Annotated in this window: 49 protein-coding genes, 1 pseudogene and 1 CRISPR repeat array (1 of these 51 running past the window's edge); of the genes and pseudogenes, 14 read left to right on the plus strand and 36 right to left on the minus strand. The window is 74.4% G+C overall.

All coding sequences use genetic code 11. The annotated features are described in order from the left end of the window. Nucleotides 1–212: 212 nt before the first annotated feature. A complete protein-coding gene (locus IE287_RS33575; RefSeq protein ID WP_373307958.1) occupies nt 213–1,778 on the plus strand; it encodes a hypothetical protein in 1,566 nt (521 codons plus the stop codon). A gap of 69 nt (nt 1,779–1,847) precedes the next feature. Here the strand turns inward: IE287_RS33575 and IE287_RS33580 are convergent, their stop codons facing one another. The 4 genes from IE287_RS33580 to IE287_RS33595 are packed head-to-tail and all read right to left on the minus strand — an operon-like array spanning nt 1,848 to nt 4,677. Beyond that, nucleotides 1,848–2,645, minus strand: a complete 798-nt coding sequence (locus tag IE287_RS33580) for a VOC family protein (RefSeq protein ID WP_189853049.1) — start codon at nt 2,643–2,645, stop codon at nt 1,848–1,850. Between the two features lie 59 nt (nt 2,646–2,704). Further along, the gene (locus tag IE287_RS33585) at nt 2,705–3,241 is read right to left on the minus strand and encodes an NUDIX domain-containing protein (RefSeq protein ID WP_189853050.1); all 537 of its coding nucleotides are present in this window, start codon (nt 3,239–3,241) and stop codon (nt 2,705–2,707) included. A 34-nt stretch (nt 3,242–3,275) separates the two neighbouring features. Next, nucleotides 3,276–4,208, minus strand: coding sequence for a universal stress protein (locus IE287_RS33590; RefSeq protein WP_189853051.1), 933 nt, complete (start codon nt 4,206–4,208; stop codon nt 3,276–3,278). A gap of 58 nt (nt 4,209–4,266) precedes the next feature. Beyond that, nucleotides 4,267–4,677: a DUF5997 family protein gene (locus IE287_RS33595; RefSeq protein ID WP_189853052.1), complete on the minus strand. Its 411-nt coding sequence runs from the start codon at nt 4,675–4,677 to the stop codon at nt 4,267–4,269. A gap of 92 nt (nt 4,678–4,769) precedes the next feature. Here IE287_RS33595 and IE287_RS33600 point away from each other — a divergent pair, with 92 nt between their 5' ends. Together IE287_RS33600 and IE287_RS33605 are read left to right on the plus strand one after the other, a co-directional pair. Beyond that, nucleotides 4,770–5,525 (plus strand): LysR substrate-binding domain-containing protein, encoded by a 756-nt coding sequence (locus tag IE287_RS33600; protein WP_189853053.1) that lies wholly within the window; start codon nt 4,770–4,772, stop codon nt 5,523–5,525. Between the two features lie 75 nt (nt 5,526–5,600). Then, nucleotides 5,601–6,179 carry a Type-2Aa cytolytic delta-endotoxin gene (locus IE287_RS33605; RefSeq protein ID WP_189853054.1) on the plus strand — a complete coding sequence of 193 codons (579 nt, stop codon included), beginning with the start codon at nt 5,601–5,603 and terminating at the stop codon, nt 6,177–6,179. Nucleotides 6,180–6,215: 36 nt separating this feature from the next. Here IE287_RS33605 and IE287_RS33610 read toward each other — a convergent pair whose 3' ends face one another. From IE287_RS33610 to IE287_RS33640, 7 genes are all read right to left on the minus strand, one after another. Continuing rightward, nucleotides 6,216–6,776, minus strand: coding sequence for a DUF6328 family protein (locus IE287_RS33610; RefSeq protein WP_189853055.1), 561 nt, complete (start codon nt 6,774–6,776; stop codon nt 6,216–6,218). A gap of 96 nt (nt 6,777–6,872) precedes the next feature. Then, the gene (locus tag IE287_RS33615) at nt 6,873–8,534 is read right to left on the minus strand and encodes an FAD-dependent oxidoreductase (RefSeq protein WP_189853056.1); all 1,662 of its coding nucleotides are present in this window, start codon (nt 8,532–8,534) and stop codon (nt 6,873–6,875) included. A gap of 28 nt (nt 8,535–8,562) precedes the next feature. After that, nucleotides 8,563–9,468, minus strand: a complete 906-nt coding sequence (locus tag IE287_RS33620; RefSeq protein ID WP_189853057.1) for an AurF N-oxygenase family protein — start codon at nt 9,466–9,468, stop codon at nt 8,563–8,565. A gap of 195 nt (nt 9,469–9,663) precedes the next feature. Beyond that, nucleotides 9,664–11,430, minus strand: a complete 1,767-nt coding sequence (locus IE287_RS33625) for a S8 family peptidase (RefSeq protein WP_189853058.1) — start codon at nt 11,428–11,430, stop codon at nt 9,664–9,666. A gap of 224 nt (nt 11,431–11,654) precedes the next feature. Next, nucleotides 11,655–14,648, minus strand: coding sequence for a carbohydrate binding domain-containing protein (locus tag IE287_RS33630; protein ID WP_189853059.1), 2,994 nt, complete (start codon nt 14,646–14,648; stop codon nt 11,655–11,657). 170 nt (nt 14,649–14,818) lie between these two features. Then, nucleotides 14,819–15,718: a DUF4344 domain-containing metallopeptidase gene (locus IE287_RS33635; protein ID WP_189853060.1), complete on the minus strand. Its 900-nt coding sequence runs from the start codon at nt 15,716–15,718 to the stop codon at nt 14,819–14,821. Nucleotides 15,719–15,829: 111 nt separating this feature from the next. Then, nucleotides 15,830–16,339 carry a MarR family winged helix-turn-helix transcriptional regulator gene (locus IE287_RS33640; protein WP_189853061.1) on the minus strand — a complete coding sequence of 170 codons (510 nt, stop codon included), beginning with the start codon at nt 16,337–16,339 and terminating at the stop codon, nt 15,830–15,832. 114 nt (nt 16,340–16,453) lie between these two features. On the opposite strand from IE287_RS33640, the gene IE287_RS33645 reads away from it, so the two are divergent. After that, nucleotides 16,454–17,902 (plus strand): MFS transporter, encoded by a 1,449-nt coding sequence (locus IE287_RS33645; RefSeq protein ID WP_229883906.1) that lies wholly within the window; start codon nt 16,454–16,456, stop codon nt 17,900–17,902. A gap of 51 nt (nt 17,903–17,953) precedes the next feature. Here the strand turns inward: IE287_RS33645 and IE287_RS33650 are convergent, their stop codons facing one another. The 8 genes and pseudogenes from IE287_RS33650 to IE287_RS33685 form a co-directional block, all read right to left on the minus strand. After that, nucleotides 17,954–18,778, minus strand: coding sequence for a VOC family protein (locus IE287_RS33650; RefSeq protein WP_189853062.1), 825 nt, complete (start codon nt 18,776–18,778; stop codon nt 17,954–17,956). Nucleotides 18,779–18,886: 108 nt separating this feature from the next. Then, a complete protein-coding gene (locus IE287_RS33655) occupies nt 18,887–21,637 on the minus strand; it encodes a fumarate reductase/succinate dehydrogenase flavoprotein subunit (RefSeq protein ID WP_189853063.1) in 2,751 nt (916 codons plus the stop codon). 33 nt (nt 21,638–21,670) lie between these two features. Then, entirely contained in the window at nt 21,671–22,438 is a 768-nt protein-coding gene (locus IE287_RS33660; protein WP_189853064.1) for an ABC transporter ATP-binding protein, read from the minus strand. 290 nt (nt 22,439–22,728) lie between these two features. Further along, nucleotides 22,729–23,550: pseudogene (locus IE287_RS33665) on the minus strand (ABC transporter permease); the annotation flags it as partial. A 26-nt stretch (nt 23,551–23,576) separates the two neighbouring features. Next, a complete protein-coding gene (locus tag IE287_RS33670) occupies nt 23,577–24,944 on the minus strand; it encodes an ABC transporter substrate-binding protein (protein ID WP_189853065.1) in 1,368 nt (455 codons plus the stop codon). Nucleotides 24,945–24,960: 16 nt separating this feature from the next. Then, on the minus strand, nt 24,961–25,188 hold the full coding sequence (locus IE287_RS33675) for a 4Fe-4S dicluster domain-containing protein (RefSeq protein ID WP_189853066.1): 228 nt from the start codon (nt 25,186–25,188) through the stop codon (nt 24,961–24,963). 51 nt (nt 25,189–25,239) lie between these two features. Further along, entirely contained in the window at nt 25,240–26,007 is a 768-nt protein-coding gene (locus IE287_RS33680; RefSeq protein WP_189853067.1) for a GntR family transcriptional regulator, read from the minus strand. Between the two features lie 183 nt (nt 26,008–26,190). Next, the gene (locus IE287_RS33685) at nt 26,191–27,102 is read right to left on the minus strand and encodes a helix-turn-helix domain-containing protein (RefSeq protein WP_189853068.1); all 912 of its coding nucleotides are present in this window, start codon (nt 27,100–27,102) and stop codon (nt 26,191–26,193) included. A gap of 110 nt (nt 27,103–27,212) precedes the next feature. On the opposite strand from IE287_RS33685, the gene IE287_RS33690 reads away from it, so the two are divergent. Continuing rightward, nucleotides 27,213–28,685, plus strand: a complete 1,473-nt coding sequence (locus IE287_RS33690) for an alpha/beta fold hydrolase (protein WP_189853069.1) — start codon at nt 27,213–27,215, stop codon at nt 28,683–28,685. A 7-nt stretch (nt 28,686–28,692) separates the two neighbouring features. After that, nucleotides 28,693–29,271, plus strand: coding sequence for a hypothetical protein (locus IE287_RS33695; RefSeq protein ID WP_189853070.1), 579 nt, complete (start codon nt 28,693–28,695; stop codon nt 29,269–29,271). Between the two features lie 159 nt (nt 29,272–29,430). Here the strand turns inward: IE287_RS33695 and IE287_RS33700 are convergent, their stop codons facing one another. Genes IE287_RS33700 through IE287_RS33720 form a run of 5 tightly spaced genes read right to left on the minus strand, consistent with a single transcriptional unit; the run spans nt 29,431 to nt 34,673 of the window. Further along, on the minus strand, nt 29,431–30,234 hold the full coding sequence (locus tag IE287_RS33700) for an ABC transporter ATP-binding protein (RefSeq protein ID WP_229883908.1): 804 nt from the start codon (nt 30,232–30,234) through the stop codon (nt 29,431–29,433). Continuing rightward, nucleotides 30,231–31,214, minus strand: a complete 984-nt coding sequence (locus IE287_RS33705; RefSeq protein WP_189853072.1) for an ABC transporter ATP-binding protein — start codon at nt 31,212–31,214, stop codon at nt 30,231–30,233. Before IE287_RS33705 ends, IE287_RS33700 begins: the two co-directional genes overlap by 4 nt. Then, entirely contained in the window at nt 31,211–32,089 is an 879-nt protein-coding gene (locus tag IE287_RS33710) for an ABC transporter permease (RefSeq protein ID WP_189853073.1), read from the minus strand. The genes IE287_RS33705 and IE287_RS33710 overlap by 4 nt, the downstream gene beginning before the upstream one ends. Next, nucleotides 32,086–33,039 carry an ABC transporter permease gene (locus tag IE287_RS33715; RefSeq protein WP_189853074.1) on the minus strand — a complete coding sequence of 318 codons (954 nt, stop codon included), beginning with the start codon at nt 33,037–33,039 and terminating at the stop codon, nt 32,086–32,088. Before IE287_RS33715 ends, IE287_RS33710 begins: the two co-directional genes overlap by 4 nt. Beyond that, nucleotides 33,036–34,673: an ABC transporter substrate-binding protein gene (locus IE287_RS33720; RefSeq protein WP_189853075.1), complete on the minus strand. Its 1,638-nt coding sequence runs from the start codon at nt 34,671–34,673 to the stop codon at nt 33,036–33,038. Before IE287_RS33720 ends, IE287_RS33715 begins: the two co-directional genes overlap by 4 nt. 142 nt (nt 34,674–34,815) lie before the next feature. Here IE287_RS33720 and IE287_RS33725 point away from each other — a divergent pair, with 142 nt between their 5' ends. Continuing rightward, nucleotides 34,816–35,949: a LacI family DNA-binding transcriptional regulator gene (locus IE287_RS33725; protein WP_189853076.1), complete on the plus strand. Its 1,134-nt coding sequence runs from the start codon at nt 34,816–34,818 to the stop codon at nt 35,947–35,949. Between the two features lie 41 nt (nt 35,950–35,990). Here the strand turns inward: IE287_RS33725 and IE287_RS33730 are convergent, their stop codons facing one another. Beyond that, entirely contained in the window at nt 35,991–37,625 is a 1,635-nt protein-coding gene (locus IE287_RS33730) for an amidohydrolase (protein ID WP_189853077.1), read from the minus strand. A gap of 175 nt (nt 37,626–37,800) precedes the next feature. On the opposite strand from IE287_RS33730, the gene IE287_RS33735 reads away from it, so the two are divergent. Beyond that, nucleotides 37,801–38,526 (plus strand): TetR/AcrR family transcriptional regulator, encoded by a 726-nt coding sequence (locus IE287_RS33735; RefSeq protein WP_189853078.1) that lies wholly within the window; start codon nt 37,801–37,803, stop codon nt 38,524–38,526. Nucleotides 38,527–38,653: 127 nt separating this feature from the next. Here IE287_RS33735 and IE287_RS33740 read toward each other — a convergent pair whose 3' ends face one another. From IE287_RS33740 to IE287_RS33755, 4 genes are read right to left on the minus strand one after another with little or no spacing between them, the layout of a single operon-like run. Next, nucleotides 38,654–39,109, minus strand: coding sequence for a MaoC family dehydratase (locus IE287_RS33740; protein ID WP_189853079.1), 456 nt, complete (start codon nt 39,107–39,109; stop codon nt 38,654–38,656). 55 nt (nt 39,110–39,164) lie between these two features. Continuing rightward, complete coding sequence (locus IE287_RS33745; protein ID WP_189853080.1) at nt 39,165–40,694, minus strand: acyl-CoA synthetase; 1,530 nt, start codon at nt 40,692–40,694, stop codon at nt 39,165–39,167. Between the two features lie 10 nt (nt 40,695–40,704). Next, nucleotides 40,705–41,574, minus strand: coding sequence for an amidohydrolase family protein (locus tag IE287_RS33750; RefSeq protein WP_189853108.1), 870 nt, complete (start codon nt 41,572–41,574; stop codon nt 40,705–40,707). A gap of 11 nt (nt 41,575–41,585) precedes the next feature. Continuing rightward, nucleotides 41,586–42,497 (minus strand): SDR family NAD(P)-dependent oxidoreductase, encoded by a 912-nt coding sequence (locus IE287_RS33755; RefSeq protein ID WP_308436911.1) that lies wholly within the window; start codon nt 42,495–42,497, stop codon nt 41,586–41,588. Nucleotides 42,498–42,706: 209 nt separating this feature from the next. On the opposite strand from IE287_RS33755, the gene IE287_RS33760 reads away from it, so the two are divergent. From IE287_RS33760 to IE287_RS33770, 3 genes are all read left to right on the plus strand, one after another. After that, nucleotides 42,707–43,576 carry a PaaX family transcriptional regulator gene (locus IE287_RS33760; RefSeq protein ID WP_268255009.1) on the plus strand — a complete coding sequence of 290 codons (870 nt, stop codon included), beginning with the start codon at nt 42,707–42,709 and terminating at the stop codon, nt 43,574–43,576. 297 nt (nt 43,577–43,873) lie between these two features. Beyond that, nucleotides 43,874–45,268: an NAD(P)/FAD-dependent oxidoreductase gene (locus IE287_RS33765; protein WP_189853081.1), complete on the plus strand. Its 1,395-nt coding sequence runs from the start codon at nt 43,874–43,876 to the stop codon at nt 45,266–45,268. A 91-nt stretch (nt 45,269–45,359) separates the two neighbouring features. Further along, nucleotides 45,360–46,121, plus strand: coding sequence for an HAD family hydrolase (locus tag IE287_RS33770; RefSeq protein WP_189853082.1), 762 nt, complete (start codon nt 45,360–45,362; stop codon nt 46,119–46,121). On the opposite strand, the gene IE287_RS33775 is transcribed toward IE287_RS33770, so the two are convergent. Both IE287_RS33775 and IE287_RS33780 read right to left on the minus strand, forming a co-directional pair. Beyond that, nucleotides 46,040–47,626 carry a right-handed parallel beta-helix repeat-containing protein gene (locus tag IE287_RS33775; protein ID WP_189853083.1) on the minus strand — a complete coding sequence of 529 codons (1,587 nt, stop codon included), beginning with the start codon at nt 47,624–47,626 and terminating at the stop codon, nt 46,040–46,042. The genes IE287_RS33770 and IE287_RS33775 overlap by 82 nt on opposite strands. Before the next feature lie 334 nt (nt 47,627–47,960). After that, nucleotides 47,961–48,647, minus strand: coding sequence for a 2-phosphosulfolactate phosphatase (locus IE287_RS33780; RefSeq protein ID WP_189853084.1), 687 nt, complete (start codon nt 48,645–48,647; stop codon nt 47,961–47,963). A gap of 190 nt (nt 48,648–48,837) precedes the next feature. Between IE287_RS33780 and IE287_RS33785 the strand changes: the two genes are divergently transcribed. Next, nucleotides 48,838–49,269 (plus strand): VOC family protein, encoded by a 432-nt coding sequence (locus IE287_RS33785; protein WP_189853085.1) that lies wholly within the window; start codon nt 48,838–48,840, stop codon nt 49,267–49,269. Between the two features lie 85 nt (nt 49,270–49,354). Here the strand turns inward: IE287_RS33785 and IE287_RS33790 are convergent, their stop codons facing one another. Next, the gene (locus IE287_RS33790) at nt 49,355–49,804 is read right to left on the minus strand and encodes a hypothetical protein (RefSeq protein WP_189853086.1); all 450 of its coding nucleotides are present in this window, start codon (nt 49,802–49,804) and stop codon (nt 49,355–49,357) included. A 328-nt stretch (nt 49,805–50,132) separates the two neighbouring features. Between IE287_RS33790 and IE287_RS33795 the strand changes: the two genes are divergently transcribed. Then, the gene (locus tag IE287_RS33795) at nt 50,133–50,585 is read left to right on the plus strand and encodes a hypothetical protein (protein ID WP_189853087.1); all 453 of its coding nucleotides are present in this window, start codon (nt 50,133–50,135) and stop codon (nt 50,583–50,585) included. Between the two features lie 165 nt (nt 50,586–50,750). After that, on the plus strand, nt 50,751–51,218 hold the full coding sequence (locus IE287_RS33800) for a hypothetical protein (protein ID WP_189853088.1): 468 nt from the start codon (nt 50,751–50,753) through the stop codon (nt 51,216–51,218). A 208-nt stretch (nt 51,219–51,426) separates the two neighbouring features. Here the strand turns inward: IE287_RS33800 and IE287_RS33805 are convergent, their stop codons facing one another. The 4 genes from IE287_RS33805 to rpsN all read right to left on the minus strand — a co-directional run. Beyond that, nucleotides 51,427–52,332 carry a hypothetical protein gene (locus tag IE287_RS33805; protein ID WP_189853089.1) on the minus strand — a complete coding sequence of 302 codons (906 nt, stop codon included), beginning with the start codon at nt 52,330–52,332 and terminating at the stop codon, nt 51,427–51,429. 569 nt (nt 52,333–52,901) lie between these two features. Beyond that, nucleotides 52,902–53,358: a CRISPR direct-repeat array (repeat unit 30 nt; unit sequence CTGCTCCCCGCTCGCGCGGGGATGAACCCG). 319 nt (nt 53,359–53,677) lie between these two features. Next, complete coding sequence (locus tag IE287_RS33810; RefSeq protein WP_189853090.1) at nt 53,678–54,838, minus strand: GTP-binding protein; 1,161 nt, start codon at nt 54,836–54,838, stop codon at nt 53,678–53,680. Between the two features lie 6 nt (nt 54,839–54,844). Beyond that, nucleotides 54,845–55,015, minus strand: a complete 171-nt coding sequence (gene rpmF, locus IE287_RS33815) for a 50S ribosomal protein L32 (protein WP_189853091.1) — start codon at nt 55,013–55,015, stop codon at nt 54,845–54,847. Nucleotides 55,016–56,250: 1,235 nt separating this feature from the next. Next, nucleotides 56,251–56,294, minus strand: the 3' portion of a protein-coding gene (rpsN, locus tag IE287_RS33820) for a 30S ribosomal protein S14 (protein WP_189853092.1). The gene runs 262 nt beyond the window's last position; the window shows 44 of its 306 coding nt (coding positions 263–306); its start codon lies off the right edge, out of view — the gene reads right to left on this strand; it ends in the stop codon at nt 56,251–56,253.

Consider the following 56,294-nt stretch of genomic DNA (forward strand, 5'->3'; position numbering starts at 1 on the left):
CGATGGTACTGCAGGGGGGACCCTGTGGGAGAGTAGGACACCGCCGAACAATCATTGTGGGAAAGCCCCGCACCGTCATGGTGCGGGGCTTTTCTGCGTTCACCTCTCCCTTTCCCGTGTGCACGGGCGGTGCGGGGCTCTTCACTTCTCCGGGGTGCGGGCCTACCGTCGGCGGCCGGCGCGACCGACGTACGCACCTGAGGAGAGCCGCCTTGGACAGACGCGCAGCCGTGGCCACCGTCCTCGCCGCCCTCCTGCTGGGGGGATCGGCGCCCCTCGTGGAGGCCCAGGGGATACCCCTCGCCCTCGGGCACCGCCTCGTCGACCCCTACGAAGGGGCGCCCGGGACCGCGCGGCCGCCGGCGGGGGCGGGACCCGCCCAGCACCCCCACATGGCCCCCAACGGGCGGAACGGGATGCACGCGGACGCCGCCGGCAGCGGGACGCACCCCTACCCGGGGCCGCTGGGGCGCAAGCCGGAGGTCGTCAGCGAACGGATCGCGGCGATCGGCGGGGAGTGCGCCACCGTCACCTTCGACAGCGGCGGACGGCTCGTCACCGTCTGCGGCACCTTCGGCGGCTTCCTCCTCAAACTGCTCGACCCCCGCAGCCTGGACACGCTCGCCGAGTACCGGCTGCCGCAACGGTCCTCGACCGTGGAGGCGATCACCCGGCTCGACTTCGGGAAGATCTTCAAGGACACCTCGGGCGGGGCCTACTTCTACCTGGACGACCGCGACCGCGTGGTCCTCGCCGACCCCCGGCAGCACGTGCTGCGGATCTCCCACGGACAGCGGGCCGACGGCGGCTGGGAGTTCCGGGTCGACGACGACTGGGACCTCACCCCGCTGGTGCCGCACGACTGCGTCGGCTGGAGCGACCTCCTCCCCGACGGGGAGTGCGATCCCGTCACCTCCGTCATGCCGGACTGGGACGGGAGGATCTGGTGGGTCACCCGGCACGGCAGGGTCGGGACCGTCGACCCGGCCACGGGCGCCGTGCGGGCGATCCGGCTGGAGGGAGAGGAGATCCAGAACTCGTTCTCCGTCGCCGAGGACGGCGTCTCCCTCGTCACCGACCACGCGCTGTACGCCTTCGAGGCCGGCCCCGACGGGACACCGCGGGTGCTGTGGCGGGAGACGTACGACCGGGGGAGCGGGACCAAGCCCGGCTCGGTCAACCAGGGTTCCGGCACCACGCCCGACCTCTTCGGGCGGCGGGAGGAGTACGTGGCGATCACCGACAACGCCGACGACCGGATGCGCGTGCTCGTCTACCGGCGCGGGGCGGACGTGCCCGCGGGGGAGCGGCTCGTCTGCGCGGTGCCGGTGTTCCGCTCCGGGGCCTCCACCACCGACAACTCCATGATCAGCTGGGGTGACAGCCTCGTGGTGGAGAACAACTACGGCTACGAGAACCCCTCGTCGCTCGGGTTCGGGCGCAGCGTCGTCGGCGGGGCGACCCGCATCGACGTGCGGGCCGACGGGAGCGGCTGCGACGTCGTCTGGGAGAGCGACGTGCGGTCGCCGTCCACCGTGCCCAAACTGTCCACCGTCAACGGACTGCTCTACTTCTACGAGAAGCGCCCCCACCGCCTCGGCATCGACGCCTGGTACCTCACCGCCGTCGACTTCGGCACCGGGGCCCGCGTCTTCTCCCGGTTCACCGGGACGGGACTCGCCTACGACAACAACTGGGCACCGGTCACCCTCGGACCCGACGGCACCGCCTACGTCGGGGTCTTCAACGGCATCGTCGCCGTGCGCGACACCGGCTGAGCGGTGACGGACGGGGACGGTGCGCGCCCCCGGCAGGGCGCCGCACCGTCCCCGTACCGCCCGTGCCGGTCACTCCATCGGCGGCATCTCGCCGACCGTGGTCCGGACGTCGATCACCGCGAAGGCGGCGCCCTGCGGGTCGAGGAGGGCGGCGAAGCGGCCGAAGGGGCTGTCCATCGGGCCGAAGACCTTGCGTCCGCCGAGCGCCTCCGCGGCGGTGACCGCCAGGTCGCAGTTGTCGACGGCGAAGTAGACCTGGACGTAGGAGGGAACCTCCGGGGGGAAGTCCTCGGGCGTCATCCGCATCCGGCCGAGGAGCGGGCCGGCGCCGAGATCGAAGACCTTGAAGTCCATCGTGTCGTCGGTCATCTTCTTCGCGGCGTAGCCGAAGACCGAGGTGAAGAAGGCGTCCGACTTCTCGGGCTCACGGGTGAAGACCTCCGCCCAGACATAGGAACCGGACTCCCCCTCGAGCTCGAAGCCCTCGTGGACTCCCCCCTGCCAGAGGCCGAACACCACGCCGGCGGGGTCCTGGGCGAGGCACATGGAGCCGAACTCGCCGACCTTCATCGGCTCCATCAGCACCGTGCCGCCCGCCGCCCTGATCCTCCCGGCCGTGGCGGTGACGTCGTCGGAGGCGAGGTAGAGACACCACGCCGACTGGGGCGGGGTGTCCCCGCCGGGCATCGGCGGCACGACCGCGGCGACCGCCTTGCCGTTCTTGTAGGCCTGGGTGTAGTTCCCGAACTCCGTCGACTCCTCGCCGAAGCTCCAGCCCAGCACGTCGGCGTAGAACGTCTTCGCGCCCTCGGTGTCGGTGAACATCGCGTCGGTCCAGACCGGGGTGCCTTCAGGTCGTGCGGCCATGACGTGACTCTCGCTTCCGATCGGTGACGTGGTGCGTGGCGCGTGGCCCCGTGACCACGCTAGTCACGACCCGCCCGTCCCGCGCGGTGACGCGCGGCCCGCCCCAGGGCGTAGCGGTGGAAGGGGGCCTCGGGGAGCGGCAGGTCGGGCCGCCACACGGAGAGGACCTGGGCGGAGGGGAGGAACAGCGCCTCCGGCAGCCCGTCGGGCGAGGTCCACTCCCAGCGCACGATCTTCTCCGGCTCGGCCGGTGACGGCGTCCCCGTGAAGGAGCGGACCACCGTCGCCGCCGTCATGCGGGTCAGGTCCGGCGAGGTCACCGTGTCGAGCAGCAGCCCGAGGACCTCCACGTCGGCGGCGTCCGCGCGCAGGGTGGTCTCCTCGGCCAGCTCCCTGGCCGCCGCCTCCTCGATCGACTCGCCCGGCTCGACCCCGCCGCCCGGCAGCTCCCACACCCCCGAGCGGTCCAGGCCCAGCAGGACCCGGCCCCGGGCGTCGACGACCACCAGACCGGCCCCCAGGGCCGCCGTCGGGGCCGGGGGCCGGGTGTTGCGGGAGGCGGCGGCGGGATCGGAGGCGTACGCGTCGGACGTCATGCGCCCTGTCTACCAGCCGCCACCGACAGCGGGCTCACCGCGCGGCGGCCGGCGGGACCACCGCGACCGGACAGGCCGCGTGGTGGAGCACCGCGTGCGCCACCGACCCCACCAGGAGCTCCGCGATCCGGTGCCGGTGGTGCCGGCCCACGACCAGCAGGGCCGCCCGGCCGGAGGCGTCCACCAGGACGCCGGCCGCGTCCCCGGGCATCACCGTCCCCACCAGCTCCACCCCCGGCCACCGCTCGGCGAAGGGGCGCAGCCGGGCCCCCTGCTCGCGACGGGCCTCCGCGAGGAGTCCCTCCGCGTCGTCCGCGAGCGGCAGCGGCGGGGGCACCTGGAGGGCCGGGGACGGGGCCGCGACCAGCGCGGAAGGGGTCGGCGGGAGCCGCAGCACGGTCATCGCCTCCAGCGGTACGCCGCGCAGTCCCGCGGTCTCGAAGGCGAAGGCCACCACCTCGTCCGGGGTCTCCTCCGGATGCAGCCCGAGCAGGATCCGGCCGGCCTCCGGGCCGCTGTCGAGGGAGGCCGTGCGGGCCTCGTGCGGCACCACCACCAGGGGGCAGGGGGAGCGGGCGGCCAGCGCCCGGCCCGTGGAGCCGAGCAGGAGGCTGGCGAAGCCGCCGTGCCCCCGGGAGCCCGTCACCAGGAGGCGGGCGCCGCGGGCCGCGTCCGGCAGCACCTCGGTGACCGTGCCGTCCAGGGACGCGTACCGCACCGGCACGCGGGGGCCGCGCTCCTCGACGACGGTCCGGACCGCGTCCAGGACCGTGTCCGGCAGGTGGGGGTCCGTGCCCAGCGAGGCGATCCGGGCCGCGCCCAGCTGGAGCGCCTCGGAGCGGACGTGGGCCACGACCAGCGGGGCGCCCAGGGCCTCGGCGGCGCCCAGCGCCCAGGAGAGGGCGCGCAGGCTGTGCTCGGAGCCGTCGACGGCGGCGACGACGGGCGGGTCGGTTACCTCGTTCATGAGGGGATGCCTCCCGCGCCCGGCGCCGCGCCACACCGGCGACGGCGCGCGGGGTCCGTCAGGCGGACTGCTCGCGGGCGGCCTGGTCGGCGGCGCGCTGCGCGTTGCGCTCCTTGATCCGCACGGTCTCCTTGCGGACCTCGGACTGGGTGGCGCGCTCCTTGACCAGCCACTCCGGGGCCTCGGCCTTGAGGGCCTCGATCTGCTCGGTGGTGAGCGCCTCGGTGACCCCGCCGCGGGCGAGGCCGGAGATGGAGATGCCGAGCTTGGCGGCCACGACCGGGCGCGGGTGCGGGCCGTTCTGGCGCAGCTCCTGGAGCCAGGCCGGGGGGTCGGCCTGGAGCTCGTTGAGCTCGCCGCGCGAGACCACGCCCTCCTGGAAGTCGGCGGGGGTGGCTTCGAGGTACACACCCAGCTTCTTCGCCGCGGTCGCGGGCTTCATCGTCTGGGAGTTCTGGTGCTGCGTCATGGTGTCCAGGGTATCGAGCACACGGACGTCCGCCGACCACGGGCACTCGCCGACCTGCGCCGACGGGCCGGACCGGCGGGTAATCTTGCGGGGTGACTGACTCCTCCCCGGCCCCCACGACCTTCCGGCTCGGCTTCGTGCCCGGTGTGACCCCCTCGAAGTGGGTGCGGATCTGGGAGCAGCGGCTGCCCGACGTCGCCCTCGCGCTCCTCCAGCTCGCGCCCGCCGAGTCCTTCGCGGCGCTGCGGGAGGGGACGGCGGACGCGGCGCTGCTGCGGCTGCCGGTCGACGGCGAGGACCTGAGCGCGATCCCGCTGTACGAGGAGACGACCGTGGTGGTCGTGCCCAAGGACCACCTGTTCGCCGCGGCCGAGGAGCTCGCCGCCGAGGACCTGGCGGACGAGCTGGTGCTGCACCCGCTCGACGACACCCTCGACTGGGAGGCGCCGCCCGGCCGGCCCGCCCTCCAGCGGCCGCAGACCACGGCAGACGCGATCGAGCTGGTCGCCGCCGGGGTCGGGGTGCTCCTGGTCCCGCAGTCGCTGGCCCGGCTGCACCACCGCAAGGACCTCACGTACCGCACGGTCACCGGTGTCCCGCAGTCCCGGGTGGCGCTGTCCTGGCCCAGGACCGAGGAGGCGCCCGACCTGGTCGAGGAGTTCATCGGGATCGTCCGGGGGCGGACCGTGAACAGCACCCGGGGGCGCCGGGCGGAGGCCCAGAAGGGCCAGAAGACGGCCAAGCCCGCGCGGAAGGCCGCCGGGGCGAAGCCGGCCCGGCCGGCGAAGCCCGCCCGGGGCAAGGGCGGCGCCGCCGGACGCGGCGGGAAGCCCCGCCGCGGGCGCTGAACGGGGCCCTCGGCATACTCCTCCTGATGATCGATCGCCCACCCCCCCGGTGGGCCCCGAGAACAGGAGAAGCCCTTGGCAGCCAGTTTCAGGACCGTGATCGAGGTGGCGCCCGCCCACCTCGACGAGGCCCGGTCGATCGACCGGGTCTTCCAGGAGGCGATCGCCCCCGCCACCGTCAACTTCGACTTCGCGGCCATCCACCGGGCCGCGGCCGCCGTGCCGGACTGCACCGTCGTCCGCATGGTGCGCGGCTGGGGGCTCAAGGAGCACGCGCCGCTGCTCGTCATGGTGCTCTCGCTCAAGGAGGCCGTCCGCCAGGCCCTGCCGGCCGAGTGCGCGGAGGCGGGCTTCTGGGGGACGGTGGAGCGGGAGCTGGTCGCCGCCTTCACCGGTCTCGGCGAGGAGTCCGAGCAGCGCGGGCTGTCGTTCTACGAGGAGTCCGAGCAGCGCACCCGCTACTACCGTGACCTCTTCTTCGCGCTCCAGGACGAGGGCACGGGCGACGTCCTGCACGCGCTCGCGTTCTGCGTGGACGTCACCGTCGAGCTGCCGAAGGAGCAGGTGCTCGGGCTCGGTCTGACGGACACGGCGCCGTTCTCCGTCGGGCTCAACGCGATCGTGCTGCGCCGGCCGCTCGCCGTCGCGGCCTGACCCACCGCCGCCGGCCCGCCGTCCCGGGCCGGACCCTCAGCGCGGCCACGGCCCGTAGCCCTCGCCCCCGCCGTTTCCCCGCACGCCCCCGTTCCCGTCCCCGCCGTCGCTCCCGCGCCGGGCGACGAGCGGCACCGCGAACCAGCACAGCGCCAGCCACAGCGCCATCACGCCGACCAGCACCAGCGCGATGCCGTCGTCCAGCACCATCCGCGTGATCAGCAGGAACGTCGAGACCATCGTCAGGTAGAGCAGCACCACGCCGACCAGCGTCAGGCGCGCCGCCCAGTTCACCGTCTCCGGCTTGAGCCGGCGCCCGGCGACCAGCCGGTGCACCGCCACCGGTGCGACGAGGGCGCCCGTGGTGGCCGCTCCCAGACAGAACGTGACCACGTAGATCATCCGGTCCGCCGTGCCCAGCTCCGTGAAACGCGGCTGGAAGACGACGGCGACGAGGAAGCCGAAGAGGATCTGGGTGCCCGTCTGGGCGACCCGCAGTTCCTGGAGGAGTTCGTTCCACCGCCGGTCCGCGCGCTGCGCCGGGCTCTCCCCGCGCCCGTCGTCGTGCGGTACGGCGCTGCCGCTTCCGGTGGTCATACGGGGCGAGTGCCCCCGCCCCCGCCCCGTATGCACCGGTTCGGGGCGCGCCTCCTCCGTGCGCACCCCGGCCGGCGCCGGACCACCGGTCCGGCGTCAGCCCACCGGTCCGCGCAGTCTGCCGCGGCGGGCCGCCGCGACCAGCTCGGGGACCGTGGCGAGCTTGACCCGCGGCCGGCCGGCGGCCGCGCCCCGGGCCCGTTCGGCCCGGTCGATGGCGGCCAGGCCGCGGGCGTCGATCAGCCGGCCGGTGCGGTCGCGGGCGAGCCGGGCGAAGGCCTTCGCGGAGCCGGCCGGTTTCGGGAGGCGGCCGTCGACGGCGTCCGCGAGGAGGCTGCCGACGGTCTCGGCGGCGCAGGCGCGGTTGGCGCCGATGCCGCCCGAGGGGCCGCGCTTGATCCAGCCGACGACGTAGGCGCCGGTCATGCCGTCGACCCGGCCGGCGGTGTGCGGGACGGTGCCGGTGGCCTCGTCGAAGGGGAGTCCGGCGAGCGGGACGCCCCGGTAGCCGATGGCCCGGACCAGGAGCCCGGCCGGGATCTCGGCGGGGCCGTCGGCGCCGCCGGCGCGGACCGCGCGGACCGCGTCCGGGCCGAGCGCCTCCTCGGGCGCCGAGTGGAAGCGGAGCACGATGCGGCGCGGGCCGCCGTCGCCGGGGGCGCGGGTCCAGTCGACGGTCTCGCGGGTCGCGTCCCGCAGGAGCGCGGCCTTGTCGCCGGGTCCCGCGGCGTCGATGGCCCCGGCGATCCGCGGGTCGTGGGTGTCGACGACGAGCTCGACGCCGGGCACGTGGCCGAGGGCGAGGAGCTCGGAGGCGGTGTACGCCGCGTCCTCGGGGCCGCGCCGGCCGAGCAGCACCACCTCGCGGACCCGGGAGTCGCGCAGGGCGGCGAGGGCGTGGTCGGCGATGTCGGTGGCGGCGAGCGCGGCGGGGTCGGAGACGAGGATCCGGGCCACGTCCAGGGCCACGTTGCCGTTGCCGACGATCACCGCCCGCCGGGCGGTGCCCAGGGCGACCGCTTCGGGCGCGGTCTCCGGGTGGGCGTTGTACCAGGAGACGAGGGAGGTCGCGGAGAGGCTGCCGGGCAGGTCCTCGCCGGGGATGCCGAGGCGCCGGTCGGACGGGGCGCCGACCGCGTAGACGACGGCGTCGTGGTGGGCGGCCAGCTCCTCGGGGGTGACGTCCTTGCCGATCTCCACGCCGAGCCGGACGGTCGCCCGGGGGTGGGTGTGGAAGCGGGCGAGGGCGTCGCCGGCGCCCTTGGTGCCGGGGTGGTCGGGGGCGACGCCGTAGCGGACGAGCCCGCCGGCCACCGGGAGCCGGTCGATGAGGGTGACCTCGGCGTTGGTGTGCAGCAGCAGGTCCTCGGCGGCGTACATGCCGGCCGGTCCGGTGCCGACGACGGCGACCCGGATCGGGGCGAAGTCGGAGGGCAGCGAGCGGGCGAAGGCCGGCTCGCCCCAGGCGTGGAAGGTGGGGGAGGCGAGGACGGGGGCGGGTTCGCGGCCCTCGTAGTGGGCGGCGTTGATCGCCTCGTACTTCTTCAGCGGCCCGGTGAGCCGGTCGACCGGGAAGATCGCGTCGACCGGGCAGGCGTCGGCGCAGGCCCCGCAGTCGATGCAGGTCTTCGGGTCGACGTAGAGCATCTCGGTGGTGCCGAAGTCCGGCTCGTCGGGCGTCGGGTGGATGCAGTTGACCGGGCAGACGGCGACGCAGGTGGCGTCGGAGCAGCAGGTCTGGGTGATGGCGTAGGTCATGGCGGCGGCTCGGCTCGGCTCGGCGGGGTCAGAGGAGGTGGGCGCGCTGGTAGAAGAAGACGGCGGGGCGGGTCAGCATGCCGACGTCGCCGAGGAACTCCATCAGCCCGGAGCAGCTGGCGCGGAGCTGCGCCTTGTAGTGCTCGTTGGCGGCGGCCTCGCGGCGGGCGCGCTCGGGGTCGAGGCCGGCCCGGACGTACACCTCGGGGTTCACCAGGCTGGTGATGATGTAGTACGCGGCGGTGGCGACGATCAGCGCCTGGAAGTGGCGGCGGGCGCGGCTCGCGCGGGCGAGGTGGCGGCGGGTCTCGTCCCGGGCGAACTTCATGTGCCGGGATTCCTCGACGACGTGGATGTTGTTGATGGTCCGGACGAAGGGGACCACCCGCTCGTCGCGCATCCAGTCGCGCTGCATGACGTCGAGGACCTCCTCGGCGACGAGGATGCCGGCGTAGGCGGCCTCGCCGAAGCCGACGGTCTTCATGACCCGGCCGAGCTCCATGATCGCGCGCTTGGGCCGGTAGGCGGGGGCGCCGAGCTTCTCGGAGCCCCGGGCGAACATGATCGAGTGGCGGCACTCGTCGGCGATCTCGGTCAGCGCCCACTGGAAGCGGGGGTCGGTGTGGTCCATGCGGTAGATGTCGCGGAGGACCAGCTGCTGGAGGATCATCTCGAACCAGATGCCGGTGGAGGCGACGGAGGCGGACTCCTGGCGGGTCAGCTCCTTCTGCTGCTCCTCGGTCATCTCGTTCCAGTACGCGGTGCCGTAGAGGCTGTTCCACTCGGGGCTCTGTCCGTGGAAGCCCTTGTCGAGCGGGGTGTCCCAGTCGACCTCGACGGCGGGGTCGTAGCTGAGTCGGGCGGCCGACCTCAGGAGCCGCGCGGCGACGTCGTCGTGGTCGTGGTGGTCCGGGCGAGCGGTGCTGCTGGCCATCGGTGCGGCTCCTTGGGTCACGCGGTCGGCTCGTCGTCGTACCGTCGCTTGTTAGACGCGGTGTCTAGCAAGCTTGTTAGACGGAACGTATAGCAACGGTGCCGCGCGGGCTACCCCCCGGTACGGACTTTCTTCGCGGGCACGCGAAGGGGGGCCGGAGCGCAGGCGCTCCGGCCCCCCTGGGGGTCGCGTGGATCAGAAGGTCAGGTTCCAGGCGTCGATCTTGCCGGTGTCCGCACTGGCGTTGTCGTTGACGCGCAGCTTCCAGACGCCGTTCGCGACCTCGGAGGAGGCGTTGACGGTGTAGGTCTGGACGATGTTGTCGGTGCCGCTGCCGGTCCGGTTGTGCACGGTGTAGACCGACCCGTCGGGGGCCACCAGGTCGACCTTGAGGTCGCCGATGTAGGTGTGCTTGACGTCGACGCCCACCTTGAGGGTCGCCGGCGCGTTGCCGGTGACGCCGCTGACGGTGATCGCGCTCTCGACGGTGGTGTTGTCGGAGATCGTCACGTCGGTCAGGTTCTCGAAGTACTTGCCGGGCGGCGGGGTCGAGCCGCCGACGGCCTTGAGCGCGTCCACGCGGCCCTCGCCGAAGAAGCCGTTCTTCGCCGTGGTGCCGGTGCAGCGGGCGTCCGACGGGCAGGCCAGGTCGGTGGCGTGCTCGCCGAGCTTGGCCCGGATGTCCGCCGGGGTGTACGCCGGGTTGGCGCTGGCCAGCAGGGCGGCGACGCCCGCCACGTGCGGGGAGGCCATCGAGGTGCCGCTGAGCGAGGAGTACTTGCCGCCGGGGACCGTGCTGTAGACGGACTCGCCGGGCGCCGAGACCTCGATGACGTCACGGCCGAAGTTGGAGAACGAGGCCTTCGAGGTGCCGCTGGTGCCGTTGGCGGCGACCGTGACCACGCCGGGGAGCTCGGCCGGGATGTCGAGGCAGTCGTTGGTGATGGTGCGGGTCACCGGCGTCGAGTCGTTCGGGCTCGACGAGTCGGTGGTCTTGTTGGCCAGGTCCACGTTGGAGTTGCCGGCCGCGGCGACCTGGAGCGAACCCTTGCCCTCGGCGTAGGCCTGGGCGCGGCCCACGCCCTCCAGGATGGCCGCCTGGTCGAGGTTGTTCGGGCAGTTGAACTGCCACGGGTCCGTGTAGTAGCTGTTGTTGGTGACCTTGAAGCCGTGGTCACCGGACCACACGAGGCCGCAGATGGTGTTCTCCGGGAAGAACAGGGTGCTGCCGGGCTCGGCGATGCGGACCGAGGAGATCTTCACGCCCGGCGCGACGCCGATGGCGCCCTTGCCGTTCTTGGCGGCCGCGACCGTGCCGGCGACGTGGGTGCCGTGCTGGTCGACGTCGCGCCAGGCGCCGGCGCGGGTGTCCGCCTTGCCGTAGGCGCAGGAGACCGAGTCGGCGGCGTTGAAGTTCGGCGCGAGGTCCTGGTGCTGGTCGTCGACGCCGGTGTCCAGGATGCCGACCTTGACCGAGGCGGAGCCCGGGTTGACGGCCCAGGCCTGGTCGGCCTTGATCTGCGTCATGTCGGAGCGCACGGGTTCCGTCGTCGGGGCCGCGGACTGCGCGGGGTTGGACGGCAGGGCCGGGTTGTACGCGTCGGCCGGGACGTCCGAGGTCCGGGTGGCGCCGGCCTTCTGCACGCCGGGGACGGTGCGCATGGTGGCGGCGAAGCCGGTGGCCGTCGAGTGGGCGACGATCACGCCGATCGCGTCGTACGAGGCGAAGACCGAACCGCCGTTCGCGGCCACGGCGTTGCGGACCGCGGTGGTGTCACCGGGGGTGGTGATCACCAGGTAGGCGCGGGTGCCGGCCGCCCAGGCGGCCGGGGCCGCGGCGTTCGACGGAGCGGCGGCGCGGAAGGCCGCGAGCGGCTCGTTGTCGAGCGGGGCGGCCTGGGCGAGCGAGACCGGGCCCGCGAGCGCCAGCGTGGTGCCGAGCGCGGTCGCCGCGATTCTCATCCGGCCTGATATGTGGGAAAACAATGCGTCCTCCGATGACCCGGTGGCGCGTGTGGCGCCGGCCGGGCCCTGTGATGTGTGGGGTGGACGCAAGATCCCAGACGGGCGGAGCGGAAGGAAGGCTTCTGCCCGAGATGCCGGTCCGCGTAACAAAATCTTGACTTGAACATGCCGAAAGGGGGCGGATTTCCTCCTCCGCCCCCTCCCGGCGCCCGTGTGGGCGGCTACTTCAGGTACGGACCCGCCGTGCCGATCTTCCCGGGACCGTTCAGCACGTACACCCGCAGGTTGCCCTTGCCGGGCGCGCCGACCGTGAGGGTGCCGCCGGTGACGGTCCTCACGTCGCCGGTGACGGCGTCGGTGTAGGTGCCGTTCGGGATGCCGCTGTAGGTGGCGCCGCCCGAGACGGTGACCAGCGCGAAGCTGTCCGTGGAGCCGCTGGTGTAGCGCCGCTTGAAGGCCATGCCGCCGGAGATGCCCTCGGTCGAGTACTGGCCCATCTGGAGCGCCGGGACGGCCCGCCGGATCTCGTTGAGCCGCTGGACGTGCTTGACCAGGGGCTGCTGGAGGGTGGTGGCGACCTGGCCGCTCGCCTCGGAGACCTTCGAGAAGTCGGAGGCGGTGACGGTGCCGGCGAGGTGCGCGCCGTAGTAGGCGCGGCCGGTGGTGGCCAGCGGGCAGCTCGGCCCGCAGTCGATCTTCTGGCCCTTCTGGAACTCGATCTCGGAGCCGTAGTAGAGCGTCGGGATGCCGCGGAAGGTCCACATCAGCGACATGTTCTCGGCCCAGGCGTCGGTGCCGCCGGTGTACCGCTCGCTGGACTTGTTGGGGCCGTAGTCGTGGCTGTCGACGTAGACGACGTTGTAGGTGGCGTCGTTGTAGCTGTCGTCCGAGTCCTTGCCGTTGGAGAAGGCGTTGGAGGCGTCACCGAAGTTCATGTGCATCCGCATGTCGATGACGTTCATGCCGGAGAAGCGGCTGTGGTCGGGCGCGTGGTAGCTGTTGCCGTTCAGGAAGGCGTTGGTGGAGGTGGGCTGGTTGCCGGTGCCCTGCTGCTGCTCGTAGTCGTACATCTCCAGCGCCGCCCTGGCGTCGTCGGCGTCGTACTCCTTGCGCTCCTTCCAGGTGAAGAACTGGGCGGAGTGGTTCACCGAGCCGCGGTTCCACTTGTCGTTGACGAAGGCCGCGACCTCGCCGAAGACGAAGAAGTTCTTCGCCGCCTCGGCGCCGTGCCGCTGGGTGACGCGCTCCTGGATGGCGGGGAGGAAGCGGCGGTTCCAGGTGGTGCGCGGGATGTGCACCGCGGTGTCGACGCGGAAGCCGTCGACGCCCATGTCGATGTACTTGTTGTAGGCGCCGATCAGGTGGTTCTGGACGGTCGCGTTCTCGGTGTTGAAGTCCGCCAGGTCTTCGTGCAGCCAGCAGGAACGGGAGTCCTCGCCCTCCCAGTTGCCGATCCAGCACGGGTGGTAGAGCTCCTTCGGGAACATCCCCGAGGTCGGGCTGGGCCACTGGCAGTTGTAGACCGTGTACCCCTCGGCGCTCTTCCCGCCGGTCGGCTTGCCCCAGTTGACGCAGGTGTTGCCGGCGGGCTCGGCCGTCGACCAGAGGTCGCCGTTGTAGTAGGACTTGCCGGTCTTGGTGTCGATGGTCAGTCCGTCGTACTCGAAGCCGGGCTGCTTCTCGTCGTAGTACCAGCTCCACTGGGTGTCCCGGACGCCGTACACGGTCGGCGTGAACAGGCCCTTGGCGCCCCAGCGGGAGGAGTGGTTGTAGACGACGTCCTGGTAGATCTTCATGCCCTTGGCGTGGGCCGCGTCGATGAGGTCCTGGTAGGAGGCGCCGGCCGACTCCAGGCGCGGGTCGACCTTGTAGAAGTCGTAGCCGTGGTAGCCGTGGTAGTCGTAGTCCGAGCGGTTCAGGACCACGGGGGTGACCCAGACGGCGGAGAAGCCGAGGCCCTTGATGTAGTCGAGCTTCTGGATCAGGCCCTTGAAGTCGCCCCGGAACATGGGGTCGTCGTTCGCCGCGTTGCCCGACTTCACGTGCTGGCTGCCGCCCCGGTTGTTGGAGGGGTCGCCGTCGTGGAAGCGGGCGGTCAGGACGAAGTAGATCGGGTCCTTGCGCGGGTCGGTGCCGAGCGGCTTGCCGTTCGCCGGGGCGGTGGGCCTGTCGCCGGTGGTGGCGCTGGCCGGCGCGGAGGCGGCCGAGACGTTCCCGGCGGCGTCCACGGCCTTCACCGTGTAGGTGTACGCGGTGCGTTCGGCGAGGTTCGTGTCCGAGAAGACCGTCGAGCCGACGTCGGTGACGACCGTGCCGGTGCTGCCGCCGACCCGGGTGACCTGGTACTTCGTCACGCCCCGGTCGTCGGTGGCGGCGTTCCAGGAGAGCAGGACGGAGACCCCGTCGGCGGTCGCGGTGACCCCGGCGGGAGCGGTGGGCGCCTGGGTGTCGGGCGGGGTGGCGGCGCAGGGGTCGGAGGCGTTCGCGGTCACCACCCGGTCCCGGACGGTGGAGGTGCCGGTGCCGATCGTGTAGTCGGAGCCGCCGTTGTTGTCCCACACGCCGTTGCCGTTGTTGAAGGCGGCCTTGAGGGAGGTCGCGGTGCCGAGGTCCAGCTCCCGCTTCCACCAGCCGGTGCAGGCCGCCGTCATCCCGAGTCCGGGCACGGTCGTCCACGCGCCGCCGGCCGGCCGGTAGTGGACGTTGACCGTGGACCAGCCGAGGGAGGCCGAGGAGTAGTACACCGTCGCCTTGTTCGCGGCGGGCGGCGGCGTGTCGGCGCACGGGTCGGAGTGGGCGACCACGCCGTCCTTCACGGTGATGTTCCCGGTGCCGAGGGCGTAGTTGCGGCCGCCGTTGTTGTCCCAGGTGCCGGTGCCGTTGTTGAAGGTGGCCTGGAGGCCGGCGGCGGAGCCGAGGGAGACGGTCTTCTTCACCCAGTCCGTGCAGGCGGCCTCCATCGCCGTGCCCGGGACGGTCGTCCACGTGCCGCCGTCGGGGGCGTAATGGAGGTTGTAGGCCGACCAGTTCTTCGTCTTCGTCCAGTAGTGGACCGTCGCCGTGTTCTCGGCGACGGCCGCCGCCGGGGCGGCGGAGAGCGCGACGGCGGTGCTCGGCGAGGCACCGGGCGGCGCCGCGACCAGGCCGGTGAGGCCTGCGGCGACACCGAGCAGCGCGAGGGCGCGCCCTCGCGGCCGTGTGCGGGTGGGGGTCATGGGGATCTCCAGACGGGGGCGCGCCGGGGTGGGGGCCGGAGGGAACAGCGGGGATCGGCCCCCTTGGAAGCGCATGCGGAAACTTGCGGAAAGTTCTTGCGTCGGCGGGAAGTTACCCCTGTGCGGCGCGCGCGTAAAGGGTTCGCGTCGAAGCGGTTCGCATCGTGGGACTACCGCTCCCTGAGGTGCGGACCCAGGAGGGCGCGCCAGGAGGAGTCGATGCGCTCGTACTCCGCCGGACAGAGCGCGGCGCGGTCGCGGGGGAGCACCCCGTCCGGGTTGCCCTCGGCGTCCACCGCGTCCGCGAAGCGCCCGGGATCGGAGCCGTACAGCCAGCAGGCCCAGTCGAAGAAGCGCTGGCCGTCCAGGGAGTGGACGTCGGAGTACGCGGCGATGCCCGGGTCGCCGCCCTCCGACGCCTGCCACAGGGCGCCCCAGGCGTTGATGGTGGAGATCGCGTAGTCGGCGTGGCGCTCGTCGCCGGAGGCGAGGAGGAGGACGGCGAGCTGGTCGACCGCGTCCTCCTCGCGACCGGTGACCGGCAGGTCGTACAGGTCGACGAGGGCGTGTCCGAGCTCGTGGAAGAGGACGCCGTTCGAGAGTCCGACGACGTCCTCGTCGACGGCGGCCCGCCCGGCCGCGCCCCCGTCGGTGTCGATGCCGGTGAAGACCCGCCGGGCGTCGGGCACGAAGCCGTAGCAGTAGGTGATCCGCCCGGTGTCCTCGTCCCAGAAGGGGTTGGGGGCCGCGCAGCGGGCCGCCCGGAGGGGGACGTCGCGGGGCAGGGCGATCCGGGCGCCGGCGTAGGCGGCGGCGTCCTCCAGGACCCGGCGGTCCCTCAGGAAGGTGCGGGCGGCCCGCTCCTCGGCGGTGCCGGCCGCCGCGTAGGCGACGACGAGCCGGCCGTCTCCGGGTGTGGGGGAGGGGGCGCCCTCCGGGGCCGCCTCGGTGGACGCGCAGCCGGCGAGGAGGGCGGCCGCCAGGGCGAGGCGGACGGCCCGGCGGGCGGCCGCGCGGGCGGCGGGGCGGAGGCCGGCGGGCGTACCGCGACGGGTGCGGGCGGCGGGCATCGGCGGCACCTCGGTCTCGTGGGCGTCCTGCCGACGAGCCTGGCCGGGCCGGGTGCCGGGGGCGAGCCCGCCGTGCCGGACGGGTGAGAGGGGGGTGGGCCGGGCGCCGGTTCAGGGCCGGGGCCAGGGGCGGCCCTCCAGCCGCTCGATGTCCCGGTTGAAGCGCTCCAGGAGGTCCGCGAAGGCGGACACGTCCCCGGCGGGCCAGTCCTCGACGATCCTGCCGAGGCCGTCGATGTTGAAGCTACGGTCCGCGTCCAGGCGGCGCTCGCCCTCCTCGGTGATGCGGAACTTGCGGGCGATGCCGCCCTCCGGGTCCGGGATGCGCTCCACGACCCCGGCCCGCACCATCGCCGCGGTCTGCCGGTTGAGGGTGGAGGCGTCGAGCCCGAAGGCGTCGGTGAGCTGTCCGATGGACATGGGGCCGTGCATCCGGATCCGGGTGAGGAGCACGTACGCGCTGCGGTCGAGGCCGCCGGCGCCGACCCGGGTGCGCGGTGCGTGGAGGTGGGAGTGCCGGCTCAGCAGCATCGTCTCGAACTCGATGCGCGCGGTGGCCGCGTCCGGCGCGTCCGGCTTGCTCACGGGCCTCTCCACGGGCGTCTCCTCGGGCGTGTCCATGGGGTCATTCTCTCCTGCGGCGGCGAGATGTGCATCATGCATGACTTGTGCATCATGCAATTAATGTGCATGATGCACAAGCCTTGCTTCCGTGACCCACCCAGGGAGAGACCCGTGGACCGCGCCCAGACCGACGCACGCCCCGGAGGCGTCGTCGGCGTCCTCGCCTTCGCCGGCATCGTGGCGGCACTCATGCAGACCCTCGTGGTGCCGCTCATCGGCGACCTGCCGCGGCTCCTCCACGCCAGCGCCTCCGACGCCTCGTGGGTGATCACCGCGACCCTGCTCGCCGCCGCCGTCGCCACCCCCGTCGCCGGACGCCTCGGCGACACCCTCGGCAAGCGGACCGTGCTGCTCGCCTCCACCGTCCCGCTGATCGCCGGATCCGTCGTCTGCGCCCTCGCCGACTCGGTCGTCCCGATGATCGTCGGCCGCGGCCTCCAGGGTCTCGGCATGGGCGTCGTCCCCGTCGGCATCAGCCTCCTGCGCGACGTCCTGCCGCCCGAGAAGCTCGGCGGCTCCATCGCCCTCATGAGCGCCTCCATGGGCGTCGGCGGCGCCCTCGGCCTGCCGTTCTCCGCCGCCGTCGCCGAGCACGCCAGCTGGCGCGTCCTCTTCTGGGTCGCCGCCGCCCTCAGCGCCGTCGTCGCCGCCCTGATCTGGCGCCTCGTCCCGGCCGGCCGCCGCAACCCCGCCCCCGGCCGCTTCGACGTCCCCGGCGCCCTCGGCCTCGGCGCCGGCCTCATCGCCCTCCTCCTCGCCGTCTCCAAGGGCGCGACCTGGGGCTGGGGCAGCGCCACCACCCTCGGCCTCTTCGCCGCCGCCGCCGTCGTCCTGGTCGGCTGGGGCTTCTGGGAGCTGCGCACCCGCGACCCGCTCGTCGACCTCCGCGTCACCGCCCGCCCGGTCGTCCTGCTGACCAACCTCGCCTCGGTCCTGGTCGGCTTCTCCATGTACGCCCAGTCGCTGGTCGTCCCGCAGCTCCTCCAGCTCCCCGAGGCCACCGGCTACGGCCTGGGCCAGTCGATGATGGCGATGGGCCTCTGGATGGCCCCGGCGGGCCTCGCGATGATGGTGCTCGCCCCGCTCGGCGCCAAGCTGTCCGCCGCCCGCGGTCCCAAGGTCACCCTCTCCGTCGGCGCCCTCGTCATCTCCGCCGGCTACGCCTCCTCGCTCGCCCTCATGGGCTCCACCTGGGGCCTGCTCGTCGTCACCCTGATCTGCAACACCGGCGTCGGCCTCGCCTACGGGGCCATGCCCGCGCTCATCATGGGCTCCGTCCCCACCGAGGAGACCGCCTCCGCCAACAGCTTCAACACCCTCATGCGGTCCATCGGCACCTCGGTCTCCGCCGCCGTCATCGGCGTCGTCCTCGCCCAGATGACCACCACCCTCGGCGGCCACACCCTGCCCTCCGAGAACGGCTTCCGGACCGCCATGCTCATCGGCGCCGGCGTCGCCCTCCTCGCCTCGGCCGTCGCCGCCCTCATCCCCGCCCGGCACGCCCCCGGCGCCGACGCGCCCGCGCAGGCCCCCTCCCCCAGGGCCGCCCGCACCGCCTGACCCCCGGGCAGCGGTACGGGTACGGGGCCCCCGGCCCCGTACCCGTACCGCTCACGGCGTCCCGTCCTCCTCCAGCGTGAACAGCGCGCCGTCCGGGTCCCGCACCACCACCCGGCGGCCGTCGCCCGCCGCGCCCGGCTCCCGGGCCCACTCGCCGCCCGGCACCACCGACCCGCCGTGCTCCGCCACCGCCGCCACCGACGCCGCCAGATCCGCCACCCGGAACCGCACCAGCCAGCGCGGCCGCAGCTGCGGCCGGGGCGAGGCCGCCTCCACCGGGCCGCTGTCCAGCCGCGCCACCGGAACCCCGGCCCGGCGCAGCACCACCCGGTCCTCCTCGTACGAGGTCTCGCAGCCGTCCGGCGCCCCCTCCGCCCAGCGCAGCACCCCGCCGTAGAAGACGGCCGCGTCGAAGGCGTCCCGGGTGTGCAGCTCCACCCACGCCGGGGCACCCCGCTCGCCCACGTGCCAGCGCGACACCGGACGCCCCTCCCACACCCCGAACGCGGCCCCGTCCCGGTCCGTCGCCAGCGCCGCCCGGCCCTGCGGCGGATACGCCACCGGACCCACGCCCACCGTGCCGCCCCGCTCCCGGATCCGCGCCACCGCCGCGTCCGCGTCCTCCACCGCGAAGAAGACCGTCCAGGCCACCGGCACCGCCAGCTCCGCCGCCAGCGCGGCGACCCCGGCGACCGGCGTCCCGTCCCGCTCGCCCACCGCGTAGGCCGAACCCGCCTCCGGCTCGCCCGGCCGGAACGACCAGCCCAGCACCGAGCCGTAGAACCGCTCCGCCGCGTCCAGGTCACGCGCCGCCAGACTCAGCCAGCACGGCGCGCCCAGCGCCCGCGCCGTCGTCGGCTCCGTCACCGGGCCCACCTCCTCCTCACCCGCGCGCCCGCCGGCCGGACGTCACCCCGCGCGCCTTCCCCGGCCCGCACCCCGGCACACCCCGCTTCACCCGGGCGGCGGCGGGGAGGGACGGGCTCAGGAGGCCGCCGGCGCCCTCCCCCTGGCCGCGTACGCCCGCACGTCGGCGTCCGGGTCGGCCGCCGCGGTCGCGAGCGCGGCCCGGGCCTCCGGGGCGGGAAGGTGTCCGAGGAGCGCGAGCACGGCCGCCTTGCGCACGTCCGCGTTCCCGTCCGCCAGCGCCTTCGCCAGCGCCGGCACCGCCCGGTCCGCCGCGGCCGCCCGCAGCGCCGCCGCCGCGCCCGCCCGCACCTGCCACGCCGGATCCCCGAGCGCGGCCACCGCGCGCCCCGCCAGCGGCGCCGGGCAGCCGGCCGCCGCCAGCGCGCCGAAGGCCGCCCCCCGCACCAGCGGGTCGGCGTCGCCGAGCAGCGGCACCAGCGGAGCGGACCGGGGCACGGAGACGGCCGCGAGCCCCCGCGCCACCGCGACCCGCACCTCGCGGGCCGGATCGGCCACGGCACCGGCCAGCGCGCCGACCGCGTCCACCGACACCAGGGCCCGCACCGCCTGGAGCCGCACCTCGACCGCCGCGTCGGCCAGCGCCGACGCGTACACCCCGGTGCCGCCGAGGCGCCGGGCCCGCAGCACCTCGACCGCCACCGCCCGCACCGCCGGATCGGGCACGCCCAGGGCGGCCCGCAGCCCGTCCCCCAGGGCCCCGTCGGCCTCCACCACCTCCACCAGCTCGCGCAGCGCCCCGACGGCGGCGGCCCGCACCGCCGCGTCCGCGTCCCCCAGCCGGGCCGCCAGGGCCGCGCCCGTCCCGGCGGGCACCGTCTCCGCCAGCGCGGTCACGGCCGCCGCCCGCACGGCCGGCTCCCGGTCCGTCAGATAGGGCTCCAGGGCGTCGAGCTCGGGGGACTCCTCGGCCAGCGCGAGGAGCCGCAGCAGGCGGGGGTCGGGACCGGCGGGCACGGCGGGACCGGCGGCCCCGGCCGGCCGTCCCGCCCCGGCGGAGGCCGGGACGGCCGGCGCGGCCTCCCGCGGACCCGCCGTCGCGACCGGCACCAGCGCCACCTCGCCCAGCGGCCGTTCGGCACCCCGCGGCGGCGTGAACTCCGGCACCGGCACCACGTACGGCTCCACCGGCCGGGCCGTGAACTCCATCGCCCCGGACGCCGACCTGCGCAGGTCCAGGTGGTACAGCCACTCCTCGTCGTTCTGCTCCGGGTGGTCGAGACGCTCGTGGTACAGCCCCCAGCGGGACTCCGTCCGCGCCAGCGAGGCACGGGCCGCCATCTCCGCGCAGTCCCGGATGAACGACACCTCCGCGCAGCGCATCAGTTCGTGGGGCGTCCGCCCGCCCATGCCCGCGATCTCCCCCGACATCCGCTCGAAGGCCTCCACGGCCAGCGACAGCCTCGCCCCCGACTTCGGCGGTGCCACGTAGTCGTTCACGAACCGGCGGAGCTTGTACTCGACCTGCGGCTGGGGCGGCCCGTCCGGGTTCCGCAGCGGCCGGTACACCAGCTCGTGCGCCGCCTCCAGCTGCGCCCGGTCCAGCTCGCCCCCGTACGCCCGGTACCGGGCCGCGTCCTCGCCCGCGAGGTCGCCGTAGACGAACGCGCCGATCATGTAGTTGTGCGGCACGCAGGCCAGGTCACCGGCCGCGTAGAGACGCGGAACGGTGGTGCGGGCGTGCGCGTCGACCCGCACCCCGGAGGCCGAGTGCCCGCCGCACAGACCGATCTCGGAGATGTGCATCTCGATGTCGTGGGTGCGGTAGTCGTGCCCCCGGTTGGCGTGGAAGGTGCCCCGGGTGGGGCGCTCCGTGGAGTGCAGGATCGACTCGACCGCGCCGATCGTCTCCTCGGGCAGATGGCTCAGCTTCAGGTACACCGGGGCCCGGTCGGAGGCGAGTTCGGCCGCGAACTCGGCCATCATGTGCCCCGACCAGTAGTCCGACCCGACGAACCGCTCGCCGTGCCGGTTCACCTGGTAGCCGCCGAAGGGATTGGCCACGTAGGCGCAGGCGGGGCCGTTGTAGTCCTTGATCAGCGGGTTGATCTGGAAGCACTCGATGCCGGTGAGCGCGGCCCCCGCGTGGTACGCCATCGCGTATCCGTCGCCGGCGTTGGTGGGGTTCTCGTAGGTGCCGTACAGGTACCCCGAGGCGGGCAGGCCGAGGCGGCCGCAGGCTCCCGTCGCCAGGATCACCGCGCCCGCCCGGACGATCACGAACTCGCCGGTGCGGGTGTGGAACCCGGCGATCCCGACCGCCCGGCCGTCCTCCGGGCGGGTCAGCACCCGGACCGGCATCACGCGGTTCTCGATCCGGATCCGCTCCCGCATCTCCCGCCGCCGCAGCTGCCGGTACAGGACCTTCTTCACGTCCTTGCCCTCGGGCATCGGCAGCACGTAGGAGCCCGAGCGGTGCACCTGCCGGACCGCGTACCCGCCGTGCTCGTCCTTCTCGAACTTCACGCCGTACGACTCCAGGCGCCGCACCATGTCGTGGCCCCGCACCGCTGTCTGACGGACCGTCGACTGGTCGACCAGGCCGTCGTTGGCGCGGGTGATCTCGGCGACGTAGTCGTCCGGGTCCGCCCGGCCGGGGATCACCGCGTTGTTCACCCCGTCCATGCCCATGGCGAGGGCGCCCGAGTGCCGGACGTGCGCCTTCTCCAGGAGCAGCACGTCGGCGCCGTGCTCGGCGGCGGTCAGCGCGGCCATCGTGCCGGCGGTGCCGCCGCCGACGACGAGCACGTCGCAGGAGAGCTCCCGCGCGTCGGCGAGGGCGGGGGCGGAGGTCAGGGAGGTGGACACGACGGGCCTTTCCGGCAGGGGGAGTTCGGAGGATCAGAGGGAGTCGAGGACGCGGCGGCGCAGCTCCCGGGTGGCCGGGGCGTCCCGGGCCGCGCGGTCCCGGGGGTGCGGCACGTCGAGCACCCCGCCCGAGGGCAGCAGGGCGATCCGGTCGCCGAGGTGCACGGCCTCGTGCACGTCGTGCGTCACGAAGACGACGGTCGCGCCGGTGCCGCGCAGGATGCCGGCCAGCAGGTCCTGCATGCCGGTCCTGGTGTGCGCGTCCAGCGCGCCGAAGGGCTCGTCCATCAGCACCGCCCGCGGCCGGCCCGCGAGGGCCCGGGCCAGCTGCACCCGCTGCCGCTGCCCGCCGGACAGCTGGTGCGGCCACTTCGCCGCGTGCCCGGCGAGACCCACCCGCTCCAGCCACTCCCCGGCCGCCCGGCGGCGGCCGGCGCGGTCCGCGCCTCGGATCGCCAGCGGCAGCTCGACGTTGGCCCGCACCGAGCGCCACGGCAGCAGCGCGTCGTGCTGGAAGACCAGCGCCCGGTCGGCGCCCGGCCGCCGGACCGGCTCCCCGTCCTGGGTGACCCGGCCCGCGAGCGGCGGCAGCAGCCCGGCGAGCGTCCGCAGCAGGGTCGTCTTCCCGCAGCCCGAGGGGCCGACCACGGCCAGCACCTCGCCCGGCGCGACCCGCAGGCTCACCTCCCCGGCCAGGGCGGTGCCGTCCGGGTGCCCGAGCCGCACCCCGTCGAGGGCGAGCTCGGCACCCGCGAGCGGGGGAGCGGCGGGAGGGGCGGGAGGGGCGGTGACGGTGCTCATGGGACCGGCTCCTTCTCGGGTGCGGGGAGGTGCGCGGGTGCGGCACCGCCCTTCGGCGCGGTGTGGGTGTCGGGCCGGGTGCCGGTCTCGGGCCGGGCGTCGCCCGCGGGCCGGGTGCCGGTTTCGGATCGGGCTTCGTCCGCGGGTCCGGTGTCGCCTGCCGGTGCGCCCTCGCCTGCCGGGTCGGTCTCGTCCGCCGGTGCGGCCTCGCCCGTCGGGTCGGTCTCGTCCGCCGGTGAGCCCTCGCCCGTCGGGTCGGTCTCGCCCACCGGTGCGGCCTCGCTCGCCGGTGCGGCCTCGGGCGCGGAGCCGGCGGGCACCGGCGCCGCCGGCGGCTCCCCGGCGCGCGGTGCCGTGCCCCGGGCGGCCGGACGGGGCAGCCAGGCGGTGACCCGGCGGCCCGCCAGCTCCACGGCGGTGGAGGTCAGCAGGCCCAGGGCGCCGATGGTGACCATGCCGACGAAGACGCCGGGATAGTCGACGACCGTGTAGTCCTGCCAGGTCCGGTAGCCCACCCCGTACTCGCCGGAGATCATCTCGGCGGAGATCACGCAGATCCACGCCACGCCGATGCCGACCGACAGGCCGCCGAACACCCCGGGCAGGGCGCCCGGCAGGACCACCGACCAGAGCACCCGGGCCCGGCCGCCGCCCATCGTCCGGACGGCCTCCTCGTGGACCGGGCTCAGCGCCCGCACCGCGTGCCGGGTCGACACCAGCACCGGGAAGAAGGCCGCCGCGCAGGTGATGAAGACGATCCCCTGCTCGTTCGTCGGCAGCAGCAGGATCGCCACCGGCACCAGGGCGATCGCCGGGACCGGCCGCACCACCTCCACCAGCGGGCCCAGCAGGTCGGCCGCCCACCGCGAGCGGGCGATCGCCGTCCCGGCGGCCACCCCGAGGAGCGCCGCCAGCAGGAAGCCCGTCACGATCCGGCGCAGACTGTGCCCGAGGTCCTGCCAGTAGGCCGCCGTGCCCACCCGGTCGGCCAGCGCCGAGGCGACCTCGCCGACCGTCGGGAACTGCTCGAACCGCAGCCACAGGTTCACGTCGTACGCGGTGAGCACCTGCCACAGGCCCAGCGCGGCGAGCAGCGACCCCGCCCGCACCAGGCGGCGCCCCGCCGTCGCGGCCGCGCTCACGAGCCCGCCGCCCGGACCGCGTCCGCGTAGGCCACGATCCGGGAGCCGGCGTGGGCGGCCACCCACCGCTCGGCCGCCGCCCGCGTCACGAACGCGTGCCACGTACCGCCGCCCTCGACCCACACCGCCCGGTCCGCGAACCACGGGGTCCCGGTCGCCGCGTCCGGCACGTACGCCGCCCGCACCGCCCCCGGTCCGGCCGCCGCGACCGCCCTCAGCAGCTCCGCGGCCGTGCCGAACGCCCGGGTCGTCGACCGCCCGCGCAGCCACAGCTCCGCCTCGGCCGCTTCCGCCCTCGGGTAGCCCGCGGCGGTCACCGCCCGCTTCAGCGGCGCCGGGTCGACGAAGGCGTCCACGTCGACGTCCTTCACCAGCCCGGCCTCCCGCAGCACCGGCACGTCCTCCTCCAGCGCGGCCAGCAGCTCGGGCCGCAGCTCCGGGTCGAAGGTCGCGATGCCCCGGGCACCGTTGTAGAGGTAGACCACCTCCGCCGGCAGCCCCGTCTCCTTCGCGACCGACTCGGCGGACGCCACCGGAGCGGACCGCAGCCGGTCGGTGGCCCGCCGCTGCGCCCGCAGGAAGGCGTCCAGCGCGCCCGCCCGCTCCCGCGCGAACTCCTCGCGCACGGTCACCCCGTGGAAGGTCGGCAGGTCCAGCTCGGCCCCGTCGTACAGCGCCTGCGCCTTCCCCTGGAAGGCCAGCAGACCGGGCCAGGCCACGAACTGCGACAGGGCGTCCACGCTGCCGCCCGCGAGAGCCGAAGCGCCCACGCTGGGCTGCTGGTTGAGCTTGGAGACGTCCTTCGCCGGATCGAGTCCGGCCCGGCGCAGCGCCCGGACGAGCGTGCCGTCGGCGGCCGAGCCGGCGCTCGTCGACACCCGCTTCCCCTTCAGGTCGGCGAGCGTCCGCAGCTCCGAACCGGGCGCGGTCACCACGGTGTTCAGGCCGCCGCGCAGGTTGTAGCCGGTCACCGAGACGAGCCGGGTGGGCTCCTTCAGCTCGCGCCCCCGGGCCGCGTTGAGCAGCAGCGGGAAGTCGCCCATCGAACCGATGTCGATCTTCCCCGCGGTCATCTGCGCGGTGATCGGCGCGCCCGTCGCGTAGTCCTGCCACACGACCCGGTAGCGGACGCCGTCCTTCCGGCCCTGCGCCGCCAGCTCCTCCTCGAAGTAGCCGAGCGAGCGCAGCAGGGTCCCCGCGGTCACCGTGTTGATGGTCTTCGACTGGTAGCCCACGGTCACCGTGACGGCGCCGCCGGGCCCGCCGTCCGCGCCCGCCGGGCCGCCGCAGGCCGCGACGAGCGGCAGCAGCAGCGCGAGCGGCGCGAGCGGCGCGAGCGGGCGGGCGAGTCTCTTCTTCTTCATGGGAGTTCGGTGCCTTTCACCGGAGCAGGTAGGGCATGTTGACGGTCACCGCACCGGTGGGACAGCGGGCGGCGCACGGGCCGCAGTACCAGCACTCGTCCACGTGCATGTAGGCCTTGCCGTCCTCCTCGCGGATCGCGAGGGAGTCCAGCGGACACATGTCGACGCAGAGGGTGCAGCCGTCGATGCAACGGGACGCGTCGATCGTCACGGGCACGTCGGCGCGCTGGGGCACCAGAGGCATGGCGGACTCCAGGGGAAAGGGGCGTACGGGGAAAGGGGATGTGCCGGGGAGTCAGGGGGAGCGGCGCAGCACGCCGCTCATGGTGATCCGGTCGCCGCGGAAGCGGATGAACTCCAGGTCGACCGGCCGGCCGCACGGCAGATGGGTGAGGCGCTCCAGCATGAGCAGGGCCGCGCCGCGCGGGGCCTGGAGGACGGCCGCCGCGTGCGCGTCGGCGTTCACCGCCTCCAGGGTGATGTCGGCGTGGCCGAGCGGCCCGCCGGTCAGCTGCTCCAGGAGGCGGAACACGTCCGTGTTCTCCAGGTCGCAGCCGAGGAGGCCGGAGCCGATGTCCATCGGCAGGTACGACAGGTCCAGCGAGAGCGGCAGTCCGCCCAGCCGCCGCAGCCGCTCGACGCACAGCACGTCCGCGTCGTCCGGGAGACCGAGCCGGTGGGCCACCGGTCCCGGCGCCCGCACCGGACCGAGGTTCCGCACCTCGTTGGTGACCCTGCCGTGCTCGTGCAGGGTCTCGGCGAGCCCCTGGAGCCGGTCCAGTCCGTGCGGGTACTTCTCGGCGACCACCACCGTTCCCACCCCCGGCTGCCGGTCCACCAGCCCTTCGCCGCGCAGCAGGTCGAGGGCCTGGCGGACGGTGTTCCGGCTGGCGTGGTGGTCGGCCGCCAGCGCGTCCTCCAGGGGCAGCACCCCCCGGGGGAAGGCGCCGGTCAGGATCTGGTGCCGCAGCAGGTCGGCGAGCTGCCGGGCCCGGTCCGCGCGCAGCCGGCGGCGGCGGGCGGCGGCGACCGGGAGGGCGGCGGGGGTGCGTTCGGCGGGCATGGCAGGGAACGTAGCCGGGGTGCCGCTCCGATGGTGTTGCCGCAGTATTGCGCCACAAGCGCCACCCCGCGTACCGCTCCGACCTGCGAGGACACCGGGACGAGACGGAGTTCCGCCACCACCTCGACCACCAGCCGGACGGTCGGCCGCCCACGATCCGAACACTTCCCGGGGGCGGCCCCCTCAGGCGGCCCGCGGCGCCGCCAGGGCCTCGGCGAGGTGGTGGTGCAGCAGGCCGAGGGCCGGCCGGTCCGCCGGGAGCAGCGGCACGACCAGCTTCCAGTACCGTGCCATCACCCCCGTCTCCTCCCGGCCCAGGAGCTCCGCCAGACGCCGTCGGAAGGCGGGCGAGTCCGGCTCCCCGAGCGCCAGGGCGTACGCGCCGGCGAAGCAGTCGAGGGCGTCCCCGCCGCCGGGCGCCCGCCCCGCCCGCACCCGCGCGCCCGCCAGCCCGTACGCCTCGCCCAGCCCCTCGTACAGGACCGCCGGCCGGTACCGCTCGCCCCGCAGCGGCGGGCCCGGCGCCCGCTCCGGCCGCGGGTCGGACACCAGCCCGCGCAGCAGGGCGAAGGCCCGCACCTGACCGGCCGACGGCTCGTCCGGCGGCACCGGCACCACCTCGTCGAGGACCCGGGCCACCAGCGGCGACGGCAGCCGCACCGGCAGCGACCGCCGCCAGAACCGGACCACCGCGTCCGTGTCCGGCGGCAGCGGCCCGGCACCGAGCAGCGGCAGCAGCGCGGCCCGCTCCGCCCCGCCGCACTCCGCGAGGAGCCGCAGCGACGCCTCCCGCCACGCCAGGGCCGCCCGCTCCCGCGCCACGCCCCGCAGCTCCCCGGCCACCACCTCCGCCAGCCGGTCCCCGTCCTCCAGCGCCCGCGCCACCTCCGGCACGCCCAGGCCCAGGGCGCGCAGCGACCGGATCTCCCGCAGCCGCGCCAGGGCCCCGGGACCGTACCGCCGGTGCCCGCCGCCGCTGCGCCCGGCCTCCGGCAGCAGCCCCCGGTCCGAGTAGTACCGCACGGTCTTCACCGTCACCCCGGCCCGCCCGGCCAGCTCGCCGATGCTCCACGCGCCGTCGCCCGCGTCCGTCACCCCGCACCTCCCGCCGGCCCCGGCCGTCCGCGTCCGGGGTGGAATCTCCCCCCGGGGGAGTTCCTAGTCTGCCGGAGGCCATGGGGGCCACGAGACGCGAGGAGGCGGCGATGACGGCGTTCGTTCTGGTGGGGGGCGCGTTCACCGGCGGATGGGTGTGGGACGCGGTCGCGGAGCGGCTGGGGGAGGCCGGGGCCGTGGCGCACCCGGTCACCCTCGACAGCGGCCCGGACGCCGGACTCGGCACGCACGCAGAGGAGTTGACCGTGCTCCTCGACCGGATCGACGAGCCGGAGGTGGTCCTCGTCGGACACGACTACGGCATCCACCCCGTGCTCGCCGCCGCCGACCGGCGGGCGGACCGGGTCGCCCGGGTGGTGTACGTCGCCGCCGGCCTCCCCTCGGACGGGGACCCCGCCCTGCTCCTCGTCCGCGACGAGACCGTCCGCGCCCGGCTCGCCCACGACGCCACGCCGCTGCCCCCGCCCCGCGGAGAGGAGTGGGCGCGCTGGGGGAGCGTCGAGGGACTCTCCGGCGAGGACCTGGACCGGCTGGACCGGCTCGCGGTGCCGCAGCCGGCCCGCACCCTCACCGAACCCCTGCGGCTCGGCGGCGGCCTGGACCGGGTGCCCGCCGCCGCGGTGATGTGCACGGCCGACGGACCGGGCGTCGACGTCGTCGAGATGCTGGTCCGCACGGGACCGCCGCGCCTGCGGAAGCTGGCCGGACCCGGCTACGCCTTCCTCGAACTCGCCGCCGGACACTGGCCGATGCTCTCCCACCCGGACGCACTCGCCGACCTCCTGCTGCGGGCCGCCGCGGGAGAGGGCCGCCGGCTCGGCCTCGGGGAGGAGCAGCCCTCCTACGAGCGGCAGGAGTTCCTGCTGGAGACGCCGGAGGTGCCCCGCGAACGGCACGGCCGCCTCGACGTGTACGCGCCGGACGCCGAGGGGCGGCGCCCCGCCGTCCTCCTCGTGCACGGCGGCCCCGTCGACGCCGACCGCGTCCCCACCCCGCGCGACACCCCCTTCTACCGGGGCTACGCCCGCCACCTGGCCGCCCTCGGCGCCGTCGGCGCCACCGTCGACCACCGGCTGTACGCCCTGACCGACTACGCCCGCGCCGCCGGGGACGTCGCCGGGGCGCTCGAAGCGCTCCGCGCCCACCCCCGGGTCGACCCGGACCGGATCGCGCTCTGGATCTTCTCCGGCGGCGGCCTCCTCTCCGCGCGGTGGCTGGCCGCGCCCCCGCCCTGGCTGCGCTGCCTCGCCCTCTCGTACCCCGTCCTCGCCCCGCCGCCCGGCTGGGAGACCGTCGGGACGGAGTTCCGCCCGGCCGAGGCGCTCGCGGGCGCCGGCGCGCTGCCCGTGGTCCTCGTCCGCGCCGGGCGCGAACACCCGGCGTTCGCGGCGACGGTGGAGGAGTTCCTCGCCTCCGCCGGGGAGCACGGCACGGACGTCGAGATCGTCGACGTGCCCGACGGCCGGCACGGCTTCGAGGCCCTCGACCGCACGGACGCCTCCCGGGACGCCGTCGCCGCCTCGGTCCGGGCCGTCCTGCACCGGGTGACCGGTGCGCGATGATGGGCCGGTGATCTCCAGGGAACGCGCCGTCGCGCTCGTCGGGTCCTTCCTCGCGCGGGACCTGCCGACCCGCCCCTGGGCGGGCTCCCCGCCGACGCCCGACCTCTACCACGTGGAGGAACGGCCGGTCGGCTGGCTCGTCTTCTGGCGCTCGGCGGAACAGGCCCGCGGCGACGGCCCGCGCGGCAGCTTCGTCGGCGGCCACTACCTGGTCGACCGGCACGACGGCAGCCTCCACTTCGTGCCCGCGGTCCGGTGGGACGACGAGGGCTGGGAGGAGCAGTACCTCACCGAGGTCCGGGGGACCCCGCCGCCCGACCCGCTGGCCGCCGCCGTACGCGAACTCGCCCGTGCCCGGGGCGTGGTGGCCGCCATGGCCCACCTGCGGCGGCAGGCGTCCCGGCTCGGCCCGCGCGAGGCGAAGGCCTACGTCGAAGCGGTCGCCGACGGGGCGGAACCGCCGGAGGCACTGGCCGCCCCGACCCGCCGGGAACGGGAGCGGCCGCTCCCGCCCATCGAGACGGTGGCGGGCCCGGCCGACCGCGCGGAGGGGGCCGCCGACCGCGCGGCGGGTCCGGCCGGCTGAACGGGCGGGGCGTCCGAGGGGGCCACCGGCCCGGCCGGCCGTGCGCGCGGGGCGACCGGCCCTCCGCACGGGGCGGCCGGCCGTGTCGCCGGTCCGCTCGGCCGGCCGGGCCGACGGGCGGCCCGGCCGTGGTGCCGCCCCCCGACGGCACCACGGTGCTCAGGAGCGGTCGGACGTCCGGGCCGGATCCCAGCCGCGCCGGGGCACCGAGTCCAGCAGGAGCCGGGTGTAGGGGTGCCCGGGCGCGCCGAGGACCCGGTCCACCGGCCCCGCCTCCACCACCCGGCCCCCCTTGAGGACCAGCACGTCGTCCGCGACGTGGCGCACCACCGCCAGGTCGTGGGTGACGAAGAGGTAGCCGATGCCCGCCTCGCGGCGGATCTCCCGGAGCAGGTCCAGGATCTGCGCCTGGATCGACACGTCGAGCGCGGCGACCGCCTCGTCGAGGACGAGCACCCGGGGTTCGACCGCCAGCGCGCGGGCGATCGCCACGCGCTGGCGCTGGCCGCCGGAGAGCCCCCGCGGCAGGGCGGCGGCCTCGCGGGCACCGAGCCCGACCCGGTCGAGCAGGCCGGCGACGCGCGCCTCGCGGGCCTTCGCGTCCAGCGCGGTGTGCAGCCGCAGCACCTCGTCCAGGCAGCCGCGGACCGGGATCCGCGGGTCCAGCGACAGGTAGGGGTCCTGGAAGACCATCTGGATGTCGCGGGCCCGCGCCAGCCGCTCCGCTCGGCCCCGCGGCCGGGCCGAGCGGTCCCGGCCGTCGAGCCGGACCGTGCCCCCGTCGGCGCGCTCCAGGCCGACCAGCATCCGGACCGTGGTCGTCTTGCCGCTGCCGGACTCGCCGACGACCGCCAGCGATCCTCCGGCCGGCAGGGCGAACGACACCCCGTCGACCGCCGTGTGGTCGCCGTACCGCTTCCGCAGTCCCTCGACGACGAGCCCCTTCTCCCCGACGGTCGTCACAGCGCGATCCCTTCCTCGGCGCGGAGGCACGCGGCGAAGCCCTCGCCGTGCCGTGCCAGTTCGGGCTTCTCCTCCGCGCAGCGCGCCACCGCGTGCGCGCAGCGCGCGGCGAAGGCGCAGCCGGCCGGCGCCTCGGCGAGCGAGACCGGGCGGCCCGGGATCGGCCGGGGCGCGGGCGAACCGGCCTCGATGTGCGGGGTGCAGGCGAGCAGACCGGCGGTGTACGGGTGCCGGGGGCGGTCGAACAGCTCGTCGGTGGAGCGGGTCTCCACGATCCGGCCCGCGTACATCACGTACACCCGGTCGCAGATCGCCGAGGCCAGTTCCAGGTCGTGGGTGACGAAGAGCATGCCGGTGCCGCGCTCGGCCCGCAGCCGGGCCAGGATCGAGATGACCTCGGCCTGGGTGGTGACGTCGAGGGCGGTGGTCGGCTCGTCGGCGACGAGCAGTGCCGGTTCGGCGGCGAGCGCGGCGGCGATGACGACCCGCTGGAGCATGCCGCCGGAGAACTGGTGCGGGTGGCGGCGCAGCGCCCCGCGCGGGTCGCGGATCCCGACCGCGGCGAGGAGTTCCTCGGCGCGCGCGGTGGCCTTGGCGGCGGGGGTGCCGGAGGCCCGGAGGCCCTCGGTGAGGAAGTCGCCGACGCGCCGCAGCGGGTTGACGGAGGCGCGGGGGTCCTGGAAGACCATCGCGACCTCGCGGGTCCGCAGCGAGGCCAGCCGGGCCCGGTCCATGGTGAGGACGTCGGCGCCGTTCACCCGGATCTGTCCGGCGGTGCGGGCGCCCTTGGGGAGCAGGCCGAGGACGCTGCGGCAGGCCACGGACTTGCCGGAGCCGGACTCGCCGACGAGGCCGACGGTCTCGCCGGGGCGCACGGTCAGGCTGACGCCGTCGAGGACGGGCCGGGCGGCCCGGTCGTCGGGGAGCCGCAGCTCCAGGCCGTCGATCTCCAGGACGGGCGGGGGTGTGGAGTGGTTCATGGCGTCTGCTTCTCCCGGCGTGCGATGCGGTCGGCGAGCCCCTCGCCGACGATGCCGAAGGCGACCACCGCGAGCACGATGCACACGGACGGCGCGAGGGCGGGCAGCATCGCGCCCTGGAGGACGGCGCCCTGACCCTCGTTGATCATGGCGCCCCAGTCGGCGGTGGGCGGCTGGACGCCGAAGCCGAGGAACGACAGGGCCGCCAGGTCCATCAGCGCGTAGCCGAAGTTCATCGCGGACTGCGCGAACACCGTCGGCGCGATGTTGGGCAGCAGGTGCCGGACGCAGACCGTCCAGCCGGACCAGCCCTGCACCACGTACGCCTCGACGTACGGCCGCGCCTTCTCCTGCCGGGCGATGCCGCGCACCAGGCGGCCCACGTACGGGGTGTACGCCACGGCCATGGCGATCACCGGGGCCGTCATGCCCGGGCCGGTGACGGCGACCAGCAGGATCGCCAGCATCAGGCCGGGGACGGAGAAGACCAGGTCCATCGCGCGGGAGAGGAGCGCGTCGGTCCAGCCGCCGCGCCACGCCGCGACCACGCCGAGCAGGGTGCCGAGGAGGGTGGAGACGCCGACGACCAGGAGCGGGCCGAGGAGGCCGGTGCGGGCGCCGTGCAGCAGCCGGGACAGGATGTCGCGGCCGGACTGGTCGGTGCCCAGGAGGTGGTCGCCGGTGGTGCCGACCAGGCTCGCGCCCAGGTCGAGCGCCTCGGGGTCGTACGGGGCGAGCAGCGGCGCGGACACGGCGACGAGGACGAGCACGGCGAGCACCGCGACCGAGACCGTGAAGAGCGGACCCTGCCCGAGGAGGCGCAGCCTCCGCAGACCGGGCCTGCGGTACGGCACCGTGGTGAGGGTGGTGGTCATGAGGAGCCTTCCCCGGGGGAGAGACGGGGGTCGATGAGCGGCGCGAGCAGGTCGACCGCGAGGTTGACGAGGACGAAGGCCGCCACGCTGAGCAGGGTGACCGCCTGGACGACCGCGAAGTCCTGGGAGGTGACCGACTGCACGAGCAGCGAGCCGAGTCCGGGCACGTCGAAGGCGGTCTCCACGATGGCGGTGCCGATCAGCAGGCCGGCGAGCATGGTGCCGCCGACGGTGACGACCGGGCCCAGCGCGTTGCGCAGCACGTGGCGGCGGACCACCGACCGGCCGGCGACGCCCCGGGCACGGGCCACCTCGACGTGCTCGCGGCCCATCTCGTCGAGCATCGCGGAGCGGGTCACCCGGGCCAGCAGGCCCGCGAAGGTGAGGGCGAGCGCGAGGGCCGGCAGGGTCAGCTGGTGGAGCCGGGGGCCGAGCCCCCCGGCGGCGCCGCCGCCGGGTCCCGGGAACCAGCCGAGCTGCACGGAGAAGAGCGAGACCAGTGCGATCGCGGTGACGAAGGAGGGGGTGGCGGTGGCCACGCCGGTGCCGATGAGCACGGTCCGGTCGAGGAGACCGGGACGGAGCGCGGCGAGGACGCCGGCGCCGACGCCGAGCACGGCGACCAGCAGGGCGGAGTAGCCGACCAGCAGCGCGGTGCCGGGCAGCCGCGAGCCGAGGAGCGCCGTGACGTCCTGGTGGTACTGGGCGGAGCGGCCGAAGTCGCCGGAGAGGACGCCGCCGAGCCACTTGCCGTACTGGACCGCGAGCGGGTCGTCCAGGTGGTGTTCGGCCCGCAGGGCGGCGACGGTCTCGGGGGAGGCGGGGCGGCCGTGCAGGAGGAAGGTGACCGGGTCGCCGGGGGCGAGGTGGAGGGTGCCGAAGACGACGACCGAGGTCACGAGGAGCACCGCCACGAGGCCGGCGAGCCGGCCGGCGAGGAAGCGGGTCATGACTGCGCGGCCCCGATCATCGCGGCCCACGGGTAGTAGAGCTGGGCGATGCCGGTCGGCGCGCCGGTGATCCGCTCGCCGAGGAAGACCGAGTGCGGCGCCTCGTAGACCGGGATGATCGGCAGCCGGGCGAGGGCGATCTCCTGGACCTTCGCGGTGAGCTCGGTGCGCTTGGCGGGGTCGTACTCGGTGTTGGCGCGGTCGAAGGCCAGGTCGTACTCGGCGTCGGACCAGTTGCCGTAGTTGCCGAAGTCCCCGGTGCGCAGGTACTGGTAGAACTCCAGCGGGTCCGGCGTGTTGTCGTAGCCGCTGGTGATGACCAGGTCGAGGCCGTCGCGGGCGGCCGGGTCGACGAAGAGGCTGCTGTAGGCGTCCGGGGAGACCGGCCGGAGCTCGACGTCCAGGCCGATCTGCCGCCCGGCCGCCTGCACCGCGTTGGCGACCACGCTGATCTCGGGGGCCAGGGTGCTGGTCGCCAGGGTCACCTTCTTTCCGGTGGCGCCCGCCTCCTCGACGAGCTTCTTCGCCGCGGCCACGTCGTGGGCGGGCTCGGGCAGCGTGTCGAAGAGCGAGGCCGTCCTCTCCGGGACGAGCGACCAGGCGCCGCGCGCGGCGGGGGCCTTGGCCGGCACGCCGACGCCGCCGGCGGCCGCCTTCACGATGTTCTTCCGGTCGAGCGCCATCGACAGCGCCCTGCGGACCCGGACGTCGCCGAGGGTGCCCTTGAAGTCCGTGACGGCGAGGTTGTACGCGCCGGTGTGGGGGCCGAAGTACAGCCGGCCCTTGCCGCTGGTGCGCAGCTGGGCGAAGGAGGAGGACGGCACCATGTAGCCGCCGTCGGCGGTGCCGGAGAGGAAGGCGTTGGCGCGGGCGGCCGGGTCCTCGACGAAGGTGAACTTCACGGACTCCGACTTCGGGGCGAGCTTCGCGTCCCAGTAGTCCGGGTTCTTCCTCAGCGTGATGCTGTCGCCCTGCGCCCACTTCTCCAGCGAGAAGGGACCGGTGCAGTCGAGGTCGCCCCGGGGCGTGCCGTACTCCTTGCCCTCCTTCGCGAGGGAGGCGGCGCTGACGACCGTGCCGGGGGAGGCGGCCAGCAGCTCGTGGAAGAGCGCGTCGGCCTTGCCCAGCCTGACCGTCACCTCCAGGGGGCCGGACTTCTCGATGGACTCGACGGCCTTGAAGGCGGAGCCCCACGGGGAGCCGGTCGCCGGATCCATCTGCCGCTTCAGGGAGGCGACGACGTCGTCGGCGGTCATCACGGTGCCGCCGTGGAACTTCACGCCGGGCCGGAGGGTGTAGACGAGGGTGCGCGGGTCGGGCTGCGCCCACTTCACCGCGAGACCGGGCTCGATCCTCAGGTCCGGGGTCACCCGCAGCAGCTGCTCGCAGACGTTGGCGAGCACGGTGTTCGGCGGGAAGTCGTAGGCGAGGGCGTAGTCGAGGGTGTACGGCTCCGCGTAGAGCGACCAGGTGAAGGAGGGGAGCGGGCCCTTCGCGGCCGGCGAGGTGGGGGAGACCTCGAAGCCGGTACCGCCGGCGGCGCCGGGCTGCGGCTGCGTGGCGCCGGAGCAGGCGGTGAGGGAGGCCGCGAGGGCGGCGGTGAGGACGAGTGCGATGAATCTGGGCGTGCGCATGCAGACCCACCCCTTTACGGGTGTAGTGACGGGCGCTGGGGGATGGAGCGAGTATTGATGCGGGAACGTTCCCGCACAAGAGTTCCGGCCCGCTTTGCGGGAACGGTTTTGCAATGGTCAGGACGGTGGCAGCATCGGCTCCATGACCGAAGCTTCAGAGCACGGCGGGGCGACCCCGGAGCGGTTCGGGGCGCCCCGGGGACGGGACCGGACCGACGGACGGGGCGGCGCCCCCGGGGCGGCGCGCGGGAGACCGGCACCGCCGCCCTCCCCGCGCGTCCGCCTCGTCGACGTGGCCCGCGAGGCCGGCCTCTCCAAGACCACCGTCTCGGCCGCCCTCAACGGCACCGGCCGGCTCTCCCCCGAGATCAGGGAGAAGGCCCGCGAGACCGCCCGCCTGATGGGCTACCGGCCCAACGCCACCGCGCGCCAGCTGCGCGCGGGACGGGCCCGTCTGATCGGCTACGTCGTCGGCGAGCTGGCCGACACCCCCTGGACCTTCCTGGAGTCGCCCTACTTCGCCCGCCTCACCGGGGCCACCGCCGCCACCGCGCTCGCGCGCGGCTACGCGGTGGTGCTGCTGCCCGCCGGCTCCCTCCAGAGCGAGTGGGCGGCCCTGCCCCTCGACGCCGTCGTGGTCGCCGACCCCGTCGCCGACGACCGGATCGTCGAGGACCTGCTGGCCGCCCGCATCCCGGTCTTCAGCGACCGGTCCGTCGAGGGCCGGCCCGGCGCCCACTGGGTGGACGTCGACGCCGACGCCGCCGTCCGGCAGGCCCTGGACCACTTCCACGCCCAGGGCGCCCGCCGGCCCGTCCTCGTCGTCCCCGACAGCACCACCCGCTTCCACCGCGAAGTGGAGGCCGCGCACCGCGCGTGGTGCGCGGCGCACGGGGTGCCGGAGCGGGCGGTACGGGTCGCCGAGCCCGGCAACGGGCCGGTGATCCGGGCCGTGGAGGCCGCCCTGGGCACCGGGCCGGAACGCCCCGACGCCCTCCTGGTGGTCGCCGAGGCCAGCCCGCCGCTCGTCCTGGAAGCGGCCCGCCGGCACGGTTACGACGTCCCCGGCGACCTCCTCCTCGTCTGTGTCAGCGAGGACGAGACCGCCGTGCACACCGAACCGCCGGTGACGACGCTGAGCCTGCGCCCCGACGCGGTCGCCGAGGCGGGGATCGCCCACCTCGTCGCCGTCCTGGAGCAGGGCCTGGGGGAGACCGGCGGAGCGATGGTGCCGGTCAGGCTCGACGTCCGGGCGTCCTCGGTCCGGCCGGTCTAGCGGATCCGCACCGGCGGCGCCGGAGCCGTACACGCGGCCGGTCAGGCCTCGTGCACCAGCCGGCCGCCGACGTACGTCCGCTCCACCCGGGCCTCGGCGATCTCGCCGGCCGGCGCGGCCAGGACGTCCCGGTCGAGCACGACGAGGTCGGCGAGGTGGCCCGGCAGCAGGCTGCCGGCGTCGTCGACGCCGTTCACGTGCGCCGCGCCGGCCGTGTACGCGGTCAGCGCGGAGACCAGGTCGATGCGCTCCTCGGGGTAGAAGACCGGGGCGTCCGGCGCCTCCGGGTCGCGCCGGTTCACGGCGACGTGGATGCCCTCGATCGGGTTCGGGCTGGAGACCGGCCAGTCGCTGCCCGCCGCCAGGGTCGCCCCGGCCCGCAGCAGCGAACCGAACGGGTACTGCCAGGACGCCCGCTCCGGTCCCAGGAAGGGGATCGTGAGGGTGTCCATCTGCGGCTCGTGCGCCGCCCACAGCGGCTGGATGTTCGCGATCGCGCCGAGCGCGGCGAAGCGGGTCAGGTCGTCGGGGTGGACGACCTGGAGGTGGGCCAGGTGGTGACGGTTGCCCCGCCGCCCGTTGGCCGCCACCGCCGCCTCGACCGCGTCCAGCGCCTCCCGCACGGCCCGGTCGCCGAGCGCGTGGAAGTGCACCTGGAAGTCGAGGGCGTCGAGCTCGGTCACGTACGCGCGCAGGGCCACCGGGTCGACGAAGCTCAGGCCGCTGTTGGCGGTCGCGCAGCCGCAGCCGTCGAGGTACGGAGCGGTCATCGCGGCCGTGAAGTTCTCCGCGACCCCGTCCTGCATGATCTTGACCGAGCCGGCCCGGAAGCGGCCCGTGCTCAGCAGCTCGCGGCGGTCCACCAGTTCGGGGATCTGCTCGGCCCCGCGCTCCCGGTCCCACCACAGCGCGCCGGTCACCCGGGCCGTCAGCGAACCGTCCCGGGCCGCCGTCGCATAGGCGTCCGACGGGTCGGCCATGCCGTTGAAGGAGCCGAGCAGGGCGTCCTGCCAGCCGGTGATGCCCAGCGAGTGCAGCAGCCGCTGCGCCCGCAGCAGCCCCGCGAGCCGGTCCTCCGCGGTCTTCTCCGGGACCAGCCGCGAGACCAGCCCGGTCGCCCCCTCCTGGAGGGTGCCGCCCGGGGTGCCGTCGGCCTCCCGCTCGATCCGGCCGTCCGCCGGGTCGGGGGTCCGCGCGGTGATCCCGGCCAGCTCCAGGGCCCGGGTGTTCGCCCAGGCGCCGTGGTGGTCGCGGTTGGAGAGCAGGACGGGACGGTCGGGGACGACCGAGTCGAGGAGCTGACGGGTCGGCACGCCGCCCTCGAAGCTCTCCATCGACCAGCCGCCGCCGGTGATCCACTCCCGGTCCGGGTGGGCGTCGGCGTAGGCCCGGATCCGCTCCAGGTAGTCCCGGACGTCCACGCTTCCGGTGAGGTCGCACTCGGCCAGCTCGGTGCCGCCGCCCACCGCGTGGACGTGGGAGTCCTGGAAGCCCGGCAGCAGCAGCTTGCCGGTCAGGTCCACGACCTCGGTGCCGGGGCCGATCAGCTCCCGGACCTCGTCGTGGCCGACGGCCGTGATCCGGTCGCCGGTGACGGCGAGCGACGTGGCCCGGCTGCGGGCCGGGTCCAGGGTGAGGACGGGGCCTCGGGTGAAGACCAGATCGGCGTGGGGCATGCGGCGGCTCCCTGTACGTGCGGACGCGCCGGGCGGGCGCTGGGGGCGTGGGTCGGCGGGCCCGCTCCGGGGGCCGGACCGGGCCGGCGGGCGGCGTGGTGCGGTGGGGGCGGGCAGCGCCATTGAAATGCGCCGCCCGTTTACACGTCAATGGTGTTGACGTAAGCTCCGCGTCATGTCCCCACGTGTCGTGTCCGAGGGTGACCGGCGGCGCCGGCGCCCCACCAAACAGGGCGCCGTCCTCTCCCAGCGGCTCATCATCGACACCGCGCTGCGCCTGGTCGAGCAGCACGGCGCCGACGCCCTCTCGGTCCGCCGCCTCGGCATCGCGCTGGGCGCCGACCCGAGCGCGCTCTACCGGTACTTCCGCAACACCGACGACCTGCTCCTGGCGCTCGCCGACGAGTTCATCGGGCGCTCCCTGGAGGGGTGGGAGGCGACCGGGGACTGGCGGACGGACCTGCGCGCCATGGGGCTGCGCATCCACCACTCGTACCACGGCCAGCCCCAGGCGGCCCTGCTCGTCGCGCACCGCACCACCGGCCGCATCCACGAGACGCGGGCGGTCGAGACGATCCTGGGCATCCTCCGGGACGGCGGCTTCCCCGACCCGCTGGCCGTCCGGATCTACCACTCCTTCGCCGACCAGGCGCTCGCCTTCGCGGCCCAGGACGCGGCCGCGGCCGCGCTGCCGCCGGCCGCGGCGGAGGCCGACGCCGAGGTCTGGCGGCAGGCCTACGGGCCGCTCCCCGCCGCCACCCACCCCCACGTCGCCGCCACCTACCCCCTCCTCGCCGCCGACATGAGCGGCAGCGGCTACCCCTTCGCCCTCGAACTCATGCTGACGGCCCTGGAGACCCTCCACCCGGACGGCGCGGGCGGCGGGCGGCGGGACCGCTGAGCCGGGCCGGCGGGCGCACGCGGACAGGGCGGAGGGGCGGGGTGCACGCGGACAGGGCGGAGGGGCGGGCGCCGATCGGCGCCCGCCCCTCCGCCGCGTGCGGGCCGGGCCGGGAGGTCGTCCGTGGTCAGGCGAGGAAGCGGTAGACCGCCTGGGCCGCGCAGGCCGGCTTGTCGGCGCCGTCGATCTCGACGGTGAGGTCGGCGACGACCTCGACGCCGCCGCGGACGTCCTCGACCGCGGCGATCCGGCCGTGCGTGCGGATCTTCGAGCCGACGCGGACCGGGCAGGGGAAGCGGACCCTGTTCAGGCCGTAGTTGACGGCCATCGACACGCCCTCCACCCGCAGGAGTTCGCTCCACATGGGGATGAGGAGGGAGAGGGTCAGGTAGCCGTGCGCGATGGTGCCGCCGAAGGGACCGGCGGCGGCCCGCTCCTCGTCGACGTGGATCCACTGGTGGTCGCCGGTGGCGTCGGCGAAGGTGTCCACGCGCGGCTGGGCGATCTCGACCCAGGAGCTGTGGCCGAGGTCGGTGCCGGCGAGGGCACGGATCTCGTCGATGCCGTGGACGGTGAGGGACATGGGTTTCTCCAGGAGGTCGGCGGGAGGCCGGTGGGCCGGGGACGGGGGCGTGCGGTCAGGGGGCGGGGTCGCCGCCGTGACGGGCCCGGAGGGGGTCCTTCAGCAGCTTTCCCGTGGCGTTGCGGGGCAGTTCGGGGACGAGGACGAAACTCCGCGGGAGCTTGTAGCGGGCCAGCAGGCCCTCCAGGTGGGCGCGGAGCTCCTCGGCGGTCGGCGAGCAGCCGGGGCGCGGCACGACGACCGCGCGGCCGACCTCTCCCCAGCGGGCGTCGGGCACGCCGATGACGGCGGCCTCGGCGACCCCGGGATGGCGGAGCAGGGCGTCCTCGATCTCGGCCGGGTAGACGTTCTCCCCACCCGAGACGATCATGTCCTTGAGGCGGTCGACGAGCGTGACGTAGCCGTCGGCGTCGACGGTGGCGACGTCCCCGGAGCGGAAGCGCCCGCCGTCGAGGAAGGCCGCGGCGGTCGCCTCCGGCAGGTTCCAGTAGCCCGGCGTCACGTTCGGCCCCGCCACGACGACCTCGCCCTTCTCGCCGGCCGCGGTCTCCGTGCCGTCCGGGCGGAGCACCCGCACGTCGGTGAAGAAGTGCGGCACCCCCGCCGAGCCGGCCTTGCGGACCGAGTCGGCGCGGTCCAGGACCAGGGCGCCGGGCGACGCCTCCGTCATCCCGTACCCCTGGACGAAGGCGAGCCCCCGCTCCAGGTACGTCCGCGCGGTCCGGGTCGGGACGGGCGCGCCGCCGCACAGCAGGAGGCGCAGGCTGCTCAGGTCCGCCTCCCGCCAGCCGGGGGCCGCCGCCATCGCGTCGTACATCGTCGGCACGCCGAACAGCGCGGTGACGCCGTGGAGTCCGATCAGGCGAAGGGCCCGCTCCGCGTCGAAGGCCGTCTCCAGGAGCACGGTGCCGCCCTTGAGGAGCGTCGGCAGGCAGCTCATGCTGAGGGCGCCGGCGTGGAAGAGCGGGGCGCTCACGAGGGCGACCTCGTCACCGGCGATGTCGGTGTCCACGACGACGTTGAGGCTGTTCCAGACGATGTTGCCGTGGGTGAGGACGGCGCCCTTGGCCCGGCCCGTGGTGCCCGAGGTGTACATGATGAGACAGACGTCGTCGTGGCCCACCTCCTCGTCGATCTCCTCCGTGGGCGAGACCGCGAGCAGCTCCTCGTACGCCGGGCCCGGCCCCTCGCCCTCGACGGAGAGGAGGGTGGCGAGCCCGGCGGACGCGGCCAGTTCGGCGGCCTTGCCGTCCGGCTGCCGGGCGTGCACCAGCACCCGGCAGCCGGAGTCGGTCAGCTGGAAGGCCAGCTCGGCCAGGGCGAGGCGGTTGTTGAGCGGCACGAAGACCGCCCCGAGGATCCCGGCGGCGAAGAGCGTCTCCAGGTACGCGGGATGGTTCGGGCCCAGGAAGGCGACCCGGTCCCCGCGCCCCACGCCCGCGCCCCGCAGGGCGTGGGCGAGGCGGGTGGAGCGCTCGTGGAGCGCCGCGTAGTCCAGTGAGCGTCCCTCGTGGAGGAGGGCGGTGCGGCGGGGAGACCTACGGTTGCGGCGGGCGGGCCAGGACCCGATGCCCTGGTTGCGCATGGCGCCTCCCTCAGGTGGTGGTGAGTCCGAGCAGCCGGGCCGCGTTGTCCTTCAGGATCTTCGGCCGGACCTCGTCCTTGAGCGGCAGGGCGGCGAAGTCCGCGAGCCAGCGGTCCGGGGTCAGCAGCGGGTAGTCCGAGCCGAAGAGGACCTTGTCCCGGAGCAGGCTGTTCGCGTAGTGGACGAGCTGCGGCGGGAAGTACTTCGGGGACCAGCCGGACAGGTCGATGTACACGTTCGGCTTGTGGGTGGCGACCGCCAGCGCCTCGTCCTGCCACGGGAAGGACGGATGGGCGAGCACGATCCGCATGCCGGGGAAGTCCGCGGCGACGTCGTCCACGAGCATCGGGTTCGCGTACTTGAGCCGGATCCCGCCGCCGCCCGGGGCGCCCGCGCCGATGCCGGTCTGCCCGGTGTGGAAGACCGCGATCGCTCCGGCGTCCTCGATGGCCCCGTACAGCGGGTAGGCCATCCGGTCGTCGGGGTGGAACGCCTGGAGGTTCGGGTGGAACTTGAAGCCCTTCACCCCGAACTCCTCGACGAGACGCCGGATCTGACGGACCGCCGCCTTCCCCTTGTGCGGGTCGACGCCCGCGAAGGGGATGATCACGTCCGGGTTCTCGGCGGCCGCCTCGGCGATCTCCTCGTTCGGCACCGGCGGGGTCCCGGTGGCGGACTCGGCGTCCACCGTGAAGACCACGCACGCCATCGACCGCTCGCGGTAGTACGCGGCGATCTCCGGGAGCGTCGGGTGCCGGTGCTCCGCCTTGAAGTACGCGCCCGCGGCGGCGTCCAGCTCGGAGGAGAGCGACGCCCCGCCCTTCGCGGAGACCTCCGCGTGGGCGTGCATGTCGATGGCGACGAGCGCGTCGAGGTCCATCACGCCCCCGCTCACAGGACCGGGGCGGGGATGCCGTAGGTCTCCGGGGCGCGGCCGACGGAGACGGGCCAGGCGGCGGCGATCGCGTCCGCGCTCCAGCCGCCGTCCGCGTACGCCACCGCGATCTCCCGCGGGTGCGACCAGAGGGCGAGCTTGTCCCCGCCGATGCCGATGCACTGGCCGGTGACGCCGGCGGAGGCGTCCGAGGCGAGGAAGGCGACCAGCCCGGCGGCGTCCTCGGGCGTGCCGAAGCCCTCGCCCTTGCGCAGGCCGTCCGGGAACGGCGTGCCGTGCTGCTCCAGCGCCTCGACGTGCGGGGCGAAGGCCGGGATCGTCTTCGTCATGGCCGTGGCGGCGACCGGGATGACCGCGTTGGCCGTGATGCCCGCGCGGTCCAGCTCCATCGCCCAGGTGCGGACCATGGCGGCGATGCCGGCCTTGGCGGCGGCGTAGTTGGTCTGGCCGAAGTTGCCGCGCTGCCCGGCGGGGGAGCCGGCGACGACGATCCGGCCGCCGTCGCCCTGCTCGCGCATGCGCTCCACGGCGGCGCGGACGCAGGTGAAGGTGGCGCGCAGGTGCACCCGGACGACGGTGTCGAAGTCGTCGTCGGTCATCTTCCACAGCACCCGGTCGCGGAGCACGCCCGCGTTGGTGACCATCGTGTCGATCCGGCCGAAGCTGTCGACGGCCCGGGCGACGAGCGCCTCGGCGGCCTCGGCCGTGCCGACCGGCACCACCTCGGCGACGGCCCGGCCGCCCGCGCCGGTGATCTCCTTCACGGCCGCGTCGGCGGCCCCGGCGTCGACGTCGTTGATCACGACGGCGGCGCCGGCGGAGGCGAGCGAGCGGGCGTAGGCGAGGCCGAGACCGCGGCCGCTGCCGGTGACGACGGCCACCTTGCCGGTGAGGTCCACCGGGTTCACCTGGGGAGAAGTCATGGACGGGTCCTTCCCGTGGGTCGAGGAACGCCGGGGGCGGGGCGCGGGATCCCGCCTCGCAGCCCTCCGGCGGGGCCAAAGCTAGGCAACATTCTGTTTGTCGTCAACAAACTGCCGAATGTGCGTGCCGGAGGGAACCCCGGGACGGACCCGGAGCGGGATCCCCGGATGATCGGCCCGCCTACGCTGTCCCCGTGACCCCCTCCGCCCCGCAGCGCACCCCGGCAGCCGAGCCCGACGCCGGCGAACGCGGCTCCGCGCCCCGCCCCCAGTCCCTGATGCTGAGCTTCTTCGGCATCCACGTGCTCGGCACCGGCACCGCGCTCTCCTCGGCGAGCGTCATCGACGCCCTCGCCCGCGCCGACGTCGGCGAGGACGCCGTCCGCTCCACCCTGACCCGCATGGTCGGGCGGGGGCTGCTGGACCGTCACCGGCGCGGCCGCCGGATGTACTTCTCGCTCACCGACCGGGCCGCCGCCGTCCTCGCCGACGGCGAGGAGCGCGTCCGGCGCGCCGGCGCCGTCAACCGCGCCTGGGACGGCACCTGGACCCTCGTCGGCTTCTCGCTCCCCGAGTCCTGGCGCCGGGAGCGCCACGACCTGCGCTCCCGGCTCGTCTGGGCCGGCTTCGGCCCGCTCCAGAGCGGCCTGTGGGCGGCTCCCGGCCGCGTCGACGTCGCGCCGATCGCGGCGGAGCTCGGGCTCGGCGACCGTATCAGGGCCTTCCAGGGGCAGGCCGCCGCGCCCACCGAGGCCGGCTCCCTGCTCCGTACCGCCTTCGACCTCGACGCCATCGCCGCCGACTACCGCGCCTTCCTCGCCCGCTGGGGCGACGACGGGCCCGCCTCCGCCGACGCGCGCGACGACCTCGGCCGCCAGCTGCTGCTCCACACCGACTGGCTGGAGCTCGTCCGCCGCGACCCCTACCTGCCCGCCGAGCACCTCCCGGAGGAGTGGCCGGCGGAAGCCGCCGAACGGACCTTCCGCACGCTCTCGGAGCGGTACGACCCCGGCGCCCGCTCCCTCGCGGAGGGGCTCCTCGACCGCTGGGACCCGCGGGGCTGAGTCGTCCCGGCGCGGGACCGGTCCCGCGCCGGGGGCGTGCGGCCCGGGAGCGGTCACGGGCGGCGGCGGGGGCGGGGGCGGGGGTGTGCGCCCCGGGGCTGGTTCCGTGCGGAGGCGTGGGGTCCGGGGCGAGTCCCCGTCCGGGGCGTGCGGCCCGGACGGGGACCGCTCCGCGCGGGGCCTCCGGCGATCCTTATGTCAACACCATTGACCTTGTCCCCGGCGGCCGGGTCTCATGGGCGGCACCTCGGAAGGAGCCCCGCGACCGGGCTCCTCCGCGATCCGAAGGACACCCCCATGGACCACCTGACCTCGCTGCGGGACGCCGCCACGACGCCGTTCTGGCTCGACGACCCCCGCCGCCCCCGGGCCACCCCCGCCCTCGTCGGGGGCACCACCTGCGACCTCCTCGTCGTCGGCGGCGGCTACACCGGCCTGTGGACCGCGCTCGTCGCCAAGGAGCGCGACCCCTCCGCCGACGTCGTCCTCATCGAGGGCGACGAGATCGGCCACGCCGCCTCCGGCCGCAACGGCGGCTTCTGCGAGTCCAGCCTCACCCACGGCCTCGGCAACGGCCTGGACCGCTGGCCCGACGAGATCGACACCCTCGAACGCCTCGGCCGGGAGAACCTCCGGGCCGTGGAGGACGCCATCGGGCGGTACGGCATCGACTGCGACTGGGAGCGGACCGGCTCCCTCACCGTCGCCACCGAGCCCCACCAGGTCGCGTGGCTCGCCGAGGAGGCCGAGGCCGCCGCCCGGTACGGCGCCGACACCGCCCTCCTCGACGCCGACGCCGTCCGCGCCGAGATCGACTCGCCGACCTTCCTCGGCGGCGTGTGGAACAAGAGCGACACGGCGATGGTCAACCCGGCCCGCCTCGCCTGGGGCCTCAAGCGGGCCTGCCTCGGCCTCGGGGTCCGCATCCACGAGCACACCCCCGGCCTCTCCCTCGACGAGCACGGAGCCGTCGTCGCCGTCCGCACCCCCTACGGCCGCGTCACCGCCCGCCACGTCGCCCTCGCCACCAACGCCTACCCGTCGCTGCTGCGCCGCCACCGCCTCTACACCGTCCCCGTCTACGACTACGCGCTGATGACGGAGCCGCTGAGCGGGGAACAGCTCGCCGCCGTCGGCTGGAGGAACCGCCAGGGCTGGTCCGACCCCGCCCACCACTTCACCTACGCGCGGATCTCCGCCGACCACCGCATCCTGTGGGGCGGCTACGACGTCGTCTACGACTACGCCGGCCGCGTCAGCGCCGACCGCGACCGGCGTCCCGAGACCTTCGCGACCCTGGCCCGCACCTTCTTCACGACCTTCCCCCAGCTGGAGGGGATCCGCTTCAGCCACGCCTGGGGCGGGGCGATCGACACGAGCACCCGGTTCTGCGTCTTCTTCGACACGAGTCACCGCGGCAAGGTCGCCTACGCGGCCGGCTACACCGGCCTCGGCGTCGGCGCCACCCGCTTCGGCGCCGAGGTGATGCTCGACCTGCTGGCCGGCGCCCGCACCGAGCGCACCTCCCTCGCACTCGTCCGCCGCAAGCCGCTGCCCTTCCCGCCCGAGCCCGTCCGCGCGATCGGCATCGGCATCACCCAGCGGTCGCTCGGCAGGTCCGACCGCAACGAGGGCCGCCGCGACCTGTGGCTGCGCACCCTCGACCGCCTCGGCCTCGGCTTCGGCAGCTGAGCGCCCGCCGTCCCGCCGCCGCGGTCCGCCCGCTCTGTCCGCAGGGCGCGCACCGTACGCTGACCTCCTCGGGACCGGGAGGAGGACGGAGATGGGCGGACGGCTGCTGCACGTCTTCGACATGGACGGCACGCTGCTGAGGGACACCTCGGCCTCCCTGGAGATCGCCGCGCGCCTCGGCTGCCTGGACGAACTGCGTTCCCTGGAAGCCGAGTTCGCCGCCGGGGTCATCGACACCCGGGGCTTCGCCGCCGCCCTGTACGGACTCTGGCGCGGGCTGACCCCGGCCGTCGTCGCCGAGGCCTTCGACGGGGCCCCGTGGATCGGCGGGCTCGCGGACGTCCTCGCGGACATCCGGGGCCGGGGCGACCGGGCCGTCGTCGTCACCATGTCGCCGGACTTCTTCGCCGGCCGGCTGCGGGACCTCGGCGTCGACGACGTGGTGGCCTCCGGCTTCCCCCCGCCGCCCTTCCGGTCCGCGCCCGACCCCGCCCGGATCCTCGTCCCCGAGGACAAGGTGACCGCCGTCGACCGGCTCCGCGCCGCCCTCGGCCTCGACCGTGACTCCTGCGTCGCCTACGGCGACTCCGGCTCCGACGTGCCCCTCTTCTCCGCCCTGCGCCACACCGTCGCCGTCAACGCGCGACCGGGGCTCCGCGCCCTGGCCGCCGCCGGCTACGACGGCGACGACCTGCGGGCCGCGTACGCCCTGGGCAGGAAGCTGCGCGCCCGCGCCCGACGGCACGGGCGCGCGGTCCTGCCGGGCCCGGATCACCAGGTGACGGGCCGGCCCCCGAAGGTGACGGCGAGCGCGCCGTCCGACGCGAACGCCCAGCCGAGCGCGCCGGCATAGGACGCGCAGCGCGAACCGTTCGTACCGGACCAGAACTGGTTCGTGGCGTCGACGTCGCCCACGAGCTTGTCGTTGGTGCCGGAACTCGTGCTCCGGCAGGACGTGTTGCCCCGGAAGACCGACGTGCCCGCCTCGAAGGTGTAGTTGCGCTGCGCGTTGTCGACCGAGACGTTCTCGGAGACCTTCAGCGAACCCGGGTTGCTGTTGTACGTGAAGCCGTGCTTGCCGTTGCGGTAGGCGATGCTGCGCCGCACGACGTGGTCGACGGCGATGGACTCCCCGCCGAGCTTGTAGCCGTTGCGGTCGCCGTTGGCGTTCACGGTGCCGTCGGAGAGGGTGCCGTTGGTGTACGCGAGGGAGTACTCGACCGTCACCGGGTCGATCGCGCCCGTGTCCGGCTTGGTGTAGAGGTCCCAGCCGTCGTCGATGTTGTGGTGGGCGACCGCGTACCGGAAGACGTTGCCGGGTCCGGTGGTCAGCTTGGCGGCGAAGCCGTCGGCGTTCTCGCCGGCCGCGTCGGCGTTGTCGTGCGACTCGACGCTCACCATGAGGTTGCGGGCCGGCCACCGGTCGCGCGGGGTGCCGGAGGCGATCCGCCCCAGCTGGAGGCCGGTGTCCCGGTTGAAGCGGGTGACCGTGCGCTCGATGACGTTGTCGCTGCCGCCGACGTAGATGCCGTTGTCTCCGGCCCGCTGGACGATCAGGCCCTTCACGTGCCAGAAGTCGCCGTTCAGCGCGAGCCCCCGGTTCGACGAGGACTCCGCCATCGCGGAGAAGTCGAGGACCGGCGTCTCGCCCGGGTAGGCGGCGATGGTCTTGCGGGCGGCCGAGGTGCCGTTGTTGCCCGCCGCGACGGTCACCGTCTGGGCGTGCGCGTACGTGCCGCCGCGCAGGTAGACGGTGCCCCCCGCGCCGACCCGGGTGATCGCGGAGGCGAGCGTCGTCGGGTCCGCCAGGGTCCCGGAGGCGCCCGCGGTCCCGGTGGGCGACACGTAGAGGGCGGGGCCCGAGGGGGCGGGGGAGTCGGCGGTGGCGAGCTCGACGTGGTCGATGTTGGCGAGCCCCGCGGCGCTCGTCGGGCTGAGCCGCACGGTGTTGGTGCCGGCCGCGACCGGCACGGTGAACGCCTTCGACGTCCACCCGGTCCAGGTTCCGGTGGATCCGAAGGCCGCGCCGGCCGCCACGGTCGTCCCGTTGACGAGCAGGTCGGCGGGGCGTGCCGTCGTCGTCCCGTTGGCGAACCGCACGGTGAGCGTCGCCGTTCCGGCGGTGGGCGCCACCACCGTGAACTGCGCGGACGCGCCGACGGCGTTGGTGCCGTTGCAGAACCCGCTGCCGGAGAACCCGGTCCAGTCGGAGTCGATCGTGCCGGTACAGACGGCGGGCGAGGCCTCGGCCTCGTACCGGGCCGTCGCGGCCTGGGCCCCGCCGGCGGCGGACAGCGCGGCGAGGGTGCCGGCGACGAGACCCACGCTCACGGCGAGGGAGGGGGTGCGGGTGCGCATCGGTGTCTCCTGGTGGGGGAGGCGGCTCGGACACGGGGGAAAGCGCTTTCTCCGGATGGGGGCGACGCTAGGGGCGTGGTGAGGGTGCGTCAATATGCGGGTACGTGATTGGTGTTCACAAACATGAACTTGAGGGGGCGGGGGCTCCGGGGATGCGGAGGGCGCGGAGGCCGCAGAGGAATCGGAGGAATCGGAGGGCGCAGAGGGAGAGGGGCGCTCGGAGGATCCGGAGGGATCGAGGCGCTCTGAAGGAACCCGGGGAGCCGCGAACCCGGGAACCCGGTGTCTTCGAGGGAGGCGGGGCTGGGGCCTCCGGGGGAGGGGAGGCGGGGCGTCAGCGCGCCGGATGCGGTCGCAGCACCATGAGCGAGTCCTCCGGGCTCGCCACCATGGCGAACGGGAAGCGGTCGAGCTCCAGGCAGAGGGCGACGTCGTCGGGGTGGGCGCCCTCCCGCACCCCGTCCGCCAGCTCGCCGGCGGCCCGCGACAGGCGGGCGCGGCGGAGGAACGGGGCGGCGTCCGCACCGCTCCCGGCGGCCCTTCCGGCGATGTACTCGGCGCAGGACAGGTCCTCGTCCGCCGTCCCGTCCTCGCCGGTGACCACGAAGGTGACGGAGCCGCCCGCCCGGTCCCGCAGGATTCGGGCCGTCGCCTCCGCCACCACGAACCCGGCGCACAGCACCAGATCCGCGTCCTTGACGGCGAGGGCGCCGACGGTGCCCGCCGTGGTCTTCTGGACGACGGTCCGCCCGCCGAGGCCGGCGGAGCGCAGCAGCCCCGGCGAGTTGACGAGGTCGAACCCGGGCGCGGGCGGCCCGTCCTTGAGCGCCACCCACTCCGGGTGACGCGCCTTGAGGGCCCGCGCGTCGTCGAGGGACTCGGCGAGGACGATCTTCTCCGCTCCCCTGGCGAAGGCCCACGCGGCCACGGTGTAGGCCCGCATGACGTCCACCACGACGGCCACGGTGGGGACTTCGTCGAGTGCGGCGAGGCCGGCGATGCCGAGGAAGCGGGTGCCCATCCGGTCATGATTCCCCACGCGGACCGGGGGCGGAACGAACCGTGATCGACTCCACAGGCGGGCGTGCGGTGAGGCGCCACCCGCGTCGGATTCCCCCGGGGGGGAAGGCGGACCGGTGGGAACGGTCACCGCGCTCCGGCCGGTGCGGATATTCCCGGGAACGGATCGGAGCGCGTCCTATGATGACCCGATGTCGTTGATCAAGACGGTCCAAATCACTTTCGACTGTGCGGAACCCGAGCGCGTGGCCCGCTTCTGGTGCGCCGTGCTGGGCTACGAGGCGCCCCCGCCGCCGCGGGGGTTCGACTCCTGGGACGCGTTCGACCGCACGGAGCCGGGGAGGCGGGGAGCGGACTGGGCCTCGACCAAGCCGGTGGACGGTGAGCCGCGGCTGTTCTTCCAGCGGGTGCCCGAGGGCAAGGTCGCCAAGAACCGGGTGCACCTCGACGTGCGGGCCGGCACCGGCCTCGTGGGCGCCGAGCGCCTGGCCGTGCTGGAGGCCGAGTGCGCGCGCCTGGTGGCGCTCGGAGCGGTACACGACTACACGCTGTACGCCGACGGGGAGAACGAGTCCTGCATCGCGATGCGGGACATCGAGGGCAACGAGTTCTGCCTCGACTGACCCGGCACGCGCCGACCCCGCGCGCCGCCCGTGGGGCCATCGCGACGGGCCCGGAGCCCGGCGTCCGATCCGGCCGCGCACCGCGTCACTCGTGGGCGCCGGTGCTCTCGTGGAGGACGGTGGCGTCCCGCGCGTACGGCACCACCACGACCTGGACGTCGTCCTCGTAGACGACCCGCCCCGGGTCCGCGGACCGAAGGGCCAGGCAGTCGACGCCGTGCGCGGACAGGATGTCCAGATAACCGGGGACCCGGGCGAGGAGATGGGTGGCCGACGGTTTGAACCATGCCGCGGCACCGGGGTTGATCCCGTCGTCGTAGACGTGGGGGTCGACGGTCGAGGGGTCGGTGTACGCGGCGTCGTACCAACGGTTGTTGCGGAGACGGAACGACTCCTCTTCGTCCGAGAGCCTCCCCTCCCGCGCCAGATTGTTGACGAGCCCGAAGACACCGGTGAAGTGACCCCGGCTGTTCCGGTGCGGAGACTGAAACCGCACGTACGGAACGGCCTCGCCGCCGCTGTCGTCCCTTCCCATCGGCACGTCCTCTCGTCGCTGGGGTGAGCTCGGGGTGCGAAGTAACAGCAGTACAGGCTCAGTTCTCTCTCCGCACGTCTTCCGGCCAGGACCGACAGGCGCTCGGGAAGTCCGATCGCGCCGTCGGCAGAGACCTCGCCGCCCGTCTCCGAGACGCTACCGGCCCAGGCGAGGGCGGTGGCGCGAAGCCGTTCGGCGCCCGCACCGATCAAGCGGTCCGGCACGCCTCGCCACCGGGGAGCCCGGCCGAATGCCTGCGTCGTCCACCGTACTTCCTCCGTGGACGGCGACCACGGATGCCGAAGCCGCTCGCCGGTAGCCTGCGCGTGTGGCCGAGACCGGGGACGAAGCGCGGCTGATCGCGGACGGCTTCGAGCGCGTGTACGTCGAGTCGGAGGGGCACGGCGGGCCGCGCGCCGGCCTCGGCGACATCGGCGGCGGGCCGCATTACTTCCAGGGCGACGACTGGGACGACACCGACGAGGCCGACGCGTACCGCGTCTGGCCCGCGAACGACGCGGCGGTGGAGCTGGAGCGCGAGCAGTGGGCGATCTTCGCCAGGTGGAACGAACGCCACGGGGCCGGGAGCGCGGAGCTGGAGACCCACCCGGGACGGGGCGGGGTCGACGCCCGCTACGACGAACTGTCCCTGCTGCTCGCGCGGTACCGCCAGGCGCCGGACGACGCGAGGCGCCTGGTGGGCGAGGTGCGCTTCGGCGCCGGGGCCCGCTACCGGGCCGAGGGCCCGGACTACTGGTTCCGGTGGCGTCCGGCCGGGTGAGGCAGAGGCAGAGGCAGAGGCCGTGGTCGCGGCAGAGGCCGTGGTCGATGTCGATGTCGATGTCGTGGTCGTGGTCGAGGAGACGGGTGGTCCACGACGTCATCCCGATCGCTGAGCCTGTGAGACGATCCGTCGGTCCGGAGGAAGTCATGGAGGGGGAAGCCGATGGAGTACGTCCATCTCGACGCGCAGGTCGGGGACCTGTCAGGAGTCCTGGACCCGGCTCCCTACCTGGAGCGTCTGCCGTCGATCGCCGGTGATCTGCCGCCCGGGGCCCGGGCCTTCGCCACTGACGCGGAGCACTACGACTTCCGGAGCAAGCGCTGTGTGAAGGACCTGACGCTTCGGGCCGTCCGGGGCGCCGTCGGCGGGGAGATGGAGGTCGAGTTCCGGCACAACTGCTGGAAGCACGACGAAGACCTGCTGATCCGCTACACGGGCGTGTCCGGTTTCCTCGTCGATTCCGCTGACGAGGCCCGAGGAACGGACCTCGGGGCCGTGATGCTCGACGAGATCCTGCCGCACGGGGACGGTTGCAGCCACGAGATCGCCTGCTGGGACGGCACGCTCACCCTTGTCTGCCGTGACCTCCGGGCGACCTGGACCGAGACCTCCTGCTCCAGCGAGCCGTAGGCGCGTCCGTGGCCACGCCGGATCACGTCTCTCGTCGGCCGGCCGGCCAGGGGACCTCCTGGAGTACGTCCTCAGGCGTCGGCGCCGCCTCCGGGAAGCGCCGGCGGAACTCCCCGAGCACCGGACTCCTTCCACGCCTTGCAGTCGTCGCACTTCCCGGCCGGCAGCCGACCACGACGCCCCAGCCGGGACGCTGGGCGGAGGCGGGTCACAAGCCTCCCAGACCGGGCGGATCGAAGTTGATGAAGCGGGGCGGCTCCTCTCGCGGTTCTTCCCGGGGCGGGTCCGGCGGTCGCGGGCACGGGAGGAGTGCGTGCCCTTTCGGCAGGTCCCCCAGTCCGCCGAACGCGACACGCCGGAGCAGCGCGTCCTCCTTCGCCGTCGGCCGTGCGGCGCGGGCGACACGCACCGCGTCCTCGCAGGCTCGGGTGGCCCCCCAGCCCTGAGGGATCTGCGTGCGTTTCCTCCAGACGGCCAGGGCCAGAAGGACGACGACCTGGAGCGCGAGCGGCGCCCAGGCACCGAAGAGCAGCGCCGTCGCGCCCCCCGCCATCAGGAGCGCGGCCAGCAGGAAGGCATGACGGCGGCGCGCCCGGGCCCGTCCTGCCCTCCACTCGGTGGTCTGCGGAGCGTCGGAGGCGAGGCCGGCGGGCAGACCGCGCTCGCGCAGGAACCCGTCCACGACGAGCTGCCGGTGCAGGTCCTTGAGCAGGTCGGGATGCCGGCGCTCGATGTCGAGGGCGGCGGGGACACGGCCCTCACTCTCGGCGAGCATGCCGAGGACAACGGCCTCCACCTCGTCGCGCGGCACCGGGTCGGTGACCTGGTAGTGATAGGCGTTGTATTTCTTGTCGAGGAGTCGAACCCGCTGCTGCTCGTGCATCCGGACCAAAGCCACCAGCCCGACGGAGTCGGCGCGGTGCCTGTTCTCCAGATAGGCGATCTCGTACACCGACAGGCCCGCGCTCGAAGGCCGGACCGGCCCCGCGCTCGCCGCGAGCTCTTGCCAGTCCTGCTCCTCCACCCGCCAGAAGCGCACCAGCACCCCCACCGACAGCACCACCAGCACGAGCCCGGGCACCACCTCGGGCCAACCACCGGCCACATCCATCACGCATCCCCCTCACCGAGCCCGTCAGGGCCTGCTGAGGGGGATGCCCGCCGGGGCGACGGTCTACGCGACGGCCGACCGTTGGACCGAGCTGAATCAACAGTGCGCCCTGCTCGGTGAAAGGGGGACTGTGCGCCGATTCTTCGGTGTGCCACCCGAGCCTGCGGCAGGGGCGTCTCCAGCACGGTTGTCAGGCGTTTGGCCGGTGCGGTCGGGCTGCGCAAGGCCGCGAAGACTGCTTCCCGGCCCCGGGAGCGGGCCATCCGGGTGTTCCCCCGCCCGCTCACCGGCCTCCCGACCGTGCGCGCCGACTTCCTGCGCGCCGAGGCCGGCCGTGACGGTGAGCACCTGAACGTCCGCGAAGCGATCACCCGCGCCGCCGGACCCGGCACCGCCCACCGAGAGCTCCAGCGAACGGCCGGCGACGTGCTTCAGGCCCCTGGGGAACCCGGGGCGGCACGGGGTCGACAGGGGGCTGCTCGGGGTCTTCGTGGAGGGTGGGTGGTTTGTCTGTTTCGGTGAAAGTTGCTTGGGAGGGGGTTGGTGTCGGGTAGAACTGCTGGCCAGGAAGACTGCTCCCCGCTCGCGCGGGGATGAACCCGGCATCGGCCAGTACCCCGGCGGCGGGGACGACTGCTCCCCGCTCGCGCGGGGATGAACCCAACTACATCGCCGCCGTCGAGCGAGACGCCGACTGCTCCCCGCTCGCGCGGGGATGAACCCATCATCGTCGGCCAGGACGGCAACCTGATCAACTGCTCCCCGCTCGCGCGGGGATGAACCCGTCGCGCCCGGCTCCCCGCCCGCGCGAGCGTTCTGCTCCCCGCTCGCGCGGGGATGAACCCGCCCACACGGGCGGCGGGGCGAGGAGCGCGGACTGCTCCCCGCTCGCGCGGGGATGAACCCGTCCCGTCCTCCGTGTCGGGGCGGTCCATGTGCTGCTCCCCGCTCGCGCGGGGATGAACCCGTGGCCGGTGCGGAGGCGAGGATGCCGGACTCCTGCTCCCCGCTCGCGCGGGGATGGACCCCGGTGGCGCGCGGCCGGGGAGAGTGCGGCGAAGATTCCGGCGCCGATCATCGACGCCACGCCGACCATGACGGCATCCGGCACGCCCAGGTTCCGTCGCAACTCCTCCGGGACACCGGCGGCGGCCGATGGCTTGCTCGTGCGTGCACTCCTCGGCGGCAGGGCGGCGTCCGTCGTACGGGCTCCGACATCGGCCCACGGGAGAGGAGGCGCGCGAGCCCCTTGGGTCGACCCCGTGGCTCTGCGACTGGTACGGGGCCGGGCCGGACGGTGCCGTGGCTGCGACCACCGTCCGGCCCGGAGCGCGTGGGGCTCTGTGTGTCAGGCCGCGTGCTCGTGTTCGCAGGCGTCCTCGATGCCGTACGTCTCCCAGGCGGGGAAGTCGTTTTCGGCGGGCACGGTCTCGTCCGGCACGAGGAGGCAGGCGTCGAGGGCCGCGCGGAGCGCGTCGGCGCGCAGGCCGGTGCCGATGAAGACCAGTTCCTGGCCCTGCGTGGTCTCCGGGCCGCGGGCGCCGGACGGTTCGAACCGGGCGACGGCGCCGGCCTGGGACCACAGTCCGGTCACGCGGGGCCGGCTGGCGAGCCAGAAGAACCCCTTGGAGCGCAGGATGCGTCCGAACGTTCCGCTGTCGAGTTCCTTGGTGATGAACGTCCACAGCCGCGAGGGGTGGAAGGGGAGGCCGGAGCGGAAGACGACCGAGGAGATGCCGTACTCCTCGGTCTCTGGTACGTGGTCGCCGTTGAGCTCCTTCACCCAGCCGGGTGCCTGCTGGGCCTTCTCCACATCGAACAGGCCGGTGCCCAGCAGCTGCTGCGGAGGGACCTGTCCGCGTACGGCGGGGACGATCCGCGCCTCAGGGTTGAGCCGGGACAGCGTGGCGCGGAGCCGGCGCGCCTCTTCGGGCCCGACCAGGTCGAGCTTGTTGAGGACGATGACGTCCGCGAACTCGACCTGGTCCATCAGGAGGTCGCTGACGGTCCGCTCGTCGTCCTCGTACTGATCCAGGCCGCGAGCGACGAGTTCGTCGCCGCCGTCGAGCTCCGGAAGGAAGCCGGCAGCGTCCACGACGGTGACCATGGTGTCGAGGCGGGCGAGGTCTCCGAGGGTGGCGCCGTCGTCGCGGGGGAAGGAGAATGTGGCGGCGACGGGCATGGGTTCGGAGATGCCGCTGGACTCGATGAGCAGGTAGTCGAAGCGGCCCTCGCGGGCGAGCCGGTCGACCTCCTCCAAAAGGTCGTCGCGCAGGGTGCAGCAGATGCACCCGTTGGTCATCTCGACCAGTCGCTCCTCGGTACGGGACAGGGTCGCCTCGCCGCCGCGCACGAGCGCGGCGTCGATGTTGACCTCGCTCATGTCGTTGACGATGACCGCGACCCGCAGCCCTTCGCGGTTGCCGAGTACGTGGTTGAGCAGCGTGGTCTTCCCGGCTCCCAGGAACCCGGAGAAGACGGTCACGGGCAGCCGGTCGGTGGGTGCCATGAACGCTCAGCCTTCCGGCTGGATCAGGCCGCGCTCGTATGCCTTCACCAGGCGCTGCGGGACCCGGTACACGACGCCGTCGACGGTGATCGGCACCAGCTGGGGCGTGGTCGCCTTCCACTGGGCGCGGCGGTGGCGGGTGTTGCTGCGGGACATCTTCCGCTTGGGGACGGCCATCGTGAGACTCCTCGGTTCGGTCGGTGACGGCGAGAGGCTATCTGAAAATGGATGTCATTATCAATTTCGCCCTGCGCGGCTGGGGAGGGGATCGGGCCGCTTGCTCCAGGCCGCGCGGCCGCGCGACAGCTCGGCATCGGTGATCAACGCCCTGTCGGGGGGCTCATGATGCGCTCCGCAGCGAGACCCGGCCCGGTGGACCTGGTCTCGCTGCGCCGCTCGCCGTAGGAGTCGTCCCGGAGCCGGCGGGCGAGGGTCCTGCGCCGCGCCGAAGCTGCTTCCCGGGCGTGGGTGTCGGGCTGTTCCGGCCGTCGGTCGGACTCGCGGACGTCGAGGTGGGGGCCGGCCGGCCGCCAGTCGGTGACGGCATCCGACCTGTCGGCGAGCCGGAGGTGTCCCCGGCTGCGGCCATACGGGCGCGGGTGTCGGGGTGTCGTACGAGGCCGGCCGCGCCCTCCTGTGTGGAGAAGTCGCCCGACGTGGCCATGGGGAGCGTGTCGGCGGCCTCGATCTGCCGAACTGCCGCCTCGGCCGCGGTGGGCGGTTCGCTCCACCCGCCGTCCGGCCGCGACCGGGCCGCGCGGTGCGCGTGGGTGGCAGCTCCCAGGAGGGCGGCGGGGTCGACCGCGGCCATGACGGGACCGCGCTCATGGTGGTCGTCCAGACGGCCGGCCCCGACCCTGCTGCGCATGGATCGAGGAGGAAGGGGAGCAGGCCGATCTCCAGGGGCGGCGCGAGCGGGACGCGCATCTCGCACCGGGGCCGCCGCAAGGCGATCGGGTCCTGTCGCGGGATGATGGCCGGGTCGCCCGTCGCCCCCGACGGGGCGGGCGCGGCCGGGGGGAGAGGGGCCGGTGGCCGTCAGGCGCTGGACGATCGGGTACGGGCCCGTCGTGGCGGCCCGGACGGACACCGGGAGTGGGATCGCTTCCGGGTGCCGGCGGGACGGTTGTGCGGCGAGTTCGCCGTGGGCGTCGGGGGTGTTGCCGGCGAGGACGCTCGGCACGCCCTCCGGTCGTGCCTCGTCGCTCCTTGCGCGGCGCTCCGGTCCGGATCGCATGTCGGGGATGCCTTTCGGGAGTTCGCGTGCGGCACCCCCGGCCCCCCTCGCGGGCCCGAAGGGCGCCGCACGCGAACGAGACGACCCTAAATGCTCATGGGATCCATTTTCAATACGCTGGTGGACTCCATGCGAGGGGCGTCGCCTGCTGGTCGGGCTTCGGTGAAGTCGGCCCCTACCAGGAGGACTTGGTCACGCCCGGGAGGAAGCCGGCATGTG

It is taken from the genome of Streptomyces omiyaensis (assembly GCF_014650895.1).
In the GTDB taxonomy this organism is placed as follows: Bacteria; Actinomycetota; Actinomycetes; order Streptomycetales; family Streptomycetaceae; genus Streptomyces; species Streptomyces omiyaensis.

Coding starts and splice junctions, on each gene's coding strand:
- IE287_RS33580 (WP_189853049.1), bottom strand. CDS start 2,645: ATGGCCGCACGACCTGAAGGCACCCCGGTCTGGACCGACGCGATGTTC.
- IE287_RS33585 (WP_189853050.1), bottom strand. CDS start 3,241: ATGACGTCCGACGCGTACGCCTCCGATCCCGCCGCCGCCTCCCGCAAC.
- IE287_RS33590 (WP_189853051.1), bottom strand. CDS start 4,208: ATGAACGAGGTAACCGACCCGCCCGTCGTCGCCGCCGTCGACGGCTCC.
- IE287_RS33595 (WP_189853052.1), bottom strand. CDS start 4,677: ATGACGCAGCACCAGAACTCCCAGACGATGAAGCCCGCGACCGCGGCG.
- IE287_RS33610 (WP_189853055.1), bottom strand. CDS start 6,776: ATGACCACCGGAAGCGGCAGCGCCGTACCGCACGACGACGGGCGCGGG.
- IE287_RS33615 (WP_189853056.1), bottom strand. CDS start 8,534: ATGACCTACGCCATCACCCAGACCTGCTGCTCCGACGCCACCTGCGTC.
- IE287_RS33620 (WP_189853057.1), bottom strand. CDS start 9,468: ATGGCCAGCAGCACCGCTCGCCCGGACCACCACGACCACGACGACGTC.
- IE287_RS33625 (WP_189853058.1), bottom strand. CDS start 11,430: ATGAGAATCGCGGCGACCGCGCTCGGCACCACGCTGGCGCTCGCGGGC.
- IE287_RS33630 (WP_189853059.1), bottom strand. CDS start 14,648: ATGACCCCCACCCGCACACGGCCGCGAGGGCGCGCCCTCGCGCTGCTC.
- IE287_RS33635 (WP_189853060.1), bottom strand. CDS start 15,718: ATGCCCGCCGCCCGCACCCGTCGCGGTACGCCCGCCGGCCTCCGCCCC.
- IE287_RS33640 (WP_189853061.1), bottom strand. CDS start 16,339: ATGGACACGCCCGAGGAGACGCCCGTGGAGAGGCCCGTGAGCAAGCCG.
- IE287_RS33660 (WP_189853064.1), bottom strand. CDS start 22,438: ATGAGCACCGTCACCGCCCCTCCCGCCCCTCCCGCCGCTCCCCCGCTC.
- IE287_RS33670 (WP_189853065.1), bottom strand. CDS start 24,944: ATGAAGAAGAAGAGACTCGCCCGCCCGCTCGCGCCGCTCGCGCCGCTC.
- IE287_RS33675 (WP_189853066.1), bottom strand. CDS start 25,188: ATGCCTCTGGTGCCCCAGCGCGCCGACGTGCCCGTGACGATCGACGCG.
- IE287_RS33680 (WP_189853067.1), bottom strand. CDS start 26,007: ATGCCCGCCGAACGCACCCCCGCCGCCCTCCCGGTCGCCGCCGCCCGC.
- IE287_RS33690 (WP_189853069.1), top strand. CDS start 27,213: ATGACGGCGTTCGTTCTGGTGGGGGGCGCGTTCACCGGCGGATGGGTG.
- IE287_RS33705 (WP_189853072.1), bottom strand. CDS start 31,214: ATGAACCACTCCACACCCCCGCCCGTCCTGGAGATCGACGGCCTGGAG.
- IE287_RS33710 (WP_189853073.1), bottom strand. CDS start 32,089: ATGACCACCACCCTCACCACGGTGCCGTACCGCAGGCCCGGTCTGCGG.
- IE287_RS33715 (WP_189853074.1), bottom strand. CDS start 33,039: ATGACCCGCTTCCTCGCCGGCCGGCTCGCCGGCCTCGTGGCGGTGCTC.
- IE287_RS33720 (WP_189853075.1), bottom strand. CDS start 34,673: ATGCGCACGCCCAGATTCATCGCACTCGTCCTCACCGCCGCCCTCGCG.
- IE287_RS33725 (WP_189853076.1), top strand. CDS start 34,816: ATGACCGAAGCTTCAGAGCACGGCGGGGCGACCCCGGAGCGGTTCGGG.
- IE287_RS33730 (WP_189853077.1), bottom strand. CDS start 37,625: ATGCCCCACGCCGATCTGGTCTTCACCCGAGGCCCCGTCCTCACCCTG.
- IE287_RS33735 (WP_189853078.1), top strand. CDS start 37,801: ATGTCCCCACGTGTCGTGTCCGAGGGTGACCGGCGGCGCCGGCGCCCC.
- IE287_RS33740 (WP_189853079.1), bottom strand. CDS start 39,109: ATGTCCCTCACCGTCCACGGCATCGACGAGATCCGTGCCCTCGCCGGC.
- IE287_RS33745 (WP_189853080.1), bottom strand. CDS start 40,694: ATGCGCAACCAGGGCATCGGGTCCTGGCCCGCCCGCCGCAACCGTAGG.
- IE287_RS33750 (WP_189853108.1), bottom strand. CDS start 41,574: ATGGACCTCGACGCGCTCGTCGCCATCGACATGCACGCCCACGCGGAG.
- IE287_RS33765 (WP_189853081.1), top strand. CDS start 43,874: ATGGACCACCTGACCTCGCTGCGGGACGCCGCCACGACGCCGTTCTGG.
- IE287_RS33770 (WP_189853082.1), top strand. CDS start 45,360: ATGGGCGGACGGCTGCTGCACGTCTTCGACATGGACGGCACGCTGCTG.
- IE287_RS33775 (WP_189853083.1), bottom strand. CDS start 47,626: ATGCGCACCCGCACCCCCTCCCTCGCCGTGAGCGTGGGTCTCGTCGCC.
- IE287_RS33780 (WP_189853084.1), bottom strand. CDS start 48,647: ATGGGCACCCGCTTCCTCGGCATCGCCGGCCTCGCCGCACTCGACGAA.
- IE287_RS33785 (WP_189853085.1), top strand. CDS start 48,838: ATGTCGTTGATCAAGACGGTCCAAATCACTTTCGACTGTGCGGAACCC.
- IE287_RS33790 (WP_189853086.1), bottom strand. CDS start 49,804: ATGGGAAGGGACGACAGCGGCGGCGAGGCCGTTCCGTACGTGCGGTTT.
- IE287_RS33800 (WP_189853088.1), top strand. CDS start 50,751: ATGGAGTACGTCCATCTCGACGCGCAGGTCGGGGACCTGTCAGGAGTC.
- IE287_RS33810 (WP_189853090.1), bottom strand. CDS start 54,838: ATGGCACCCACCGACCGGCTGCCCGTGACCGTCTTCTCCGGGTTCCTG.
- rpmF (WP_189853091.1), bottom strand. CDS start 55,015: ATGGCCGTCCCCAAGCGGAAGATGTCCCGCAGCAACACCCGCCACCGC.